The organism is Streptomyces sp. NPDC000410, from assembly GCF_040300305.1.
Taxonomy (GTDB): domain Bacteria; phylum Actinomycetota; class Actinomycetes; order Streptomycetales; family Streptomycetaceae; genus Streptomyces.
In genome coordinates this window covers 1-57,671 of the sequence record NZ_JBEPDM010000004.1, presented here as the reverse complement: position 1 = coordinate 57,671, position 57,671 = coordinate 1, and the positions used below count along the sequence as shown (strand labels likewise).

Here is a 57,671-nt window from a genome sequence, read left to right as displayed (position 1 = left end):
TGCGTACTTCTGGGACGGCGACGGCAACGACTACCTCGACATGCTCGCCGGATTCGGCGTGATGGGCCTCGGCCGGCACCACCCGGTCGTCCGCCAGGCGCTCCACGACGTCCTCGACGCCTCACTCGCCGACCTCACCCGCTTCGACTGCGCGCCCCTGCCCGGACTCCTCGCCGAGAAGCTGCTCGCCCACAGCCCCCATCTGGACCGGGTCTTCTTCGGCAACAGCGGTACGGAAGCCGTCGAGACGGCCCTCAAGTTCGCCCGCTACGCCACCGGGAAGCCACGGATCGTGTACTGCGCGCACGCCTTCCACGGGCTGACCACCGGCTCGCTCTCGGTCAACGGAGAGGCGGGCTTCCGGGACGGCTTCGCCCCGCTGCTGCCCGACACCGCGATCGGGCTCGGCGACCTCGCCGCCCTGGAGCGCGAGCTGAAGCGCGGCGATGTGGCGGGCTTCGTCGTGGAACCCGTCCAGGGCAAGGGCGTCCACGAGGCCCCTCCCGGATTCCTGTACGCGGCACAGGAACTGCTGCACCGGCACAAGGCGCTGCTGATCGCCGACGAGGTGCAGACGGGACTCGGCAGGACCGGCGACTTCTACGCGTACCAGCACGGGGACGGCGTCGAGCCCGATCTCGTCTGTGTGGCGAAGGCGCTCTCCGGCGGCTATGTCCCGGTCGGCGCGACCCTCGGCAAGGACTGGATCTTCAAGAAGGTCTACTCGTCGATGGACCGGGTGCTGGTGCACTCGGCGAGCTTCGGCTCCAACGCGCAGGCGATGGCCGCCGGGCTCGCCGTCCTGTCGGTGATCGAGAACGAGGAGACCGTGGCGAACGCCAGGGCGACCGGCGAGCTGCTGAAGTCGCGGCTCACGGCGCTCGTGGACCGGTACGAACTGCTCCACGACGTGCGCGGGCGCGGACTGATGATCGGGATCGAGTTCGGCCGGCCGTCCTCGATGAAGCTGCGCAGCCGCTGGACGATGCTCCAGGCGGCCCGCAAGGGGCTGTTCGCGCAGATGGTGGTCGTCCCGCTGCTGCAGAAGCACCGCATCCTCACCCAGGTCGCCGGTGACCATCTGGAAGTGATCAAACTGATCCCGCCGCTGATCATCGGGGAGCGGGAGGTCGACCGCTTCGTGACGGCCTTCACCGCGGTGATGGACGACGCCCACGGGGGTGGCGGGCTGATGTGGGACTTCGGCAGGACGCTGGTCAAGCAGGCCGTCGCCAACCGCTGATCACGCGGCTTTTGCCTCTGGGGCAAGAAATTTGCCCCAGAGGAAACATCCTGGCGCAATGGACGCATGAGCCATCCTGCCGGACAAGCCCCAGGCCACGATGCCGGACACGACGCCGGACAAGCCTCCGGACACGATGCCGGACGGGACGCGGACACGCTGCCCGACGTCGCGCCCCGGCTGCGTGAGCTGCGCCGCCGCCGTGGCCTCACCCTGGAGGCCGCCGCCCAGCGCGCGGGCCTCTCACCCGCCCATCTCTCCCGGCTGGAGACGGGCAACCGGCAGCCTTCGCTGCCGATGCTGCTCGCCCTCGCCCGGACCTACGGTACGACGGTCTCCGAGCCCCTCGGCGAGCTGCCGCCGGAGCGCGACGCCGTCATCCGCGGCGGGCGGATGGGCCCCGCCGAGGCCGACGGCTGGACCTACCGGCAGGCCGGCGGGCGCGGACGCGCCATGCAGGCCCTGCGGGTGCGCGTGCCGTACGGGACCCAGGGGGACCTCGTGCGGGTGCATCCCGGCGAGGAGTGGCTGTACGTCATCGAAGGGCGGCTGCGCCTGGGCCTCGGCGAAACCGTGCACGAGCTCGACCCGGGGGACAGCGCCCACTTCGACTCGCTCACTCCGCACCGTATCGCCGCTGTCACGCGGGAGGGGGCCGAGCTGCTGTTCGTCCACACGCTGCTGCAGAGCCCCGACCCGCACGCGCACCCGCACGCCTGAGGAGGCCGCTGATGAACCAGGACCAGGAGCAGAAGTTTCCGGTCGGACTGATCGTCCGGCTCTTCGCCTATCTGGTGGCGGGCCACCTGTTCGCGGCGTTCCTCTATCTGCTGTTCAAGGTCGGGGCCGGCTGACCCGGTGTTTCGCCCGGTGGCTCAGAGCGCCCCGTCCAGGAGGCGCTCGCGCAGCCGCTCACGCGTCTGCGGCGTGATGCCCAGGCCGTCGGACAGGTAGCGCTCGGTGCCGCCCCAGGTCTCGTCGATGGTGTCGAACGCGGCGGCGAGGTACTCGGCGCGGGCGTCGAACAGCGGGCTCAGCAGCTCCATCACCTCCGGGGACATCCCGGCGGGCGCGTTCTCGCCGCGGCGCACCTTGTAGCGGCGGTGCGGGTCGTTCGACTTGAGGTAGTCGGCCTCGATGGCGTCGCGCTCGACGCCCACGGCGAGCAGCGAGACGGCTATGGACAGACCCGCCCGGTCCTTGCCGGCCGCGCAGTGCATCAGGGCCGGGACGCTGTCCTCCGCCAGGGCGTGCAGCACCCGGCTGTGCTCGGCGGTGCGCTCCTTGATGATGACCCGGTAGGACTCGATCATCCGGTTGGCCGCCTTGCCGTCGCCGAGGATGGACCGCAGCTGGTCCAGATCGCCGTCGCGGACCATCTTCCAGAACTCGGCGCCGTCGGCCGGGTCGGTGAGCGGGATGTTCACGTTGCGCACTCCGGGCAGCTCGACGTCCAGGCCGTCCAGCTTCTGGTCCGCGGAGTTGCGGAAATCGAAGATCGTGTGGAGCCCGAGCGAGGAGAGGAACGCGGCATCCGCGTCGGTCGCGTGCGCCAGGTGGCCGCTGCGGAAGAGCCGTCCGTACTGAACGCGCAGCCCGTCCACGGTCGGCAGTCCGCCCACGTCCCTGAAGTTGCGCACGCCCGACAGCTCGGGTTCGGTCGACGGGACCTCGGGCAGCTGCTGCGTCACGGGGGCTCCTGAGTGTCTGCGGTCGGCACGGCTCGCCGACGTAGGCGCGCTGTCGACGATACGACATTGGTTCCTCAGGCAATCATCTTGGTTGTGCGTTCGGTCGACCGTGCAAGGGAGTTGCCTCCAGGGCGGCTTGGGATCGAAGGTGTTCGGTTCTGCGTGAATTTGGTGGGTTGTGGTGATCGACACGGAGGGTGGCGGTCGCGCCTGGCTGCTGTGCGGGCGCGCAAGCGGTTACGCATGACCCGGTCGAGAGCGGTCCCCGGTTCGTCCGCCACGCTGCGCGGCGATCTTGGCGCCGTGGCGCTCCAGCAGTGCCGGATATAGGGGCATTGCTGGCCTACTGAGGCTTATGCCCGTATTAGGTCATCTGGGGCAACAAGCCCCGGTTGCGGGGGAGATGACGTCCATGCCGTGAGCGGGATCATATTGGTGACGTTCCGTCGCCGCGCGCCGCCGTCAAATTCCCCGCTCCTCAAGGGAGTCGAAGACCGTAATCCACGCAGGGTGACCGGGAAATCCCCGCGGATATCACGCGGGCGAATCAGCGGCCCAAGCGGTGGCTTGTTCGTGCCGACCGGGCTCGCTTACGGTCACCGCAATCCGGTCGGAACGCCTAATCCTGCCGTCGTCCGGAATATCGCATCTATCCACGTGTGGCAGGAGCGGGGGACCCAGTGAAACCGCCGGTCCGTCAATGCGGAGCGGCTCGGGGTGAAGTCGCGCACCTACGCGGCCGGGCAGCTCCAGCCCGAACCCGACAGCTCACTTCGCAGGCGCCGGAGAGGAATTCGCCATGCCCGCAATGGGTAAGCACCGCCGTTCGAGGAAGAACCCGATCACGCGCGGACTCGTCGCCGCGGGCACGGGTGGCGCCGTCATCGCGCTCCCGCTCATCGGTGCCACCGGCGCGCACGCGGCGGAGAAGTCCGCGCCTGCCGTCGCCCCGGAGCGGACTGTCTCCGTCGCCCAGCAGGTCGAGGCTCCCAAGGCTCCCCGGACCTACACGGTGGCGCCCGGCGACACCCTGGCGAAGATCGCCAAGGAGCAGAAGGTCAGCGGCGGCTGGAAGAAGCTGTACGCGGACAACCGCTCCGTCGTGGGTGCGAACCCCTCCGTGATCCGTCCGGGTATCCAGCTGGCCATCGGCGCGAACGCGAAGCCCAAGGCCGCCCCCGCTGCCGCCCCCGCCGGGAAGGCCGCCCCCGCCGCGAAGACCCGCGTCGCCCCCTTCTTCGCCCCGGTCCCCTCCGCCGTCACCACCGCGTACAAGACCGCCGGAGCCATGTGGTCCAGCGGCTACCACACCGGCGCCGACTTCGCGGCCGCCACCGGGACCTCCGTGAAGGCCGTCGGCGCGGGCACCGTCGTCTCGGCCGGCTGGAGCGGTTCGTACGGCAACGAGGTCGTCATCCAGCACGCCGACGGCACCTACTCGCAGTACGCCCACCTCTCCCAGCTGTCCGTCTCGTCCGGCCAGAGCGTGCGCGGCGGGGAGCAGATCGGCCTGTCCGGCTCCACCGGCAACTCCTCCGGTCCGCACCTGCACTTCGAGGTCCGTACCACTCCGCGCTACGGCTCCGACATCGACCCGCTGGCGTACCTGCGCCAGCACGGCGTCTCGATCTGACGTGTCGTATTCCCGTTTCCCGGAAAGCTGACCAGGTGGTCTATATCACCCCGCGTCAACCCATCCCTACGGTGGCGTAAGTCACTTCGTGAGGTGAAGGATGTCTCGACGTGGCAGACGATTCGAGATCAAGAAAAAACAGTGCATTCGGGTCGTACGCGGCGATCGGTGACAGCTTCACCGAGGGCGTCGGGGATCCCGGACCCGAGGGACAGTTCGTGGGCTGGGCGGACCGCCTCGCCGTCCTGCTCGACGACCGCGTACCGGAACACACCTTCCGCTACGCCAACTTGGCGGTACGAGGCAGGCTGCTGGACCAGATCGTCGAGGAGCAGGTCCCGCGCGCCAAGGAACTCGCCCCCGACCTGGTGACGTTCTGCGCGGGCGGCAACGACATCATCCGCCCCGGCACCGACCCCGACGACGTCGCCGCGCGCTTCGAGCGCGCGGTCGCCGACCTCACCGGCGCGGTCGGCACCGTCATGGTGACCACCGGCTTCGACACCCGCGGCGTGCCCGTACTGCGTCATCTGCGGGGCAAGATCGCCACGTACACCGCGCACGTCCGGGCCATCGCCGACCGCTACGACTGCCCCGTCCTCGACCTGTGGTCGCTCAAGTCCGTCCAGGACAGGCGCGCCTGGGACGACGACCGGCTGCACCTGTCACCCGAGGGCCACACCCGCGTCGCGCTCCGCGCCGCCCAGGTGCTCGGTCTCGACGTCCCCGCCGACCCCGACCAGGCGTGGCCGCCGCTGCCGCCCCGCGGGACGCTGGAGGTCCGCCGCGACGACATCCACTGGGCGCGCGAGTACCTGGTGCCGTGGATCGGGCGGCGGCTGCGGGGGGAGTCGTCCGGGGATCATGTGGAGCCGAAGCGTCCTGATCTGCTTCCGCTCTGAATCATCCCGTTCGCGCCGGCGGGGATCCGCTCCAGGACCCCGCCCGCGAACACGTCGTACAGCGGCAGCGACTCCAAGTGGACATAGCCGATATGGCAGTCGCACAGGGCGAGCGGACAGGCGCGGGGCCGCAGGGCCGTGCGGTACGAGCCGTCGTAGAGGTTGCCGAGCTCCTCCCGGACGAAGTGGCAGCGTCGCACCGTCCCCTCGCCGTCCACCGAGATCACCGACTCGCCCGTCCGGCACGGCAGGCCCGCCGAGCGGTGGGGGTGCCGGCTGAACGGGAAGAGCGGGTCGAGGGCCGTCCAGTCGGCGGCCTCCGCGTCGCTGTACTCCCGGCCCTCCGCGGCGTTGATCCACAGATAGACGTGTGGCGGGAGATCGGCCCGCAGCCGCCGGGCCTGCTCCAGATGCTCGGCGAAGCCGACGACCCCGACGCTGAACCGGATCCCGCGCGCGGCCAGGTCACGGCACTTGCCCAGGAAACGGTCGTACGGGGTCTGACCCGGGTGGTACGTGCACCACAGCGCGAGCGTGTCGGCGTCGGCGTCCGCCAGCCAGTCGGTCCGGCAGCTCAGATTGGTCTGGACGGCGACCCGGCGGATGTGCGGCAGCCGGGACAGCTCGACCAGCGTGGTCCGGTACCAGGAGCGGACGAGGCCCTCGCCCCAGGGCGTGAACAGCACCGACAGCCGGTCCTCCGTCTGCCGCGCCGCCCAGCCGGCGAACCGCTCCAGGGCCGCCCGGTCACCGCGCAACTGCTCGCGGCTGTCGCGGCGCTTCGCGAACGGGCAGTACGGGCAGTCGTAGTCGCAGGAGGCCAGTGGTCCCCGGTACAGAACGGTCAGATCCATCCGCGTCTCACTTGATCTCGTACGCGGTCATCGCGGCTCGTACGGCGGGGGAGAACAGCTCGGGTCCGAGCGCGTCCGAATACGCCAGGCCCTGGTCCGTCAGCCGCAGGAGCCCTCCGGTCTCCTCGAGCCAGCCGCGCTCGGCGAACGCCGCGAGCTCGGTGGGGAAGTCGTCCCACGGAACGCTGCCGAACCGCGCCCGGTAGTCCGCCACGTCCATTCCGCACGCCTGCAGCAGCGACTGGAGCAGATGGCGGCGGCGGGACTCGTCCCGGTCGACGCGGCGGCCGACCTCGGCCCGGGTGAAGTCCTCCGCCCGCGTGTAGTCGTCGATGATCGCGCGTATCTGGCGCATGTCGACGGCGTAGTCGAAGGAGTAGTGCAGCCCTGAGGTGTACGAGCGGGCTCCGCAGCCGAGGCCGATCATGCCGTCGGTCTGGCAGGCGTAGTCGTCCGCGCCCTGCGCCGGAGTGTCCGCGCGGCGGAACATGCGCATCGACACCTGCTCGTAGCCATGGGCGAGCAGATGATCACGGCCCTGTCGGTACAGCGCGAGACGCTGCTCGTCCCAGGCGGCGTCGGCGTCCACGCCCAGGCGGCCGAGTCCGGTCAGCGGCCGCACATACAGGGGATAGAGATACAGCTCCTCGGGCCGCCAGGCGAGCGCCGCGTCGAGCGACCGGCGCCAGCTCGCACGGGTCTGGCCGTCGATCCCGTAGATCAGATCGATGTTGAGTACGGGGATCCGGGCGTCCCGGATCCGGCCGAGCGCGGCCTCGACGTCGGCACGCCGCTGCGGGCGGACCGCGGCCTTGGACTCCTCGTCGACGAAGCTCTGCACGCCGATGCTCAGCCGGGTCGCCCCGCGCCCGGCGAGGACGGCGAGCCGGTCGGCGGTCGCCGTGGCGGGCGAGGTCTCCACCGAGAGCGGCACCGCGCGCAGATCCGCGCCCATCCGCTTCTCGGCGATGTCGCACAGTCGCTCCAGCTCCCCGGCGTCGAGGTAGGTGGGCGTGCCGCCGCCGAAGGCGGCTGCCGCGAAGCGCACGGGGTCCGCGTCGCCGAGCGCGTCGCGTACGGCCATGGCCTGCCGTTCCAGCGCGTCGAGATAGCGGGTGGTCAGCTCGTCGGGAGCGCCGATGCGGGTGAAGAGGTTGCAGAAGCCGCAGCGGACCTCGCAGAACGGTATGTGCAGATAGAGGGAGAGCGCGTCCTTGCGCTCGTCCGCCCACAGCTCGCGCAGCGCGGGCCGGTCCGCCAGCGGGCGGTACGCGGTCTTGTGCGGGTACGCGTACACGTAGCTCTGATACGGCCTGACGGTCGTGGTCGTGGTCGTGGTCTCGGTCGCGGTCACGGTCGTGGTCTCGGTCATCGGGAGTCCTTCGCGCGTACCGGTCCGGGGAGGAAGAACTGCGCGTACGGGACCGTCCAGACGACCTCGTGGCCGAGCCGGTGGCCGGTGTAGCCGTCGTCGCCGTACGCCGTGCCGTGGTCGGAGCAGACGATCGCGAGGCAGCGGCGCCGGCTGCTCGCCGCGGCGAAGAGGCGGCCGATGTGCCGGTCCACGTACTCCAGCGCCGCGGCATGCGTGGCCCGCGAATCGCCCGTCTCGCGGGTGGCGCCCGGCAGGTGGAACCAGTTGGGCTGATGCAGCGCGGACACATTGACGAAGAGGAAAAGCCGCTGGTCGTGCGGGAGACCGGCGACGACCTGTTCGGCCCGGTCCACCTGAGCCTCGAACGAGGTCGGAGAGGCGACGCCGAACTCCGGTTCCCAATGGCTCTCCTGGAACAGGCCGGGCAGGACCGTGCCCAACGGCCCCTGTCCGTTGAAGAACCCCACGCCGCCGACGCAGACCGTCCGGTACCCGGCAGCCGCCAGCCCGGTGACCAGGTCGGGGGAGTCGTACACGAAGGTGCCGTCCGCGGTGGTCTCGCTGCCCGTGAACCGCGCGGCGAACAGCCGTGGATGCGGGCCGGGCGCGGCGGGGGTCGGCAGGAACCCGGCGAAGATCGCCTGGTGCGACGCGTACGTGAAGCTGCCCGGCGCGTGCCGCTTCTCCCAGACGCCGTCCGGGAGGTGGCGGGCGAGGTTCGGGATCCGGCCGGCCGCGGCGAGCTCGGCGGCGACATCGAAACGGAGGGTGTCGAGGGTGACGAGCAGTAGATCGTCGGTGCCGACGACCGTCGACATATCGACCATATCGATCATGTTCATGGTTCCTGATGGTTCGTGCGTAGGACGGCGGCGAGTTGCGCCGCATAGGTGTCGAGGCCCTCGGCGCCACTGCCCGGCAGCCCGGTGAGCCCCGGCAGCAGATCGCCGAAGGCGTTGACCTCGCCGACGGCGAAGCGGCGCCAGCCGGTGGCGGGAAGCAGATCGACGCCGACACACAGCGTCCGCGGGAAGCGGGCGGCCGCCCGCTCGCACAGCCCGAGGACATCGTCGTGCCAGCTGCGGCCCGCCGCCCCTACGGCGGCCATCGCGGCGGCGACGTCGCCCCGCTCGCCACCGAGGTGCAGATTGGTGAGCGGGGAGCGGCTGGTGCGTACGACGACATGGGTGGCCCGTCCGGCGACCACCACCACCCGGAGATCCGCGGCCCTGCCCCGCTGGAGTGCCTTGGGCAGCCAGCGTTCGATGTGCAGGCCGTCGGGTGCGAGGCTGTCCACGATCGCGGCGATCTCGGCCTCGGTCGTGTAGCGGCGCAGCCGGAGCGAGTTGAACAGCCGGCCGTCGGCGGTCCGCTCGACCGATGTGGTCGCCCGGATCCGGCCACCGCGCGCGGTCTCCACCGCGAGGACGCCGGAGGCCGAAGAGCCATGCGCGAGTTTGACGAACGAGCGGTGGAACCCCGGCTCGGCGAGCCGCGCCCGGACCTCGTCCCAGCCGCGTACGGCGGGGGCCGAGGCGCCCGAGGTCGGCGAGGGCGGGACCGCCACCCCGGCCGTCGCGAGCCGCTCGTGGCAGAGCCTCTTGTCGAACAGCACGGCGAGATCCTCCGGGTCGTCCAGGAGCGTGCCGCCCGCGTCGCGTACGGCACGGGCCACCTCCCGGACGGCCTCGCCGAACCGGGCGTACCAGCGGCCGGTGCCCTCGACCCGGGCCGGATCGCGGGCACCGCGCAGCAGGAGATCCACCTCCGCGTTCTCACCGGGCGAGTCGATACGCACCGACTCGCCCGGCAGGAAACGGGCGCGGCCGTGCAGCACGTCGAGCCAGGGGATCACGCGAGGGGCGGGCAGCCCCGCCGCGTGGACGGCCTGCTGGAAGAACGCGACGCGTCGGTTCTCGGGATTGCCGACAACGGCGAACGGCGGTGGTGCGGCCGGTGCGGCAGGTGTCACTCCGCCACCGCGGTGAATCGGCCGCGGCCGTCCTCGTCGTCGCCCCAGGCCTCCTGGACATCGTCGAGATCGACCGTCACCCCGGCGGGCTCCAGGGCCCGGCGTATGCGCTCGGCCATCGGCTCGCTGATGAAATGGTGGTTCAGATCCAGCTTCTTGAGGTGCGTGAGCGGCTGTCCTTCGAGGAGCGCCACCGCTCCCTCGTCGCCGAGGGTGCCCATCGACAGGTCCAGGGTCTCCAGGCGCGCGACGACCGGCGCACCGGCCAGGGCGGCGGCGATCTCGTCCTGGATCTCACTGTTGCGCAGGGCGAGATACCTGAGCCGGGGCAGCCGGGTGCCGGAGAGGAACGGCTCCAGGTCGCTGAGCTCGGCATCGCCGCCGTACTCGGAGACACCCAGCCAGAGGTCGAGATGCTCCAGCGCGGGAAGCTCGCTCGCCGCGATGCCCCGCACCACCTCGGCGGGCAGACCGCCGGTCTCGACCCGGAGCGTCCGCAGCTTCTCGTGGCGCGTGGCGGGGAAGACGAGGCCGGAGCCGCCCTGGACACCGAACTCCTCGAGCTCCGGAAATCCTTCGAGCAGCGGCGACACGTCGGTCTGGTTGATCCAGGAGATCTCGCACTCCTCGCCGGACATGTCACCGAGGAACAGGGCGCGCAGCGCGGGCAACTGCTTGCTCGCGCCCGCGGCGAGCAGGGCCGAGATGACCGGGCCCGGATCGGAGTCGTACGCCTCGCTCCACGCGCCGACGATCAGCGCCCGCACCCGCGTGGTGTCCACCGCGGAGGTGAAGCGGGCGAAGGCCTCCTCCCACTCCTCCTCGCTGTCGTACGAGTCGACGGCGATCCGCCAGGCGACGGAGGCCGGGTCGGGGAGCGCGTCGACGGTGGCGTCGGCGTCGGGAAAATCGAACGCAGGTAGCCCGTGCAGCTCCTGCAGGTCGCCCCTATGGCTCATGACGGATGCTCCAGACACCGGACGGCGTTGATCGGCTGATGTGCGTGCAGTTCTACCAAGCCGCACTGACACCGCCCGCCGCGGGGCTGGTCAGGAGCGGTGGGGCGGGCCGTCGGAGGGCCGATTGTCAGACCCCGCCTCTAGCTTCGATGTCAGGTCCGGCGCACTCGGTGCCGGCCGTCGAGGGGAGAGCCATGTACCGGCAGGGAGACGTGCTGATCGTGCCCGTCGCGCAGGACGCCGTCCCGGCGCACGCGGTGGACGCGGCGGACGCGCCCGGCGAGCCGAGGGACGGCCGTGGCCGGCTCGTGCTGGCGCTCGGCGAGGTCACCGGCCACGCGCACGCGCTGGCCGCGCCGGGGCGGCTGATCCGTGAACCGGGTGCGTTCGGCCCGATGCTGCTCCATCTTCCCGAGGGCGGGCGGCTGGTGCACGAGGAGCACGCGGCGATCGCGCTGCCGAAGGGCTGGTACCGGGTGGTGCGCCAGCGGGAGTACATACCGGGCGCGGTGCGGATCGTCGCGGACTGAGGACGACGGCGATCGAATCCCGGGCGCCATTGCGGCCCGGCATCGAATCGCTTTCTCGGAACGACATCTCGGAACGACATTTCAGAACGACATTTTCGGAACGGAAACCGGGGACGGGGCAGCAGATGCAGTACGTGGACAAGTGGCGGGCCGTCGCGGCGGCGACGGGCCCGGCGGACCGGGCGGCCGCGGAGGAGGGCGTCCGGCTCGCCTACCGGACGGCCGGACTCGCGGCACCCGAGCGGTTCATCTGGGCGGATTCGCCCAAGGCGGCGGTGGCGGTCGTGCGGCACCTGGAGGACGCGGGGCGTTCGGTGCGCGACGAGGTCAGGACGGTCCCATGGGCCGAGGAGCGGCGCCGGGTGCACGACGAACTCGGCCCCGCGGGCTGGACCGAGCACTGGGGGAGGACCGGGGCGCTGCTCTGGGACGTCACACGAGCCCTCGCCGAGCGGATACGCGCCGGTGTCGCCGAAGCGCTCGCCGACGGGACGGCGGCCGAGCGCTCGGCCGTCCGGCTGGTGCTGCTCGACGCGGTGCTCGGCCAGCACGACGCCCCCTGGCTCGCCGCCTTCGACGGCCGCAGCGAGCGGCTCGCGGGCCTCGCCCGGGTCGCGGAACACGCGGGCTGGTGGTGGCCGTTCGAGAAGGCCGTGGTGCTGTGCGAGCGGCCCGTGGAACTGCACCGCGACGAGGCGGGCCGGCTCGACCGCGGTGACGGTCCCGCCCTCGCCTTTCCCGACGGCTTCGCCCTGCACGCCTGGCGCGGCATGCCGGTGCCCGCCGAGTTCCTGTCCGGACTCTCCTCGCTGACACCCGAGCGCATCCGCACCGAGGAGAACGCGGAACTGCGCCGCGTCATGCTGGAGTTCTACGGCTACGACCGCTACCTCGACGAGTCGGGCGCCCAGCCGGTGCACCGCGACGAGACCGGCGTCCTGTGGCGCATCGGCCTGGCCGACGACGAGGACGTCGTCATGGTCGAGGTCGTCAACTCCACGCCGGAGCCCGACGGCACGCACAAGACGTACTGGCTGCGGGTCCCGCCCACCACCCGCACCGCGAAGGAGGGAGTGGCCTGGACGTTCGGACTCGACGCGGCGCTCTACGAGCCGCTGCGGCAGACCTGAGCGGCGGCCCGGGGCGGCGGCACCGGGTAGGAGTGAGGCGCAGGTGCGGTCGGCGTCACCTGAGGTGCTGAAGGTGTGTGAGGGCGTCGCGGTCGAGGCCGAGTTCGCGGGCGAGTGCCTCGTCCGTCCACTCCAGCATGGCGGCGCGGGTGAGCGATCCGGCGTACGACGTCATCTGCACCGCCAGTCCGTCCAGCAGGGCTGTCAGCCGCCAGGCCGCCGACGCGGGTTCGGCGCAGGAGAATTCGCCCGCCGCGGCGCCCTCGGCGATGACCGCGGTCAGGCCCGCCTTCCACTGCTGGTCGAGGTCGCGCGCCACCTCGCGCAGGGCCGGGTCGCGCAGCGAAGCGGCCCAGCCCTCGATCCACAGCCGCCAGCCCTTGGCCTGGCCGGTGGGGGCGTACCAGCGGACCGCGGCCCGCAGTCGGCGCACCGCCGAGGTGCGCCGGCCGAGGATCTTGCGGAGGTGGGCGAGATCGTCCTCGGCGGCGTGCGTGAAGGCGGCCGCGACGAGCTGTTCCTTGGTCGAGAAGTGGTAGAGCACCAGGGCGTTGCTCACGCCGAGCGCGGAGGCGACATCGGCGATCCGCACGGCGGAGACGCCGCGGGCCTCGATCTGCTCGACGGCGGCCCGCAGCAGTTCCTCCCGCCGCTCCGCCACACCCAACCGGACTCTCGCCACCCGGTCACCCTATCCGGCTCACCGGTACCACCCGAAGCGCTCGGCGATGACCGGCAGCCGCTCGGCGACGATCGCGTGCGCGGCCGTGCGCGGAGTCGTACCGTCCGCCTCCGCGCGGGCCAGCATCCGGCCGGTCAGGGCGCGCATCGAGCGGCGGGTGTGGGCGAACGACTCCTCCGCGTCGGCGCCGATGTCCCCGAAGAGGGTCCACCACCACCAGGCGTTCGTCGCGGAGTTGACGACGACATCGGGCAGCACGGTGATGCCGCGCGCGGCGAGCAGCCGTTCCGCTTCGGGCAGGACCGGCATGTTGGCCGCTTCGACGATCCAACGCGCGGTGATCCGCGACTGGTTGGCGCTGTCGATCGCGTACGAGACGGCCGCCGGTACGAGTACCTCCGCGTCGGCCGCCAGCCACGCGTCGCCCGGCAGCTCGCGGTCGCCGGACCGCAGTGCCGTACGGTCCACCGTGCCGTAGGCGTCACGCGCCGCGAGGAGGGCCTCCACGTCCAGGCCGTCGGGATTGGCGATCGTCCCCTTGATGTCGGCGACGGCGACGACCTTCAGCCCGGCCCGGGAGAGGAAGCGCGCGGTCGCCCCGCCCATGGTGCCGAGCCCTTGCACGGAGACCCGGGTCCCGACATGGTCCGTGCCCGCCCGGTCCAGCGCCGTGAGTACCGACTCGGCGACCCCGCAGCCTCCCACCAGCTCGTCCAGGCCGATGCCGCCGACCTCGACGGCGAAGGCGTCCGCGAGCCGCTTGCGCGCCTCGGCCTCGTCGGTGAGCAGCGGGTGGACGGCCTGGACGGTCGACACGAGCCCCGCCTCGGCGGCCGCCCTGTCGATGATGTCCTGGCTGAGCCCGAGGTCCTCTCCGGTGGTCCAGATGTTCTCGATGTAGGGCCGCATGGCGCGCAGATAGCGGACGAGGACGCCGTACGCCTCGGGATCCCGGGGATCGCAGTCGATGCCGCCTTTCGCTCCGCCGAGCGGGACGTACCGGGCCGGCGGGGCGCCGGAATCGGAGTCGGCGTCGTAGTGCAGTGCCTCCTTCATGGTCATGCCACGGGCCAGTCCGGTCACCTCCTCGAGCGTGCAGCCCGCGCGCATCCGCAGTCCGCCGCTGGAGACCCCGCGGACGAGCCGGTCGACGACCAGGTGGCCCTGGCGGCCGGTGACGTGGTCCGTCCAGGTGAGCGAGAGCAAGGGGGCGTGCATCGGACGGGCTCCTCGGGGGCGGGCAACCGACAGAGAACTGAATAGTCGGTCAGTATCCGAAGAGGCCCGTGCCGATGTCAACGCGTTCCCCGAGCACGGGCCGCCACTCAGCCGGTGACCCGCTGCGGAACCTCGCAGTGGTCCTTGAAGCCCTGGCTGGTCAGCCCCAGCGCGGCATTCATCCGCGACCGCAGATTCTCCACCGCCACCATCGCGGTCAGCTCGACGAACGCCGCCTCACCCAGCGCGGAGAGCAGCCGCTCCGCCAGTTCGTCCTCGACCCGGGGCGGATTCGCGGTCATCGCCTCGGCGTACTCCATGACGTCCCGCTCCAGCGGCGTGTACACCGCACTCTCGTGCCATACCGGCACATCGTGCAGCTTGTCCGCGTCGATGCCCTCTCGCCGGTTGGCCCAGTAGCCGAAGTCCATGCGCCAGCTGCAGCCGATCGATGCCGCCGCCGCCATCTCGGCCAGGGCCTTGAGGGACGGGTCCAGCGTGTTCCACTTGGCCACCGCCAGCTCGAAGCGGAGATCCGCGCGCATGACGCGAGCGTTGTGACCGAGTGCCTTCACCGGGTCGAGGACGTCCCCGTACACACGCTTCGAGTACCACTCGGTCATGCGGTAGAAGAGCGTGCGGGGCGGGGTGAGCGAGATACGGGCCATGACGGGCTCCCTGGGGTGTCGGACGAACGGTGTGGGACGCCCGTACGACGGACCGGGTACCGCGGAATGTGACATCCACCGGAGGTCGATCGGAGATCCGCCGAAGATCCGCCGAGTTCCGCCGGAGACCGCCGGGGATCACCCGGAGGCCGGCATCGGGCCCGACGGCATTTTTTGACCGCGCCGTTCGTTGCGGTTGCCGTGGGGCTTGTGCGACCAGCCGCACATAATGGAACGACCCGGACACTTTTGGAGGTGCCGTGACCGGCGCTGCTTCTCCGCATCCACTGCGCTCCCGGCTGCGATCGCTGCGGCCCGCCGCCTTCGGGGCCGACCCGGCAGGGGAGCGGATGGAGCGGATCCGCCGCTCACCGAATTTCGCCGACGGGGTGTTCCAGAACCCGCTCGGGGCGAGGATCAGGCCCTCCGGCTCCGCCCTGGAGTTCGCGAAGATCTACTTCGAGAAGGAGGCCCGCAGGCACCGCACGCCCAAGGTCCTCGTTCCGCTGCACCTCGGCACCCGCGCCGACCTGGCACAGCCCCCCGCCTCGGGGCTGCGGCTCACCTGGATGGGCCATTCCAGCGTGCTCGCCGAGGTCGACGGCCGACGGGTGCTGTTCGATCCGGTGTGGGGCGAGCGCTGCTCGCCCTTCGCCTTCGCCGGCCCCAAGCGGCTGCACCCCGTCCCGCTGCCGCTCGCCGCGCTCGGCCCCGTCGATGTCGTGGTCATCTCCCATGACCATTACGACCACCTCGACCTGCCCACGATCCGCGCGCTGGCGTCCACGGACACGCTCTTCGCGGTACCGCTCGGCGTGGGCGCCCATCTGGAGCGCTGGGGCGTCAGTGAGGGACGGATCCGCGAACTCGACTGGAACGAGTCGACCAACGTGTCCGGGATGCGGCTGACCGCCACCCCGGCCCGCCACTTCTGCGGCCGTGGCCTGCGTAATCAGCAGCACACGCTGTGGGCCTCCTGGGTGGTGGAAGGCCCCACGGGCCATCGGGTCTACCACAGCGGGGACACCGGCTACTTCCCCGGCTTCAAGGAGATCGGCGCGGAGCACGGCCCCTTTGACGCGACCATGATCCAGGTCGGTGCGTACAGCGAGTACTGGCCCAAGAACCACACGGACTATACGCCGCTTCCTGGGGCTTGGCCGGACATTCACATGTCGCCTGCCCAGGGGGTGCAGGCCCATCTTGACCTGCAAGGAGGCCAGCCTGGCGGTGTTTTGCTCCCGATCCACTGGGCCACCTTCAACCTGGCTCTCCACGCCTGGGCGGAACCGGGGGAGTGGACCAAGGACGCAGCCGAGGAAGCCGGCCAGGCGGTGGCTTTCCCCCGTCCCGGCGAGCCGTTCGAGCCTGCGGGGAAGCTGCCCGAGGAGCCGTGGTGGCGGAGCGTGTCCCATCCGATCGCGCACCCGTGGCGCCGCCCCCAGTTCGCCGAGGTCGCTGCCGATACGCGCAGCGGCGATCTCGATCTCGCGGGCGAGCGTTGACGTCGTTCAGGGGCGACCTTGCCGAGGTGGTGCGGGTGCTCCCGCCCGAAGGGCGCGACCGTGTGCTGCGAGCCTTGGACGGGCCGCCCCGCGGAGAGCGTGGAGCCGTCGCTCAGCGGTTCAGGTCGTTGCCGACTTCGAAGGGCTCTTTGCGCGTTGTGGTCCGAACGCGCATCGTGGACCATTGAGATGTGGCTATGTACGGACGGGTGAGTGCGTGCGTCTGCGGGGTGAGGTCATGGGATCTGGGCCGTCTACCCTGCTGCACGTGTTCCCGATGACTCACCATGTCGAGTGTGTCGCGATCCTTGAGCCTGCCGAAAAGGGCCGCTGACCTGCTGCTTCTCCGAGTGTGCGTTATGGGCGTTACGTGCGTTAGGTGCGATATCTTGACGCATATTCGACGCACGTGACGCACGTTTGACGCACGGACGGCGCAGATGGTGACGGGTCGTCATCTTTGGGTCGGTGGTTGCCGGGTTCGGTCTCGACCTGTGGCAGGGTCCTCTCGAAGGGGCCCGGGCGCCGACTGCTGAGCGGGCGGTCGACCTCCGCCTCCGCCCCTCTCGGGTGTGACGTTCTGTGACGCCGAGTGGGTTCTGTGACAGGGGCGTCAGGGCTCGAGTGTCCAATAGGCGGCCTGTGGTCGTGGGCTTGTCGTTAGTGATGTCGGGCCGTCGGGGTGGTGTGCCCATGAGGCCGAGGCGCTCCATGGTGGGTGTCGGTCGATGGTGAATCTCCGTACTGCGCCCGACCCTCGGGTTGTCTGTCCCAGGCTCACTGGGCGTCTTGGGTGGCAGGCGGGGACGGTCCGGTGGCTGCCCGGATTCCCGCGGGTCGGCGGGGCGATTCTCACCTGGCACCCGTGCCATGAGGTGGGGTTCCCGTGGGGATTCTCACGTCGCGATGACGACGCCGGACCACGGTGGAATCCGCCTTTCCGAGCGTTGCCTGCCTCCGGCCTGCCGGCCGCGTGATTCGCCGCTTCCCGCTTCACGGGGCGGGCGCCATCGAGTCGGACGCCTCATGTGGGGCGAAAACGTCCCTTTCGCCACTCGATGCCGGAGCCGCCGGTCGGCCTCTATTGAAAATGAGTGTCATAATCGTATAGAAGTACGGGGTGCTCATCCCACGACAAGTGCTGGAGCGCCCGACGGTCACGGTCCGGCCCTTCGCGCTCACCGCACTCCGACATCCCCTCGTCTCCCTGCTCCTGGCGGACCACCGCGCCTTGTTGGCCGACCTCCTGGACGGTCTCGGGTCTCCGCTGCACGTCGTGCTGCCCGAAGTGTTCGAGGAGAACGTCGGCAGGCTTCGCCGGGCGTTCGCCGACGCGGGTACCGACGCCGACATCCTCTTCGCCAAGAAGGCGAACAAGGCTGACTGTTACGTCAGTTCGGCTGCCGCCCTTGGTGCGGGCGTCGATGTCGCCAGCACCCCCGAACTGGTCAAGGCGCTGGCCGGCGGCGTGCCCGGCAACCGGATCGGAGTATCAGGACCGGAGAAGGACGACACGCTGCACGCTCTCGCCGTTCAGCACGGTTGCCTGGTCGCCGTTGACTCGGTCAGTGAACTCCGCCGGCTCGCCGCGACCGCCCGGCTGGCCCGGCGACAGGCCGCGGTGCTGCTGCGGTCCCGCACGGCGGGCCAGCCGGGAAGCCGCTTCGGGATGTCCGCCGCCGAGCGTGGGACCGCCGTCGGTCTGTGCGCCGAACTCGCGGACCACATCAGCCTCCGGGGCTTCTCCTTCCACCTCAACGGCTACTCCGGCGCGGAACGCGCGAGGGCGGCGAACGAGATGATCGAGCACTGCCTCGACGCCAGGCTGCGTGGTTCGGCGAACGCCGAACTGGTCGATATCGGCGGCGGATTGCCGGTCCGCTATGTCGAGCCGCGGCTGTGGAACGAGTTCCTCGCGCAGAACGAGCCGTCCCACTATCACGCGTCCAAGGACTTCACAGACTTCTACCCGTACGGTGGCCAGTCCGCCGACCAGGCGGTCCGCGCGATCATGGCGCACCCGGTCGGCGGGGGCGAGAGCCTGGCCGCGAAAGCGGGACGTCACGGCATCCGGTTCGTTGTCGAGCCCGGCCGTGCTCTGCTGGACCAGGCCGGTTTCACCCTGTTCCGCGTTCAACAGGTGGACGACCGGCGGGAGTCCGACGGGTACGCGATCGTCACCGTCACCGGCAGCAGCTTCAGCCTCTCCGAGCAGTGGTTCAACAGCGACTATCTCCCCGACCCGCTGCTGATGTCCGCCCAACCGGTAGCCGACGAGCTGTTCCCGGCTTGTGTCGCGGGCTCGACCTGTCTGGAGAGCGACATGGTGACCTGGCGGAAGATCGGTTTCCCGCGCCCTGTGGGGCGTGGTGACCACTTGGTCTACCTCAACACCGCCGGCTACCAGATGGATTCCAACGAGTCGCCGTTCCACGACGCCCCGCTGCCGTCGAAAATCGTCGTCCGGCTGGGTGATGACGGGGCCGCGCCGCGCTGGCGCCTGGACGGCATCCGATGAGACCTCGTACCGATCCGATCACACCCCCCACGAAGGAGAAGCTCCGCATGTCCCCGAGCTATGCCCCGCCCGGGCAGTTGTGGCTGTTGCCCCAAGCGCAGCAGGAAGGACTGGACCTCGACCACCGGCAGGTGATCGCGGTCGTCGAGCAGGCCTACCGCGCGCTGCGCGAAGGCGGCTCGAACAACCCGGTCAAGACGATCATCGACGACCCCGACCACCGCTCGCTCAGCTACTCCATGGTGGCGAGGGACGCCGGCAGCAGCACCGTCTGCTTCAAGGCCGTCTACGAGTTCGACCCGCGCCGCACCCGGGACTCCTACCGGTTCCACTCGTTCGTCTTCCTCGTCGACGACACCACCGGGGCGCCCATCGCGCTGATGGACGTGGTGAAGCTCGGCCCCCTGCGGTCCTCGGCCACCACCGCCCTGTTCGCCCGTGCCGCGTGCCCCGACGCGCGGACCGCCCTCGTCGTCGGCACCGGCGTCCAGGCGCAGGCAGCCCTGCCGATGCTCGTCGGGGCGATGCCCGAGCTGGAGCGCCTGCAGGTGTTCGGCACGTACCCCGAGGGGCTGCACGCCGTCCAGGACAGCGTCGGCGGCCGCGAGGTCGAGATCGTCAAGGACCTGAGGGAGGCCGCCGGCGAGGCGGACATCGTGGTCGGCGCCGCCGGCCTGTCCGCCACGGAGGAGGTCCGGCGCGACTGGATGAAGCCGGGCTCGGTCGCCGTACTCCTCGGGTACGGCGTGCACGCCGACGTGTGCCATGGCGCGGACTACCGGATCGCGACGGACACCGCCCAGATGCACGCCACCTGCGACGACCTGCGGGGCGCGGACGGCAGTTTGCCGCAGGTCGATGCCCAGCTCCCCGACATCCTGCTCGGCCTGGCACCCGCCCGGCGCCGTCCGGACGATGTGGTCTTCGCCTACAACAGCGGTATGGCGGTCACCGACGCCGCGCTCGGCCGGTACATAGCCGACCTCGCGCTCGCGGCCGGGCGCGGAGAAAAGGTCAACTTCTGGTGAGTACCGAAACCACGGATACGACCCCTACGAGCCGCGCGGAGGCGACCGGCGCCGCCTGGTGGGTCGGGAACTCGCGTGCGCTGCTCAAGCTGGCGTTCCCGCTGATCCTCACCAACTTCGCCTATGTCGCGCTGACCACGGTCGACATCGTCATGCTGGGCAGGCTCGGCGCGGTCGAGATCGCCGCCGCCGGTCTGGCCATCGCGCTGTTCAACCAGTTGCGCACCACCGGTACGGGCCTGGTGACCGGGGTCAGCAACCTGGTGGCCGAGGCACGGGTGCGGGACGACAGGGTCCGCGTCGGCGCACTGCTGTTCGCGGGCTTCTTCTGGGCGACCGTCTGCGGTGTGGTCTTCTGCGTGGCGCTGCTGCAGATCGGCCCGCTGCTCGTTCTGCTGGGCCAGGACCCGACCGTGGTCGACAGGGCGGGCGAGTTCCTGATGGTCCTGGCGCCGGGCATGCTGCCCTGCCTGTGGTTCCAGAACCTGCGGCACTTCACCACGGGCCTCAAGCGCCCCGGCCCGCTGCTGGCCATCACGCTGGTCTCGGTCGGCGTGACCATCGGCCTGAACTACGTCCTGATCTACGGAAAGTTCGGGCTGCCCGCCTTCGGTTTCGTCGGCGTCGCGATCGCCACGGTCACCGTGTTCCTGCTGTCCTTCCTGGCGTTCGTCGCGGTGATCCTGCGCGACAGCACCGTCCGCCCCTACCTCACCTCGCTCCACGCGCGGCGCTGGAACGGGGACGCGGTCCGGTCGGTCTGGCGCCTCGGCCTGCCGATCTCGGGCACCTACGCCTCGGAGGCCGGGTTCTTCAGCGTGCTCACCCTGGTCATCGGCTCTCTGGGCGTCGAGGCCCTGGCCGCGCAGACGGTGCTGAACCAGATCGTCTACATCGTGTTCATGATCTCCGCCGGCCTCTCCCACGCGGCGTCGATCCTCATCAGCGAGGCCGACGGTCGCGACGACTACCGGGAGGCTCGCGGGATGGGGCTGCTCGGCACCGCCTGGGGCGTGATCGCGACGTTGCTGGTCGCCGTCGTGTACCTGGTGGCACCGGACGCGATCGTGTCCCTGTTCGTCTCGGCCGAGCACGCCGACAACGTGGACATCGTCGCGCTGACCGTGACCGGGCTGCTGATCGCCGCCCTCATGCAGGTCTTCGACGCGACCCAGAACATCGGCAACGGCATCCTGCGCGGCATCGGCGACACCGCCGGCCCCTTCCGGATCTCCCTCGTCGGCTACTGGCTGATCGGCCTTCCCACGGGCTACCTGCTCGGGGTCACGGCCGGCTGGGGCGTCGAGGGCGTCTGGACCGGCCAGACCATCGGCCTCGCCGCAACCGCCGTCCTCCTGCTGGTCGCCTTCCTGCGCCGCGTCGACCGGCTGCACCGGGAGACGTCTGGCGCACCCGTCACGGAACCGGAGCAGTCATGAACCCCGTCCTCACGCCGACCCCTTCCACGTCCCTGATACGCAGGGAGGTGGCGGGACTGCCCCGCTACGATCCCGGCGCCGACCCGGACGAGGTGGCCGCCCTCAGCGGCTCCGGTCGCGTCATCAAACTCTCCAACAACGAGAACCCGTTCGGCGTCTCCCCGGCGGTCGCCGAAGCCGTACGGAAGGCCCTGGCCGACGGCGTCTCCCGCTACCCCGACCCCACCGGGCGGCGGCTGGCGGAGGCCATCGGGAAGAGTCTGGACGTGCCGGCCGGCCGCGTCGTGCTCGGCAACGGCTCGGAGAACATCCTGGAGCTGCTCTGCCAGGCAGTCCTCGACCCCGGTGACCTGGTGGTCACCCAGGCCCCCGGGTTCAGCCTGCACGAGACCTTCCCCCGTGTCATGGGAGCCCGTGTCCAGAAGGTCCGGGTCACGGCCGAGTTCGGGTTCGACGCGGACGCCTGGAGCGAGGGCGCCGCGGCGGGCCCGAAGATCGTCTTCCTCGCCAACCCGTGCAACCCCACAGGCGCGATGCTCGACGCCGGCGAGCTGGCGCAGATCGTGGCCGCCCTCCCGGAGTCGGCCCTGCTGGTGCTCGACGAGGCGTACGGCGAGTTCGCCCGGTCCCGCCCCGGCTACCCCGACGGCCTTGAGGCCCTGCGCGGTCTCGACCGGCCGTGGATCGTGCTGCGCACCTTCTCCAAGGCGTACGGCCTGGCGGGCGTCCGCGTCGGGTACGGCATCGCCTCGGACGAGGCCCTGATCCAGGCCCTGGACCGGGTCCGTACCCCGTACAACGTGAACCATCCGGCCCAGGAGGCCGCGATCGCCGCGCTGGGCGACCACGCGCACCTGGTGGACACGGTCCGCCGCACCGCCCTGGAGATCGACCGGGTCTCCGGGAGTCTGCGCGACGTGGGACTGCGCGTCGTTCCGTCCTCGACCAACTTCCTCTTCATCGACACCGGCCACCCCGCCGACCACGTCGCCCGGGAGCTGCACCGTGCCGGGATCATCGTCAAGGCGTGGCGCGAGCCGGGTTACGAGACCTACATCCGAGCCTCACTGTCCACCCCCGGGGACAACGACGTCTTCGTACGGTGTCTGACCGAGATATGCGCGAAGGACAAGCCGTGATCACGAGCAGGATCTCCGACCTGATAGGGCGGACGCCGCTGCTGAAGCTGCCCGTCGCGGAAGGCGGGGCGACCGTCCTGCTGAAGCTTGAGCAGTTCAACCCCACCGGAACCGCCAAGATCCGGATGGCCAGGAACATGGTCGACGAGGCGGAGGAGGCCGGGCTCCTGGCCCCCGGCGGGTGGCTGGTCGAGTCCACCTCCGGCAACACCGGTCTCGGCCTCGCGCTCATCGCTGCCGAACGCGGATACAAGTTCACCGCCGTGGTCGACAACCACTCCAGCACGGACAAGCTGCGAGGCATGCTCGCCTACGGCGCCCACATCCTCAACGTCGCCGGGGACGAGGAAGGACTCGCCACCGCCGAACGCGACACCACGGCCGAGCACCTCGCCGCCGAACACGGCGCGTACTGGACCGCCCAGCACCGCAACGAGGGCAACCCCAACGGCTACCGGCCGCTCGCCCGTGAACTCCACGACGACCTGGGCGACGACATCGACTACCTGTACGGGGCCGTCGGCACCGGCGGTTCACTCTGCGGCACCGGCCGCTTCCTCCGCGAACGCATCCCGGACCTGAAGATCGTCGGTGTCGAGCCGGTGGGATCCGTCGTCTTCGGCGGCGAAGGCGCGCCCTACCACCAGTCCGGCACCGGTACGCCGGCGGGCTCGGAGATCGGGTGTGTCGTCGACTACGAGGTCTTCGACGAGGGGATCAAGGTCAGCGACGCGGAAGCCTTCGAGACCTGCCGCTACCTGGCCCGTAACTTCGGTGTCCTGATCGGCGGTTCGGCGGGCGGCGTGGTGTACAAGGCCCTGGAGCGGGCCCGGACCGCGCCACCCGGCACCACCATCGTCGTGCTGGTCTGCGACGGTGGCGACAAGTACCTGGACACCGTGTTCAACGACGACTGGATGGCCTCCAACGGCATGTACGACGAACAGGTCGTCCGCAGGCTGGCCACGATGCTGCGGTAGCGCCGCGGTCACGCCCCCTGACGGCATCGGAACCGTTGCCCGAACGTCGAACCGCCCATCCAGGGCGCCGTTTTGATCCACCTTTCTGGTCGGCCCGCTCGACTGACACCACGCCTTCTGACCCTTCGAACACCTGGTACTCTCAGCCGATGAAAACGAAAACGATTTCCATAATAGGCACGGCCCTGGCGGTGCTCGCGGTCGCGGGATGCGACGCCGACAACTCCTCCTCCGGTGCCGACGGCAAGTCATCCGGGACGGCGACGAGCGCGACGACCTACCCGTTCACGCTCAAGAACTGCGGCACCGACGTGACCTACAAGGCCGCGCCGAAGAAGGTCGTCACGCTCAACCAGACCGCGGCCGAGATCCTCATCCACCTCGGCGTGGGCGACCGGATCAGCGGCACGGGCTACGAGGTCGAGAAGACGCCGCCGGCGATCGCCGAGCAGTACGAGAAGATCCCCGTCCTGTCCGCGCCCGGGGCGGAGATCAAGCACGAGAAGCTGCTGGAGGCCCAGCCGGACTTCGTGTACGGCTCCTTCGCCAGCATGTTCACCAAGGAACAGTCCGGTGAGCGCAAGCAGTTCCACGACCTGGGCGTGCCCACCTATCTGACCGAGTTCGACTGCACGTACCACGAGAGCGTGGCCGACGCGGACTTCACGAAGCTGTTCGAGGAGTACCGCCGGCTCGGCAGGATCATGGGCGTTCCCGAGGCCGGCGAGAAGCTGGCCGCCGAGCAGAAGACCGTGGTCGACAAGGCGGTGAGCGCCGTCAAGAAGCGGGACAAGCCGCTGAAGGTGATGTGGTTCTACTCCACCTACGAGGGCACTCCGTGGGCCGCCGGGCCCGGTGGTCTGCCCCAGCACATCTCCAAGCTCGTCGGGGTCGAGAACATCTTCGCCGACGCCAAGACCAAGTGGGCGGAGGTGAGCTGGGACGAGGTCGCCGCCCGCAACCCCGACGTCATCATCCTGGCCGACCTGACCCGGGGCGAACCCAACGACACCGCCAAGGAGAAGATCGAGCTTCTCAAGAAGGACCCCCTCACCAGCAAGCTCGCCGCCGTCAAGGGGGACAAGTTCATCACCATTTCCGGCAGCCACATGGATCCCAGCTACGGCAGCGCGTCCGCCGTTCCCGCGCTGGTCGACGGCCTGAACAAGCTCCGGTGACCCGTCCACCATCATGACGAGTTCACACAAGACCGCCGCGCGCACCGAAGCGCCGACCTCCCGCCGCGAAGGGGCTCCGGTGCGCCGGCGGCGCGCCCCGGCGGCGGTGCTCCTGTTCCTGGCCGTGACCGCTCTGCTGGTGTCGGTCGTCGCTGCCTCGCTGTTCGGGAGCGCGGACATCCGGCCCCTGGACGTCGTCTCCACGATCCTCCGGCACATCGGCCTGGGCGGCATCGCCCCCACCGAGCCCCTGCCTGGGCTCCTCGACGCCCTGATCTGGCAGTCCCGCTTCCCGAGAGTCCTGCTCGCCGCCGCCGTCGGCATGGCCCTGGCCGTCTCGGGCGCGGTCCTGCAGGCGGTCACCAGGAACTCCCTGGCCGACCCCTACCTGCTCGGAGTCTCCTCCGGCGCCTCGACCGGCGCGGTCGCCGTACTCCTGCTGGGCATCGGCGGCAGCGTCTCCCTCTCCACCGGAGCATTCGCCGGCGGCCTGGTCTCCTTCGGCCTGCTGTTGCTCCTGCTCGGCGGAGGGCGCGTGGCCAGCCCGTCCCGGGTGGTGCTGACCGGCGTGCTGGTGTCCCAGTTCTTCGCCGCGGTCACGTCGGTCATCCTGATGGTCAGCGGCGACGCGAACTCCACCCGCGGCTTCACCTACTGGCTGCTCGGCACCCTCGGGGGCGCCCGGTGGGAGGGGGTGACCGTCACCGTCGTCATCATCCTGATCGGGGTGGTCGCCGTGCAGTTCTTCGCGCCTGCCCTCGACGCCTTCACCTTCGGGTGGGACTCCGCGGCCGCCCTGGGGATCAACGTCACCGCGGCCCGAGTCTGGCTCATGGTGCTGACCTCCGTCATCACGGCGGCCGCCGTGGCGGCCTCCGGAGCGATCGGCTTCATCGGCCTGCTCGTCCCGCACGCCGTCCGTATCCTGGCCGGCCCGACGCACCGCTCCCTCCTGCCCCTGTCCGCGATCGCCGGCGCCGTCTTCCTCATATGGGTGGACGTGTTCGCACGCACGGCCTTCTCCCCCCACGAACTGCCCGCCGGCGTCATCACCGCGCTTCTCGGCGCGCCCGCGTTCGCGCTGGTCCTGAAGCGTCTGGAGTCCTGATGGGCCGCATCACCACCACCCACCTCTCCTGGTCGGTCAAGGGCCAACGGCTCCTCGACGGCATCGACATGGCTGCCCATGACGGAAAGGTCACCGGTCTCCTCGGCCCCAACGGTTCCGGCAAGTCGACCTTGCTGCGCCTGCTCGCCGGACTGCGCCGCGCCGACACCGGAACCGTCCGCTACGACGACACCGGCCTCCGGGACCTCGGCCGCCGGGCGCTGGCCCGGCGGCTCGCCGTCGTCGAACAGGACGTCACCGCCCATCACCACGTCACCGTCCGCCAGGTCGTCGAACTCGGCCGCACACCCTTCCGCGGCCGCTTCGACGCCCTCACTGAGCACGACCGGCGGACCGTCGACGCCGCGCTGGAACGGACCGACCTCACCGACCGGCAGGACCGGAGCTGGCACACCCTCTCGGGAGGCGAGAAGCAGCGGGCCCAACTCGCCCGAGCCCTCGCACAGGAACCCCGAGAGATCCTGCTCGACGAACCCACCAACCACCTCGACATCCGCCACCAGCTCGAACTCCTGGACCTGCTGACCTCGCTCGACGTCACCTGCGTCGTCGCCCTGCACGACCTCAATCTCGCCGCGCGGTACTGCGACCACCTCGTCCTCCTCCAGCACGGACAGGTGGTCGCAGCTGGCCCCCCGGACAGCGTGCTGACCTCGGACCTGATCATGTCCGTCTACGGTGTCGAGGTCCTCGTCGACCGCGAACCCGCCACCGACACCCTCCGCATCACCTACCTCGCGACCGCCACGCGAACGGCTGCCGTGCAGGCGATGCAGCTCGAGCCCGGGTAGGGCGCGACGGCTTCCGGCCCGACGCCCGAGTTCTGCTGACGACACTGACATGGCCACCGAGTCAGTCGGTGGCCATATCAGTGTCGTGCTTCTCTACGCCGTCGTGCTTCAGAAGGAGCCGGGCCGGGTGATGCCGTGGCTGCGACCACCACCTGGCCCGGAGTCTCATGCGGACCCCGCGCTCGCGTGCTCGTGGAGGTCGCAGGCGTCGTCGTCCACGCCGTACGTCTCCCACGCGGGGAACTCGTCCTGCTCCGGGGCCGGTTCGCCGGGGGCGAGCAGCGAGGCGTCCAGTGCCGCGAGGAGGGCCTCGCGACGCAGGCTGGTGCCGATGAAGACCAGCTCCTGGCCCTGCTCGGTCTCCGGCCCACGGGTGCCGGAGGGTTCGAACCGGGCCACGGCGCCGACCTGGGACCACAGTCCGGTCATGTGGGGCCGGCCGGCGAGCCAGAAGAAGCCCTTTGAACGCAGGATCCGTCTCGGTCTCGGGGACATGGCCGCCGTTGAGCTCCTGGCCCCAGCCCGGTGCCTGCTGCGCCTTCTCGACGTCGAACAGGCTGGTGCCCAGGACGTGGTCGAGGGCGATGTGCCCGCGGACGGCGGGCACGACCCGCGCGGCCGGGTTCAGCCGGTTCAGAGCGGCGCGCAGGGCGGCACCCATCTCGAAGGCGTCGGCCGGGTGACGGCCGTGGTCTTCGACAAGACCGGCACCCTGACCTTCGGCAAACCCCTGGTCACCAGTGTGGTCACGCTCAGCGAACGGTTCGGCGCCGAAGAGGTGCTGAGCCTGGCCGCCTCCGGAGAGCTCCACGCCCGTCACCCCCTGGCCCAGGCCATCGTCGCCCACACCGAGGAACAGCACCTGCACGCCCCCTCCACCAGGCGTGCGAGGTCGTCCTCGGCATGGGCATGCGCGCCGAACTCGACGGCACCCGGCTCCTCGTGGGCAGCCCCGCGCTGCTGCGTCGGCACGGCATTCACCTCACCGACACCGCCCAGGGCCGGACCGACCGCCTGCGCCGCGGCGGTGAGACCGTCACATGATCGGCCGGACAAGTCCTGGGGGTCGCTCGGGTGCGTCATCACGCCCGAGAGCGAGATGGTCACGGTCACCGCCGACCTCGCTCTGTTCGCCGTCCTGTTCACGGACGGGATGCACGTCTCGTTCGCCAAGCTCCGAGCCAACTGGCGTAACCCGGCAAGGGCATTGGGGCTGGGGATGCCGCTCGCCTTCGTGGGCATGGCGCTGATCACCCACTACCTGGTGGGCCTGGACTGGACGACGTCGTTCCTCGTCGGCGCGGTCCTCGCGCCGACCGACCCGGTGTTCGCCTCCGCGATCGTCGGACGAAAGGAGGTTCCGGCCAGGCTGCGTGAACTCCTCAACGTGGAGAGCGGGATCAACGACGGGCTCGCGCTGCCGGTCGTCCTGATCCTCATCGCCGCCGCAGGACCGAGCTCGCCCCACGCCGAGGCGTCCCTCGGCATGATCGGCCTGGAGCTAGGGCTCGGTCTCCTCTTCGGTGTCCTGATGCCGCTGATCGTCAACGGACTCGTACGGTTCCGGCTCCTGGGGGCAGAGCCCAAGCTCCAGCCCCTGCTGCCCCTGGCCACCGGCGTCGTCCTGTACGCCGCCTGCCACCTCACCCACGCCAACCCCTATCTCGCCGCCTTCTCCGCGGGCGCGGTCCTTGCGGCCGTATCGCCCGAGTCCCAGAAGGCGTTCGAGCCCCTCGGCGAGTCGCTGGCGGAGCTCGCCAAGTTCGCCGCCCTGCTGGTGTTCGGCGCGCTGCTCACCCCGCAGCTCTTCGGGGACCTCTCACTCGGCGGCTACGCGGCGGTGATCCTCGCGATCGTGCTCGTCCGGCCCGGTTCGCTGCTGCTGTCCCTGTGGGGGACGCGGATCGACCGCAGGGAGAAGCTGGTCGCGGCCTGGTTCGGCCCGAAGGGATTCGCGTCGGTCGTCTACGGCCTGCTGGTCCTCCAGGCAGGCATCCCGCAGGGGCAGGAGGCGTACACGCTCATCGCCGTGTGCATCGCCTTCTCGATCATCGCCCACAGCAGTACGGACGTCCCGATCGCCCGCTTGTTCCACGTCGACCACCTCGTCGAGGCCGGCGGAGAGCGGACGCAGGCTCGCTCGGAGACCGCCGACGCGGAGGCGGGTGCGCATGCGTGCACGTGACCTCGCTCGGCGGTGCGCCTCCCTGTCCGCCGATGAGTCGGTCCTCCGCGCCGTCGAGTTGCCGGCCGACGAGGGCGCGGCCGCGATCGTGGTGGTGAGCGGGGAGCGACACCCCTTCGCGATCCTGGAAGGCCAGCACATCCTGGCCGGAGCCCTGCCCGATGCGGGGCGCGACGACCACATGCGCGCCGGCGTCGTCACCGACCGCCTCGATCACGAGGTCCGCGCGCACATGACCATGTTGATGGTGCCGACGTGTTGCCCCGGCGCCCTGCCGGCCTTGCGATGGTCAGCCCCCATGCCGCGCCGCTGCAGATGTCCGCCGTCATGGCCAGGACCGGCAGTCCCGTCGTCGCGGTCGCGAGTACGACGGCGACGACCGCCCGCACCTGTTGGGGGCGGTCACTGCCGCCACGGTGCTCGCGTACTTCCGCTGACGGCCTCGGCACCCGACCACACCTAGGAGCTGTTTGTGAACAACGACGACGAGCCCGTATTCAAGAAGAGCGCATGGGGGACGAACCGCTACTACTACAACCCGATACAACCCGAACAACCCCATCGGTCTCTGCCTCATCTTCGCCAGCGTGGCCTTGGTCATCGTGATGATGGTGATGATGGAGAACCGCGCGGGGCCCTTCGCGCCCCCCTCCACCCCCACCTGGAGCCCGCCCGCGTACGACGAGTCGTGGACCTTCTCGCCTCGTCCTCGGGCCCCGAGCTCTCCGCCTTCCGCGCAGCCGTGAGGCGCGTCAGCGGTTAGCGGCCCCCAGCCGGACGAATGGGATCCGCTCACCCGCCGCGTGGTAGGCGGCCTCGCTGCCGTCGACCCATAACCACACGGCTGGGCGCGCGGCACAGCGCGTACAGAACGAGGGGTTGTTGCCGGACATCCACATGACCCCGGCCGAGGGCATGCGCGCCCACCTCGACCTCCAGGGAGGCAGGCCGTCCGGTGTGATGCTGCCGATCCACTGGGGCACGTTCAACCTGGCCCTGCACCCGTGGGCGGAGCCCGGGGAATGGACGATGGACGCGGGGGAGGAGGCCGGCCAGGCCGTGGCGGTGCCCCGGCCGGGCGAGCCCTTCGAGCCCGCGGGGGACCTCCCCGTCGAGCCCTGGTGGCGCCCGGTGTCCGGCCCTGTCGCCCGTCCGTGGCGCCGCCCCGGGACTGCGGATGCCGCGGCGGATGTCGCACGGGACTAGCTCGACCTCGCGGGTGAGCGCTGACGTCGATCGGGGCGTTCCCGCCGCCGCACACCCACCGCCGCCGCACCACCTGCGCACAACCCGGTCGCGGCGGCCTCGGCGTGGACCGTCGCGTCTGCCGTTGAGGCGTCACCCCGTGTCTCGAAGGCCCGGGAAGTCGGTGTGGGCGGAGGTCACGACGGGCGGTCGGGTGTGAGCCTCTCGTACACCGTCACTCTCCGGCCGCGGACCTGTTCGTCGGCCACCGGCGTGAAGTACTGCCGCAGGGTGGAGAGCTTTGTCCCGTCCCGGACCGAACTCGTCGGCTTCGACACCTTCGCCGCGTCGGTGACGAGAACGATGCGCTGCTGGGCGAGCATCTCCGTCCGTATTCGCGTAGGGCTCCATTCCACGCCCTTCAGCGTTCCGGAACGCTCCGGGGTCTCCTCCAGGGCTATGTCCTGGAGGCCCGTGAACGCGTGCGGGGAGACCATCCTGGTGTCCCGCCGCGCTGCGGGGACGAAGAGTACGGCGTCCCCGGGCTCCTTCAGCCGCTCCACCTGCGTCGCCGCTGCCAGGACGTCGTCCACCCGGCTCTGCGGCGAGCGCTTGGCCAGTGACTGCGGCAGCAGGGCGACCGACGCGACGGCGACCGCTACGGGAAGGACCCACCGCGACGCGCTTGACGACCGCCGCGAGACCGCCCGCACGAGCGCGCCGAGAACGACACCGATCATCAGGGCCAGACCCAGCAGGCTGAACAGGACGTACCGGTCCACGAAAAGCGGCTTGAACAGGGAGAGCCCGACGAGACCGAGCTGGGGAACCGCGAGCAGTGGCAGCCCGACGGTCGCCGCCGAAACCCGTCCCACCCGGGGCCGGTCCAGCAGGGTCCCGAGGCCGGCGATCGCAAGCAGGACCGCAGGCCCGATCAACATGTGCCAGGTCAGCGGCGGTATCCAGGACACCTGGCCGGACTGCGTCCGGCTGAAGAGAATCAGCGGCGAGGCGCCCGCAATTGCGGCCGCGGATGACGCGGCCCACCGGACCCATGTCCTGCGCGCGACACGTGCCCACGTCAGAGTCGCCAGGTGCGAGGGCAGAATCAGCAACGAGAACCAGTTCAGCAGGCCGCATATGAGGATCGTGCAGCCGTAGCCGGCCCAGTACGCCCACCGGTCCCGTCGTCCCTGCAGTATCGCCACGAGCAGCAGCGTCGAGAGCCCGGCCCCGGCTGCCACCAGGGCGTACGGACGGCCCTCCTGGAGATAGAACTGCACGGAGGGAAGCAGCCCGAACGCCATGCCTCCGCCCAGGCCCACCGGACTCCCTGCCAGCCGCCGCCCGAGCTCCGCCACACATGCCGCTCCCACCGCGACGGCCAGCACGGAGGGCAGACGCAACACCGTGGTCGAAGGGCCGAAGCACTCGAACAGCCCATGCATGAACAGGTAGTAGAGACCGTGCACGACGTCGACGTGCTCCAGCATGCGCACGATCTCGCCGGTGGACCGGAGCGCGACCTGCCAGGTAGCGGCCTCGTCCCGCCAGAGACTGTGCTGCCGCGACAGCCCCCACAGGCCGAGCGTGACGGTCCAGAAGAACGGAATCAGCCAGACTAAAAGACAGCGCTGAGGACGGACAGTTGTGAATCTCGTCATTATTGGGCCAGCCCCCCGACCAGCCAGTTCCACACAATCGTTCGCAAGATGTGGTGCTCGGCGTGAATCCGGGTGTCGGGCAGGCCGGCAGCGCAGACGTGACCTTACCGGGAAGATCCACTCTGCACGCCCCCGTGTGAGGCGGCTCACGGGAGCCTCCGGTGGCGTCAACTCGCTGTCTGTACAGGTCTGGACGTGGAGATGGCGGTGGAGGAGGGCGGAGAAGCAGCCGCAGGCCACCTGGGGGCGATTCTTTCGCGGCAACAGCGGCAACGAATTGGCGGAAGATCGGTACGCACATCGATGGGGCGGCGACATCTTCTATCGGAACAAACAATTCCTCCTTAAGTGGATCGATGGATTCTGGTATCGGTGTCGGTGGTTCCTGCATCACTGGGGATTGTGGTATCGCGGTACCGTCGAAATGCCCGAGGGCATCACGCGTTGAGGGCCGTTCCGGTTGACGCGCGCCGACGACGCGGCAGTGCCGACGGCGCTGCGCAAGTCCGCCGCGTCCGACGGATCACGGCACCGGTATCGCTTCGATCACCATCACGGCGAGGTCGTCGTCGATCGGGCCGGTGCCGAAGTCGTGCGCGGCCCGGCGCACCCGTTCCGCCACGGCCTTCGCGCCCATTCCGACGCATCCACGCAACACCTCGGCCAGCCCGTCGGCATCGTCCAACTGACGGTTTCCCCGGCGGCGTTCGGTCACGCCGTCGGTCACGCACAGCAGTGTCTCGCCCGGGGCGAGGTGGAAGGAGTTCGCGTGGAACTCCGCGCCCTCGGAGACCCCCAGCAGCAACTGCGGGTCCGCGGCCGGCGCCACGTCGCCGTCGGCCGACAGCAGCAGTGGCAGCGGGTGCCCGGCGCTGGCGATCGTGCAGCGGGCGCCGCCCGCCACCGGGTCGGGTTCCAGCTCCCCGTAGAGCAGGCTCAGGAAGCGTGGCCCCGCCTGCTCGCCGCCGAGTGCGACGGCCTCCACGCTCTCCTCCGCGAGTGCGATGTTCAACCTGCCGAGGAGTGATTCGACGCCGTGCCCCTCGCGGGCCAGCAGGCGCACCAGGTGCCGGGCGAGGCCGGTGACGGACATCGCCTCCACGTCGTGGCCCATGACATCGCCGAGCAGGAAGCACCAGCGGCGGTCTTCGAGGTCTCCCATCGGGAAGAGGTCGTAGAAGTCGCCGCCGACCGTCTGGCCCTCGCCGTGCGGCTCGTAGACGATCGCCGTGTCGAAGCCCGGGATCTCGGCGAGGAATTCGGGCAGCTGCCGGCGCTGGAGCGCCCGGCTGATGGTGGCCTGCTTGGTGTAGTGGCGGGCTGTGGCGACGGCGTGGGCCACGCGACGCGCCACGTCCTCCGCAAGTCGTACGAGGCCGTCGGTCATCTGTGACACCCCCGTGCGCCCCAGCAACAGCGCGCCGTGGCAGTAGCCGCTCGCGACGAGGGGAAAGAGCAGCGCGGAGCCGCCCGCGCCGACGGCGTCCGCGTTCTGCGGCCAGGGCCAGGGAATGCCGGTCGCACGGAGCCGGGCGGGCGGCGGGTCGTTCTCGAGCGCCAGGCGCAGTCCGCCGATGCACCGCTCGTCCGTGTGCCAGACGCGGGACAGCCGCATGGCGCCGGAGTCGGTGGTCAACCACACGCCGCACCAGTCGGCGAGCCTGGGCACCAGGAGCTGTCCGGCGATCGCGGCGACCATGTCCTCGTCCAGTTGCCCGGCGAGGAGTTCGCCGGCCTCGGCGACGAACGTGGGCCCGCCGCGGTCGACCCATTCGGCGGTGCGGCCCCGGGTGGGACGGGACCGGGAGGGAGGGAGGATTTCCGGGGCGCGCGACTCGGGCTGGAGCGCGTCCGTGGCGGCGCTGTCGGTGGAGGGGCTGACGGAGTCGTCGGGCTTCGCCGTGCTGCGAGCGGTCTCCAGCCGGAACCACACGGACTTCTCGCTGCGCCGGTAGATCACTCCCCATGATTCGGCCAGTGCGCGTACGAGCTGGAAGCCGTGGCCGCGGTCCTCGCGCCATGCGTCCCTCCCGCCGCGCACCGCGCGGGAGGGATTGTGGTCCACCACCTCGACGACGACCCCCGAGTGCTTGGGCGCGTCCGCCGCGTACGGGACGAGGGGGCCGGGTCCGGACTCGAGACGGCAGGCCACCTCGATGTCCGTGCCGGCGTGCATGATCGCGTTGGTGACCAGTTCGCTGACGAGAAGCACGGCGTCGTCGACGAGCCGGTCGGTGATCAGCGGCGGCCGGGGCACTGCGGGTGCCCCGGAGGGGGGCGGCGAGCCCCATTCGGCGAGCGCGGCGCGCACGAATTTTCGGGCAGCAGAAGCCGCGAGCTCGTTCGCGGGGAGCCTCATCCGCGAAACGGACTCCCGTGGGTAGAGGGAGGACGGCCCCACGTGCGGCCCCTGGATCACTTCGACATTGAGAGCACCCAATGTAACCTAATAAGGCGATCAAGATGCCCATATGTCCTGATTTTCGAGTATGGGGTCCTCATGAAGCTCGACCCGGCCGCACCCGATTCCGTTTCCCCCACCACCTTGTCCGGGAAATTCGACGAGTCACCTGAACGCGCAGGTCAACCGACCTCCGCCCCGGATGGACAGTGGGTGCGCCCGGCCGAATTGCGCCCATTGCTCGCAGCGATGAACTCTCTGTGCGACGGCGATTTCACCGTACGTGTGGACGGATTGCACGAGGGCCTGCTCGCCGAGATGGCGGGAGCTTTCAACCAGATCGTCGCGCGGAACGCGCATCTGGCCCTGGAACTTCAGCGGGTGCGCCGCGAGGTGGTTCGGCAGGGCCGGCTGGACGAGCGGATCGCGGCGAGCCCCGGACAGGGTGCCTGGACCACCAGCGTGGACGCCACCAACTCACTGCTCGAAGCACTGGTCACGCCGGTCGCGAACGCCACGCGCGTGCTGGACGCGGTCGCCGACGGCGATCTGACCCAGCGGGTCGAGCTGCACCACGAGACCCGCCAGCTCCGCGGCGACCTGCGGCGCCTGGGGCGGGGCGTGAACCGGATGGTGGACCAGCTGTCGCTGTTCACCGGCGAGGTCACCCGGGTCGCCCGGGAGGTCGGCACCGAGGGCCGGCTCGGCGGGCGCGCCAAGGTGCAGGGCCTGTCGGGCGACTGGCGCTACGTGACGGAGGCCGTCAACACGATGGCCTCGCGGCTGACGGCGCAGGTCCGCGACATCGCGGTCGTGACCACCGCGGTGGCGCGCGGCGATCTGACCCAGCAGGTGACGGTCGAGGCGACGGGCGAGCTGCTGGAGCTGAAGCTCACCGTGAACACGATGGTCGACCAGCTGAGGGCGTTCGCCGACGAGGTGACCCGGGTGTCCCGCGAGGTCGGCACCGAGGGGCAGCTGGGCGGCCGCGCCCAGGTACCGGGCGTCTCCGGGGTGTGGAAGGACCTCACCGACAACGTCAACTTCATGGCCTCGAACCTGACCTCCCAGGTGCGCAACATCGCCCAGGTGACCACGGCGGTCGCCAACGGCGATCTGAGCCAGAAGATCACGGTGGACGCACGCGGCGAGATCCTGCAGCTCAAGAGCACCGTGAACACGATGGTCGACCAGTTGTCCGCGTTCGCCGACGAGGTCACCCGGGTCGCTCGCGAGGTCGGCACCGAGGGCCGGCTCGGCGGGCGCGCCCAGGTCCGCGGCGTTTCCGGGGTGTGGAAGGACCTCACCGACAACGTCAACTTCATGGCCGACAACCTGACCTCCCAGGTGCGCAACATCGCCCAGGTCGCCACCGCCGTCGCCCAGGGCGACCTCGGCAAGACGATCACCGTGGAGGCGAAGGGCGAGATCCTGGAGCTGAAGTCGACGATCAACACGATGGTCGACCAGCTGTCCGCGTTCGCCGACGAGGTCACCCGCGTCGCCCGCGAGGTCGGCACCGAGGGGAACCTGGGCGGTCAGGCGCAGGTCCGCGGCGTCTCGGGCGTCTGGAAGGAGCTGACGGACAACGTCAACTTCATGGCGCTGAACCTGACCTCCCAGGTGCGCAACATCGCGCAGGTGACCACGGCCGTCGCCGACGGTGACCTGTCGAAGAAGATCACGGTGGACGCGCGCGGCGAGATCCTGGAGCTGAAGGACACCATCAACACGATGGTCGACCAGCTGCGGGCCTTCGCCGACGAGGTCACCCGGGTCGCCCGCGAGGTCGGCACCGAGGGCCGGCTCGGCGGGCGCGCCCAGGTCCGAGGTGTCTCCGGGGTGTGGAAGGACCTCACCGACAACGTCAATTTCATGGCCGACAACCTGACCTCCCAGGTGCGCAACATCGCCCAGGTCGCCACCGCCGTCGCCCAGGGCGACCTGTCGAAGAAGATCGACGTCGACGCGCGCGGCGAGATCCTGGAGCTGAAGACCACCATCAACACGATGGTGGACACGCTCTCCTCGTTCGCCTCCGAGGTCACCCGCGTCGCCCGCGAGGTCGGCAGCGAAGGGCAGCTCGGCGGCCAGGCCCGCGTCGAGGGCGTCTACGGCACCTGGAAGCGGCTGACCACGAACGTCAACGAGCTGGCCCTGAACCTGACCACCCAGGTGCGTGCCATCGCCGAGGTGGCCAGCGCGGTCACCCAGGGCGACATGTCCCGCTCCATCGCGGTCGAGGCGCAGGGCGAGGTCGCCGAGCTGAAGAACAACGTCAACCTCATGGTGGCCAACCTTCGCGAGACCACCCGCGCCAAGGACTGGCTCGAGTCCAACCTCACCCGTATGGCCGCCCTGATGCAGGGCCACCGCGACCTGGTGGAGGTCGCCGACCTGATCCTGCGCGAGCTGACACCACTGGTGAACGCGCAGTTCGGCGCGTTCTTCCTGTCCGAGGCCGGTGCACCGCCCGGCGCGGGCCTGGAATTCATCGCCGGGTACGGCACCGACCAGGCCGGCAGTCGCGGACCGCTCCCCGGAACCGGCACCCCGGGACGCGGCCTGATCGCCCAAGCCGCCCAGGAGAAGAAGCGCATCATCATCACGGACGCCCCGCCGGACTACATCACCATCAACTCCGGGCTCGGCTCGTCGCTCCCGCACAGTGTCGTCATCCTGCCGATCCTCTTCGAGGACCAGGTGCTCGGCGTGATCGAGCTGGCCTCCCTCAGCAGGTTCAGCGACGTACACCTGGCCTTCATCGACCAGTTCGCCAACACCATCGGTGTTTCGATCAACACCATCATCGCCAACTCCCGTACGGAGTCGCTGCTGTCGGAGTCGCAGCGGCTCACCGCCGAGCTGCGGATGCGCTCCGACGAGCTGCAGCGCTCCAACGCCGAGCTGGAGGAGAAGGCGGCGCTGCTCGCGACCGCCTCGCAGTACAAGTCGGAGTTCCTGGCGAACATGTCGCACGAGCTGCGCACTCCGCTCAACTCGCTGCTGATCCTGGCGCGGCTCCTTGCCGACAATCATGATGGCCATCTGTCCGACCAGGAAGTGCAGTTCGCCGCCACCATCCACCGGGCGGGCTCGGACCTGCTCCAGCTGATCAGCGACATCCTCGACCTGTCGAAGATCGAGGCGGGCCGCATGGACGTGCACCCGAAGCCGCTGCCGCTGAACAAGCTGCTCGACTACGTGCACGCTTCCTTCCATCCGCTGACCGTGGACCGCGGGCTGAGCTTCGAGATCGCGGTGGCCGACGACGTGCCACGGGAGCTGTTCTCCGACGAACAGCGGCTCCAGCAGATTCTGCGCAATCTGCTGTCCAACGCGGTGAAGTTCACCACCTCCGGTGGCGTGAAGCTGCGTGTCGACCGGGTGTCCGGGGAGCGCTTCGAGGAGGAGACGCTGAAGACGGCGGAGGACGTCATCGCCTTCTCGGTCAAGGACACCGGGATCGGCATTCCGCCCGAGAAGCTTCCGGTGGTCTTCGAAGCGTTCCAGCAGTCCGACGGCACCACCAGCCGCAAGTACGGCGGTACGGGTCTCGGCCTGTCCATCAGCCGGGAGATCGCCGGGATGCTCGGCGGCCGGATCGTCGCCGAGAGTGAGGTGGGGGTCGGCTCCCAGTTCACCCTCTACATTCCGGCGCGCTACCCCGGCGCCGCCGCCACGCCGGAAGCGGCGGCACTGCGGGTCACGGGGCCCCCTGTCACGGCCTCCGAGCTCGCACGCGCCCCGGCTGCCGTGTCGGCCCCGGGTCCTGTCCCACCCGTGCTCCCCATGCAGCCGGAACCGGTGCGGCCCGCCACCGTCTACGCGCCGAACACCGTGATCGGCGCTCCGGACAGTCTGGTCGGCTGGGGCGCCATGGGGCCCGCGGAGATCCGAGAGGACGCCTGGCCGGAGACGACACGGCTCAAGGAGTGGCTGAGCGGACGCCCCGGCCGGGTGCTGGCCGGACGTCTCATCCTCATCGTCGACGACGACATCCGTAACGTTTTCGCGCTCACGCATGTGCTGGGCCGCGTCGGCATCACGGTGAAGTACGCGGAGAACGGCCGCGAGGGCCTTGAGGTTCTGCAGCGGTTCCCCGATGTGTCGCTGGTTCTGATGGACATCATGATGCCCGAGATGGATGGTTACGAGACGATACGGGCCATCCGGGCCACTGCTCGCCTCGCCCATCTGCCGATCATCGCGCTGACCGCCAAGGCCATGCCGGGAGACCGCGCCAAGGCGATCGACAGCGGAGCCTCCGACTACGTGCCCAAGCCCGTGGACGTCGACCACCTGCTGTCGGTCATCTGCGACCTGCTCGACCCGCAGGGCGCGCCCTCAGAGCTCGCGATCGCCGATGCCGATGCCGATGCCGATGCCGAAGTTGAAGCCGAAGCTGATGACGATGAAGATGACGAGAACCGCTGAGGCAGAGGCCATGACCACCACCGCCCCTGACAAGTGCAGCATCCTCCTCGTCGACGACATGGAGGAGAACCTCATCGCGTTGGAGGCCGTGCTCGGCCCCCTCCACCAGCAGTTGGTACGAGCCTCCTCCGGAGAGGAGGCGCTGAAGGCGATGCTGCGCCAGAACTTCGCCGTCGTCCTGCTGGACGTCCTGATGCCCGGCATGGACGGCTTCGAGACCGCCGCCACCATCAAGCGCCTCGATCAGACCAAAGACGTGCCCATCATCCTGCTGACCGGGACCGACGCCGACACGGACTACGCCTACCGGGGATACGCGATCGGCGCCGCCGACTTTCTCACCAAGCCGTTCGACCCCTGGGTGCTGCGCACCAAAGTGAGCGTCTTCCTCGACCTCGACCGCAAGAACCGCCAGCTGGCGATGCAGGCCGAGCAGTTGCGGCGGCTTCTGATGGCCGACCGGACGCGCGTGGAGGCGGCGGAACCGGAGAACCGGCTGGCGGAGATCGCGGAAGAGCTCGCTCAGATCGAGCTGCAACTGCGCGATACGGAGGGCCCCGAGGCGGCCGGCCTCGCCGAGCGCACGGGCAGGCTTCGACGTGCGGTGAACAGTCTGAGGGTGCGGCATACGGCCTAGGGTCCGCCCGGACGACGGACAGCTCCCACGCTCCGTACGGACTGCGTCGAAGGATGTAGTGGGCTTTCGTCACCGCGGACGAGGAATCCGGCGCCGCGCGCCCCGACCATGGTGAAAACGGCGATCATCATGGGAGTGGGGCGAGGTGGCTGACGTAGTAGGGACGCGAGCCGTCGTGGCGGCCGGGAAGTCCACCGGGAGCGCGGCCGACGGAGCGCGGGCGGCGCGCCTGCCACTGCTGGACGTACTGCGTGGGGTGGCGATTCTCGGGACGTTGATGAGCAACGTCTGGATCTTCGCCGGGCCGGGCGCCGAGTGGGGTCTCCTCAGCGGGGGCGCGGACACGGCCGATTCGTCTTCCCCGGCCGGGGTGGCGGAGACGGTCTTCCGGTCCGTCGCGAACGGCAAGTTCCTGTCGATGCTGACGATTCTCTTCGGAGTCGGGCTGGCCATCCAGTTCCGGTCCGCCGCCAAGCGCGGGCAGCCGTGGCCGGGGCGGTACAAGTGGCGGGCGTTGTTCCTCTTCGCCGAGGGGACCGTGCACTTCGTACTCGTCTTCGCCTGGGACGTGCTGATGGGGTACGCGGTGGTCGCGCTGCTGGTGGCCTGGCTGCTCACGCGCTCCGCGCGGGCCCAGCGCGTGACGTGGATCGCCATGGGGGGACTCCATCTCATGGCGATGACGCTGCTCACGGTTGCCATACTGCTCGCCTCGGGCGCCGAGACGAGTGACGGCGGCGAGGCCGCTGCGGATGCCGATGTCGTGAAGCTGTACGCCGAGGGGAGTTACGCGGAGCAGGTCGCGTTCCGGCTGTCGCATGCCGTGGTGCTGCGCATGGAACCGGTGTTCTCCTTCATGCTGTTGGTGTTCCTGTTCCTTCTCGGCGTACGGCTTTTCAGGGCCGGGGCCTTTCAGGGCGATGAGGCGGGGCGGCGCATCCGGCGCCGACTGGCCGGGTGGGGACTGGGGATCGGCATACCTCTCAACACCCTTGCGGTGCTGGGCGGTTCCGACTTCTTCCTCCTGGAGCGGTACGGGGCGGCGCCGGTCCTGGCGATCGGCTACCTCGGCCTCATCGGCATGGTGATGGACCGGCTCCGCAACCCGGGCCTGTTGACCTCCGCCCTGAGCTCGGTCGGCCGTACGGCCCTGACCTGCTACGTCCTTCAGAACGTGCTCGCCATGCTCGCCTGTTACGGCATCGGCCTCGGCCTGGCGTCCCGCCTGGCGGGCAGTGGCCCGTGGTGGGTGATGGGTCTGTGGGCGACGATCTGCCTGGTGCTCGTGGCGGGGGCGAGCCTGTGGCTGCGGCGGTTCGAGCACGGACCGCTGGAGTCGGTGCAGAAGCGACTGCTCCGGCGCTGAGTCCGGCGGCCATACCTTCCATTTCCCCAGGCCACCGGCGTTGTCAGTGGTCGCATCTATGTTCAGTGTGTTCCGTCGTTGTGGCGCGGAACTCGTCCTGGTGCATGGGAGATGGTGCGTTGTCAGATTGGGAGAGGTCGAGCACGGCACGGGTGATCGCACCCGTACAGCCGCGCAAGCTCGCCAAGGTTCCGTTCGTCGAGCTGGCCGACGGACGCCTGCAGGGTGTGGTGTCCAGCGGCTCGGACATCGGGCGGGTCTACGTCTCGTCGGTCAAGGCCGGCACCTACGCGTTCGCCTGCAGCACCAACAACAACCGGCCCTGCGGCGGCGCGCGGGGGTCGTACTGCAATCACATCCGGGCCCTGATCAACGAGGCGGTGCTGCAGTACGGCGCCCGGCGCGTCGCCCGCTACCTGCGGGTCGAGCTCGCGGACGGGGATGCGAGCGGGCCGGCCATCGCCGTCGCCATGAGCAACACCCGTCCGTCCCAGGGGGACAGCGCGGCCGCCGCGCCCGTCTTCAGCCGGTTCCTGCGGCACCTGGCCTATCTGGAACTCGCCCCGACCACCGCGCCGCTGCCGGAGATGCAGTGGTTCCCGCCGACCAGGGCGGTGGCGTGATGCGTGCCGATCTGCTCGCCGAGACCATCGCCGGGCTCGACGAAGCCCTGGCGGCCGTCGACGCCTTCGACCAGGCCCTGGCCGGCGGTCTGCTCCGTCCCCAGCCCGCCCTGGCGGCCGGCCTGGCCGAGCTCGCCGATGCCGTCGCGGGGACGCCGCTCGCCGCCAGGGTCGCCGAAGCCGCCGAGAAGGCGGCGGCCGGCGCCGCGAGCGAAGACCACTTCGTGGCCCTCGCCGCCGCCCGCGCCGCACTGCTCGGTTCCGTCCACGACGCGCTGATGACCCGTGTCGAGGAGGCGACCGGTCGGCCCCGCGGCGAGCAGAACGCTCCGGCGCCCGGCGGGGGACAAGCGGCTAACGTGCTCGCCGCCGCCCGCTCCTGGCTGTCCGACCTGGCGCGCTGCGGGTGGCAGGGCATCGACCACGAGGTGGTCTCCGGGGCGGCGCAACTCGTCTCCGCGATGCTTCCGGACCTGGCCCTGCGCCGCCTGGCGACGCTCCTCGACGGCTTCGCCGCCGAACTCGCCGCCTCCTGCCCGGGCGCGGCTCTGGAGCGCGTCCCGGCACGCCGCTGGGCCGACCTGTGGTCACGCGCGATGCTGCTGACGCTGCCCGGTGCGGCCGACGCGCCCATGACCGGTACCGTCACCGGCCGCCTCCTCCCCCTCGGTGTCGACGTGCATGAACACGCGACCGCCGTACAGGCCCAGGTCCACGCGGTGTTCGAGCCCGCCGACGGCGCCGCGCCCTGTCTGGTGCGCGCGGCCGTGTCGGTGCCGAAGCCCGACACGGTCGTCGGATCCGGCCTCTGGCAGCTGCTCCGCCCGCACATGTCGCTCCTGGCGGCCGTCGGCGAAGGCCGCTCGATGGACCTCGCCGGCATGCCGGTCACCCCCGAGGGCGACCTGATCTGGAGCGACGAGCACGCCCGCCCGAGCGAGCCCGCCGATGCCTTCGCCACCGCACGCGTCGCCCTGCCCACCGCGACCGCCGTGGCGACCGCGCCGCTGGACCGGCACCCGGCGCGCATCGCCGTACCCGTGTTCCTGGAGGGCTACACGGCCCACAAGGAGGACGACGCACTGACGTTCACCGTCGCGGGACACCCTCTCGTTGTCGACACCGACCGCATTCCGACCGCCGGTCCGCTCACCCCCGAGGCCGTAACGGCGTCCGGGGCCTGCATCGGGCTGCTCCGCTGGGACGCCGGGACGTATCGCGTTCAGCCCTTGGCCGTCGAGGCGACCGTGCGGAAGAAGGCCGTCGCGCTGCACGCCGGGGGATGGGCCGGAGGGACGACGGACAAGGCCGGAGTCAAGGCCGAGAAGGCCGCCACCGACGCCGTCGCCGTGCTGCGGGAGCGTGCCGGGAGGTTGCTGCGGAAATGACGGAGCACACGACCGGGCACGCCCCCGGAACCGAGCGGTCGGCCGCGTACACGACCCCGCGGAACGCCGGGACGGACCCTCACGACAACCGCCGTCAGGTGCTGTACTGGCGGCTCCTCGCCCGCCTATTCGACCAGGAGGAGCAGGCCACGCTGGAATCGGCGAGCCTCGCCGTCGTCGAGGACATCGGCCTGCCGACCGCGCTGCTGGACCCGCAGGCCTCCGTCGACTCGATCGTGCAGCGCCACCCGGAGCTGGCCGCCGAGTTCGACGGACTGATGGCGCCCGAGGCCGACGATGACGGCGCACGCGACCGGGCCGCCGAAGTACGGCGCGCGGCCCTGGTGTCGAAGGTGCTGCTCAACGTCTTCGCCGCCGGATCGGGCACGGTCACCGCCGGACAGCTGGCGCGCTGGCAGTCCGACGCGGCCTGGCTGGAGCGCGCGCTCGGCTGCAAGCCGGGCGAGCTGCGCGGCGGCCGAGCAGGCGCGGGAGCTCCAGGAGCGGGCGTCAGCCCCACCGGCACCGGAGGCCGCGGCACGACGCCCGACCTCGGCCGGCTGATTCCGGAGATCGGCCCGGAACTCGGCGCCATCGAGGCCGACCTCGTCAAGCGGATGCACCTGCGCGAGGTGCTGGCCGATCCCGAGCTCGCCGCCCGGCTGACCCCGAGCATGTCGCTCATCGAGCAGCTCCTGCGGGACAAGAACAACCTCTCGGGGGTGGCCCTGGCCAACGCCAAGGCCCTGATCCGCCGATTCGTCGACGAGGTCGCCGAAGTGCTGCGCACCCAGGTGGAGAAGGCCACGGTGGGCGCCCTGGCCCGCTCCGTCCCGCCCAAGCGGGTGTTCCGCAACCTCGACCTCGACCGCACGATCTGGAAGAACCTCACCAACTGGAGCCCGGAGGAGGAGCGGCTGTACGTCGACCGCCTCTACTACCGGCACACCGCCCGCAAGACGACGCCCCAGCGGCTGATCGTCGTCGTGGACCAGTCGGGCTCGATGGTCGATGCGATGGTGAACTGCACCATCCTGGCGTCGATCTTCGCCGGGCTGCCCAAGGTGGACGTCCACCTGATCGCGTACGACACACAGGCGCTCGACCTCACGCCGTGGGTGCACGACCCCTTCGAGACCCTGCTGCGCACCAACCTCGGGGGCGGCACCGACGGCACGGTCGCCATGGCACTGGCCCAGCCGAAGATCGCCGAGCCCCGCAACACCGTCGTGGTGTGGATCTCCGACTTCTACGAATGGCGCAGCGAGCAGCTGTTCGAGAGCATGGCCGCCATTCACCGCTCCGGAGCCAAGTTCATCCCGGTCGGCTCGGTGACCAGTTCCGGCCGCGGAAGCGTCAACCCGTGGTTCCGGGAGCGCTTCAAGGATCTCGGTACGCCGGTGCTCTCCGGCCACATCCGCAAGCTCGTCCACGAACTCAAGACGTTCCTCGCCTAAGACCTGAAAGGCCCTGTTATGTCCGACCTGTTGCGCGCCCCCGCCGAGATCAAGTACGCCGAGGAACTGGACTGGCTGGAGTCCGTCGACGACAACCCCAAGCCCTTCTCCTGGCGCCTGTCCCCGAAGATGATCCGCCTGTTCGTCCTGGGCTCCGAGCGCTCCGACGGCCTGGACCGGGAGATCCCGCAGAAGTGGTTCGGCGAGCGCAGCGTCGTCGAGCGCGCCATCGTCACCCTGGCGTCCGACCGCGGCCTGCTGCTCATCGGCGACCCCGGGACCGGCAAGAGCTGGCTGGCGGAGCTGCTGGCCGCCGCGATCTGCCGCAACTCCACGCAGGTCGTGCAGGGCACGGCCGGCACCACCGAGGACCACATCAAGTACTCCTGGAACGTGTCCATGGTCATCGCCAAGGGCCAGTCGCGGGAGTCGATGATCCCCTCGCCGATCATGACCTCGATGGAGACCGGCACGATCGGCCGCTTCGAGGAGCTGACCCGCTCCACCAGCGACGTCCAGGACGCGCTCATCTCGATCCTGTCCGAGAAGTACATCTCGGTTCCCGAACTCGACAGCGACAACATCGTCTTCGCCAAGCCCGGCTTCTCCGTCATCGCCACCGCCAACAGCCGCGACCGGGGCGTCAACGACCTGTCCTCGGCGCTCAAGCGCCGCTTCAACTTCGTACGCATCCCGGTGGTGACGAACAAGAAGAGCGAGGCGGAGATCGTCCGCTTCCGTACCGAGGAGTTGCTGCGCCGCCACCAGATCGAGCTGGACGTGCCGCCGACCCTGCTCGACGTGCTGCTGCAGAGCTTCGCCGACCTGCGCGCCTCGGCGGCCGCGGCCGGAAGTGACGACGAGAAGCTGGAATCCGCGCTGTCCACCGCCGAGCAGATCGGCGTGCTCGAGGACGCGATCCTGCACAGCAACTTCTTCGGCGAGCGCGCCCTGACCGCCCACACGCTGGCCTCCTCGCTCGTCGGATCGCTGGCGCGGCGCGAGCCCGAGGACCTGGCCATCCTCAACAAGTACCTGCACGGGGTCGTCGAGCCGCGCAGCAAGGAAGAGGGCGGATCCTGGCCGGAGTTCCTGGAGGGCGGCCGCGACGCGATCGCCACCCTGTCATGAGCGGCACGCACGAGGGAACGTTCGAAGCGCTGCGCGCACAGCTCCAGGAGGCCGCCTCGACGTTCGCCGACGGGCCCGACGCTCTGGAGGGCATCCTCCTCGGCATCGTCGACGACGTCGACCGCGCGGTGCGCGAGCCACTGGAGATCTTCCCTGTCTGCCACCACTCGCCCGCCTCCGCGATCGCGATGGCACGCCGCCTGCGGGAGAAGCAGCCCAAGGTGGTGTACCTGGAGCTGTGCGAGGATCTGGCGCCGCTGCTGACCGAACTGCGCAACTGCAAGCTCCCGGTGGCGGTCCAGGCGTTCGCGACCGAGATCGACGGCTTCCCGCCCGACTGGGCCCCGCTGTCCGTGGTCGCACCCCTCACCGAGGCCTCGGCCGAGTACCAGGCCATCGCCTACGCCCTGGACACACCGGGCGTCGAGCTGGTCCTCGTCGACCGTTCCTCGGACCACGTCTTCCAGTGGGACGCGCGCGCGACGCACTCCGCGGAGGCCGGCGACGCCGGAACGGAAGGGCCGGACGTGCCGCCCGCCGAGGAGGAGGCCCAGCTCCACGGCGACGCGGTCGGCGTGGAGATCGGCGACCTGCGCCCGCGCTTCGCCGAACTGGAGGAGCACCTGCTGCGCCACGGCAGGGTGCGGCACTGGTCCGAGTGGTGGCACCAGTACGTCGAACTGCCGCTCGGCGACAGCGACCACGACACCTACCGCCAGGTCATGCTCCTGATCGGCAGCCTCTTCCGGCGCCTCGCACCCGGTGACCCGCAGCGGGTGCGCGTGGACGAGGACCGCGAGCGCTACATGTGGACCAGGATGCGTGAACACCTGGCCGCCACGGATACCGACCCCGCGGACTGCCTCTACGTCTGCGGCGCCTTCCACGCCGCCAGCCGCGTCGAGGAGTTCGGCGTCCACGGCTCGGACACCTTCGAGATCAGCCCGCGCAGTGCCACCAAGTGGCAGCACGGCCTCATCCCGTCGAGTCACGCGGCGATCGAGGCGCAGTTCGCCCTCGCCGCCGGCTCGGTGTCGATCGCCGCGACGCTCTGGGCCAAGAACGTCAGGCGTACCCGCGTCGAGCCGTACCGTCTGGCGGGACAAGCCGGCGCGAAGAAGCCGAAGGCCAGGAAGACCGCCGCCGCGGCGGCTCCCGTACCGGATCTCCCGCCCTCCGACAAGCTGACCGGCTTCCTGCGGCAACCGCCGGTCATGGACCGGCTGGACGAGGCCGAACTGCTCGGCTGGTCGGTGGAGATCGTGCGCGCCGCCCGCCGCAACGGCTACCTCGCGTCCACCGCCGACGCCATCGCCGTGTTCGAGACGTCGATCCTGCTCGCCGGGATGCGCGACCGGGCCAAGCCCACCCCGTACGACTTCCAGGACGCGGCCGTCACCTGCATCGAGAAGGACACCGTGCCGGGCCGGCGCGACGTACGCCGCCTCGTGGAGATCATGATGGGCGGCGACCGGATCGGCCAGGTCGGCTACGACGCCCTGCCACCCCTCGCCCGCGACGTGCACGACAGGCTCGCGCCGCTGAACCTGAAACTTCAGCAGCGCGGCGTGCAGCGGGCACTGCTGGACATCGCCTCCCAGCCGGAACTGGAGCAGTGCTCCGACGTGCTGTGGATGCTGCGGTACCTGATGCCGCACGGCGCCGCCCGGCCGATCATGGGCGAGCGGCGGCTCGGCGAGCGGCCGATCCAGGAGTCGTGGGACCTGGCCCTGGGCACCCATCAGCGGGCCCTCATCGAGCTCGGCTACGAGGGCGTCAGCATCGAGCAGGTCCTGGAGCAGCGCCTGCGCCGCACGGCGTACGACCCGCAGGCCACCGCGGCGACCGTCCTGCAAGCCGTCGAGGACGCGACGCTGTACCTGCGCAGCCGCCGCCTCGCCGACGAGCTGGGCACCCGCGCCCTGGAGGCGCTGTCGGCCGAGCGCAGCGTCGACGGCGCGCCGGAGGTGCTGCGCCGGGTGCGGCGGCTGCTGGCGTACTACCGCACCAGCGAGCCGGTGCTGCCGCCGTGGATCGAATCCTTCGTCAAAACCGGCTACGCGCACTACTGCACCCTGCTGCCGACGGCGTTCACCGACGACGACGCCACCGTCCGCCAGGTCGCGGCGATGCTGGGCTTCCTGTTCAGCATGGAGAGCCTGGCGCTGTCACTGGGCTGCGACCGGACCCAGCTGGAGCTGGCGGTCGCCCAGTCGCACCCGCGGGACCCGTCGAAGACGGCGCTGCTGTGGGCGGCGCAGACGCAGCTCGGCCACCTCTCCCGCGCGGACCTCCGGGCACGGTGCGACGAGCTGCTCGGCAACCCCATGGTGGTGTCCGCCTATCCCCGCTACCTCAGCGGCCTCCTGCACGCCCTGGAGCCCGTCCCGAACCTCACCGACTTCGTCGTGGAGGCGGTGTCGAACGCGTTCGGACGCCTGCCGGACCCGGTGCTCCTGCCGTGGCTGCCGACCCTGATCACCACCGTTCGGTCCGGCGGCGCCGAGCTGGCCCCGCTGCTGATCCGCGAGGCCGGGCGGATCTTCCCCGGCCGGCTCGCCGCGCTGGACGCATGGGTGCCGCCGTGGCGGGCACAGCCGGAGCCGGGAACCGCGCACCGGACGCGACGCGCGGACAGCGGACGCCGTGCCGTGCTGCTCGCCGCCCACCCGGAGACCTGCGACGCGGTGGCGAGTCTGCTGGGCTGCGACGGGACGTGGGAATCGGCCGGTCCCGGCCCGACGGGCGCGGTCCTCGCCGGCCGTCATCCGGATACGGCGATGGCACTGGAGGCGTTGCTGGCCGGCCCGTGACCCCGGGCGCGCGGCGGCCCCGGGCCGCCGCGCGCTCCCGCTCAGACCGCCGTCCGCTCCACGGGGATCCACAGCTCCGCGTCAGCCCGGGCCGCGTCCTCGGACAACCGGGTCCGCAGGATCTCGGGCCCCGGCCGGCTCCGGTACGGATTGGACGGGAACCACTGCGTGAACACGTCCCGCCACAGGTACTGGAGCGCCTGCGGAAACGGCCCGGAGCTCTTGAAGACCGCCCACGTCCCGGCCGGAACGGTCAGTGTGTCCATGTCCTCGGGCGCGACGGCGCAGGTCACCGCACCGTGGTAGTAGTCGAGTTCCGTTCCCTCGGCGCGGCTCTCGTCCAGATTGTCACTCACCGAGACGATCCCCTCCGGCTCCTGATCGGACAGACTCCGGATGCGCTGCGACGTCTCCTGGCCGATGTCCCGGATGAACGCGGCGATGGCGGGGTTCACCCCCTCGTGCACCAGAGGGACGCGTGCCTTCCTCCCGACCACACGGAACCGCTCCTTCTCCACGAGCCGGTACCGCATGCTGCTGCTCCCTTCCACGATGAGGCGGAAGGACATCCGTGGCTGGGACTGCAGGCTCGCACCGACCCGCCTGACCTCACCGGGACCGACGCCGTGCATCGCGCGGAACGCCCGCGCGAACGCCTCCCCGGAGCCGTAGCCGTAACGCACCGCGACGTCCAGCAGCGTCCGCTCCCCGGCCAGCACCTCGGCCCCCGCGACCGTCAGTCGTCTGCGCCGGACGTATTCCGACAACGGGATCCCCGCCAGCGCGGAGAACAGCCGCCGGAAGTGGTGCTCCGACGTCTGCGCGATCCTCGCCAGGTCGGACACCTCGATCCGCTGGTCGAGGTGGTCCTCGATGTGATCCATGGCCTGGTTCAGCCGCTCCAGCACCCCGGTCTCCTTCCCGTTCGCTCACCCACGCTAGGAAGGGTCCACCCTGCCGGACCCGACATCCTGTGCCCGGTCCGGTCGGGTGGGGAAGGTCAGGGCAGCGTCCAGAACTGGGTCGTGACCAGGTAGAAGACCACGGCCCAGAACACGGTCACCGCGGCGACGATACCGAGGCCGGTGCGGTTGGTCCTCGCCGCCGGTTCGTCCGGTGCGGGCCGCAGCCACCGCTTGAGCAGCGGGTTCACGTAGTAGGGCATCGTGAAGAAGCTCATGATGAAGCTCGAGAGCAGATTGCCCACGAGCAGCCCGAGCCAGAGCGGCATCTGCAGCGGCGACAGGGCGAGCGTCAGCAGCACGACGGTGGGGTACAGGCCGACCCAGACCGCGAGGGCGGTCTTGGTCTCCGAGGGCGGCGGCGCTTCCTTGCCGTTCTCCTCGAAGGCGAACCAGCTGCCGAACGAGTTGTCGATCGTACGCAGTTTGAAGTCGTTGAACTTCTCTCCTTCGGCGAGAACCTCCTGCCGCTTGCCCGACGTCAGCCAGGCATCGAGGTGCTCGGCGCTGTCGAACCGGTACAGCGTGGTCCATTCGTCCTGCAGCCCCTCGATCGGGCGGAAGACCTCGGTTCCGCGAAAGCCCTCGAATTTGCTCTCCTCCTGGCTCATGTGGCGCTGCCAGTCGAGGAAGTCGTCGACGTGGTGGGGGTGAACGCGGTGCGTCACCACCACGGTCACCAGAGGATCCGGTGTCTGCATGCCGCCGCTGACGACCTGCTGGGTCGCGGGCCCGTCGAAGTACTTGCTGCCGGTGTCGAGAAGGCTCTGCCTGGTCGCACTGTTGATCCACGCTTGCAGATGGGCTATCGAGTCGAACCGGTAGACGACCACCCAGTCCGGTTGCAGGGGTGTCGGCGGGGAGATCTCCGCGCCGAGGTACCCGGTGTAGTCGGCGGCGGCGGCGTTGACCTCCTCCTGCCACGCTTCGTACTCCCGCTCCAGACCGGGCAGAACCTTCAGACCGATGATGGCCGTCGCCGCGGCGTCCTCGGCTCGTCCGGTGGCTCGTTCGGTGTTCATTTGCGCGGGCCCGTCGGTGCCGGCCGGCTTTCGTCGAGCCTGCTGTAGATCCGTTCCGGAGTCAGGGGCAGCGCGCGGTAGCGGACACCCGTGGCGTCGTGGAGCGCGTTCGCCAATGCCGGCGCCACCGGGTTGATGCAGCACTCCGCCATCCCCTTCGACCGCATGGGCCCGACGGAGTCCGCGGAGTCCACCAGGAGCACGTCGGTGCGGGGGATGTCGGCGTAGGTGGGGATGCGGTAGTTGCGGAAGTTCGGGTTGACCATGACGCCGTTCGCGTCGACGTGGAAATTCTCGGTCAGGGCGAACCCGATTCCCTGGGCGACACCGCCGTCCACCTGTCCCCGGACCTGCTCGGGGTTGATGACCGCGCCCGCGTCGGTCGCCTGGACGCTGTAGAGGATACGGATCTCACCCGTCACCCGATGGACCGCGATGCGGAATCCCTGCGTATTGGAGGTGACGCTCCGGGGCGAGCCGTAGGCCTTGCGGGCGGCGGTGAACCGGATCCCGCGCGCTCGGGCCGATGCCACGAGCTCGGCCAACGACACGCGGCGGTCGCCGCAGACGACACCCTCGTCGTCCATCGAACACATCACGATATGGACGCCCGTGCGCGCGGCAGCGAATTCCAGGATGCGGTCGCGCACGGCGTTGGCCGCTCGGAGTACCGCGTTTCCCGACACGAAAAGGCCCGCACTGGCAAAGGCGCCGGTGTCGAATCCCGTGCGGTCGGTGTCGGACTGCACCAGGCGAATCCGTGAGGGCGTCGTGCCGAGTTGATTGGCCGCGATCTGGACATGCGCGGTCGATGTGCCCTCGCCGAACTCGACCGCTCCGACAGCCACCTCGTACATGAGGTCGTCGCCGAGCGTGACCCAGGCCTCGGAGATGTGCTCGGTCGGGGGCGCGGTCTCGTGCAGGGAACTCGCCACCCCGGACCCGACGACCCACCCCGGGCCGGGGGGAGGCTGATCGGCCGTACGGGCCATGGCGGAATCCACGAGATCGATGCACTTCGCGAGGCCGTCCTCGGTGAACAGTACGTCGTCGGGGCCGTCATGAAGCGCGACGAGCGGATCACCCGGTCGCACGATGTTGCGGCGTCGCAGTTCCAGCGGATCGATGTGCAGGGCGAGTGCCAGTTCGTCCATCGCCGATTCCACGGCGAACGCCGGTTGCGTCATCCCGTAACCGCGCAGTGCCCCGCTCGGAATGCTGTTCGTATAGACGGAGTACGCGTCGTACTTCTTGTTGGGACAGCGGTAGATCATGACGGCGGCGCCGCCCGCGTACAGCGTTTCGCCGCCGTGGTTGCCGTAGGCGCCGGTGTTCGACACATTGCGGACCTGGAACGCGGTGAGCGTTCCGTCCGCCTTCGCGCCGAGTTTGACGGTCAACGTCATCGGATGCCGGGGCGAAGCCGTGGTGAACTCCTCCTCACGGGTGTATTCGAAGCAGGCGGGGCGCCCGGTGTCCAGGGTGGCGAGCGCGACCAGATCCTCCGAGATCACTTCCTGTTTGCCGCCGAAGCCGCCGCCGACGCGTTTGCAGAACACGCGGAGCTGGTCCGGGCGCAGCGCGAAGAGATGCGCGAGTTTGACCTTCGCGATCGACGGTGACTGCGAACTGGTGCGAACGTTCAGACGGCCGTTCTCCATCCACGCGATCGAGCCGTGGGTCTCGAGGTGCGCGTGCTGCACTCGGGGTGAGGAGTACGTGCCTTCGTGGATCACATCGGCCTTGGCGAACCCCGCGTCGACATCGCCGATGTGCGCATGGATCTCCAGCAGGATGTTGTGCGCGGGATCGCGGGCGAACGGATCATCCGTGCCGTGCAGTTGTGGCGCCCCCTCGGCCATTGCCTCTTCGGGGTCGAACACCGCCGGCAGGACCTCATATTCGACGACGACCTTCCGGCAGCCCTCTTCCGCCGCCGCGACCGTGTCGGCCAGGACCGCTACGACGCGCTGGCCGGCGAAGCGGACCGTTCTGTCGAGGATGAAGGTGTCGTCCGGATCGACGAGATGGTCGGTGTGGATCGCCGTGGTGAAACGCTTACGCGGCACGTCTTCCCAGGTGTAGACCCGGTGCACGCCGGGAACCGCGAGTGCGGCGGCCTTGTCGATCGAGACGATCCGGGCGTGTGCGTGGGGTGAGTGCAGCACCTTGAGATGCAGCATGCCGTCGATATGGGTGTCCATCGTGAACTCGGCGCGACCGGTCACCACATCGTTGGCGGCCGGCGCACCCACGCTCGTCCCGACGGCTTTTCCCGGCGCTGCCGACTCCACGCCGACGACGCCCTTCACGGCATCCTCGATCCCCCGATAGCCGGTGCAGCGGCAGAGATTGCCCTTCAAAGCCCGGGGCAGGTCCTGCTTCTGGGCCTCGGTGAACGTCGCCGAAGTCATGATCATCCCGGCGGTACAGAAACCGCACTGGAATCCCGGGGCATCGCGGAACCGTCGTTGCATCGGATGCAGATTGCCCGGTGATCCGAGGCCCTCGATCGTCGTCACCTCGCGATCCTCCGCACGGAAAGCCGGGGTGATGCAGCTGTGCACCGGATCGCCGTCCAACCACACCGTGCACGCGCCGCAATCCCCCGCGTCGCACCCCTTTTTGACACCGTAGTGGCCGAGCGAACGGAGGAAGCTGCGCAGACACTGCCCCGGTTCCGGTTCTTCGTCGAAGCTCCTGCCGTTCACGATGTAGGTCATTCCGGGCCCCCAGTGATGAGTTCGCGGCGAATCTCTTCGGCGAAGTGCTTGGTCAGGTGGCGACGGTGGTCGGGGGTCCCGTTGGGGTCGGCGAACCAGACGTCGGCGGGGATGGCGTCGATGCTCTGCTGCAGAGTCCCGGCATCGGGCATGGTCTCGAAAGCCATACGCACGGGCCGCGTCGTGCCGGCGGTGACGGTGAGCAGCAGGTCGCTCATTCCCGGCGTGTGAGTACCGATGAGGAAGACCGTCGAACGGCCGAGGTGGGTCAGCGTGAAACGGCGGTGCGCGGTGTGTTTCCTCAGGGCGCGCGCCGGAATGTCGACGCGCCGCAGGATCTCCCCGGGGGTGAGAGTGTTCTGATTGTTCCCGGTGACGAATTCGAGTGCATCGACGCTCCGCACGGACCCGTCAGGAGCCCACAGCTCGTACTTCGCCTCAAGGGCGACCGTCAGCGTGATCATCGGGCCGGCCGGCAAGGACATACAGATATTGCCGCCGACGGTCGCCGAGTTCCAGACCTTGAACGAGGACAGGAACGCCTCGCAGCTCTGCGTGAAAAGGGGACCCGCGATCCAGTCGCCCGGCGGCGCGAAGGCATACAGATCGCGGATGGTGCACGTGGCGCCGATTTCCAGGCCGGCGTCGCTCGGTACGAGAGGATCCCAGCGCAACGCCGTCAGGTCGATCAGGCGGCGAAGGCTCGGCTGCTCCGCGGAGAACAGCCACGTTCCGCCCGCGAGCCAGGCATCGCCTTCGCGCCAGTCCGCGCCCGGCCGCGCGGAAGGCCGCCGGACGACTTCGGTGATGGTGTTGAGGTCCATGGGAAATCGATCTCCCTCACCACGGCATTCGCGAGACGACATTCGTGAGATTCGCGAGACGACAGGCACGAGACGACAGGCGCGAGCGACGGAATCGCATGGTGGCTGCTGCGGTCGACCTGCTCGAGGAGGGACCGGCGGGCGCAGAGATTCCTGTCAAGCGTATCGAGAGCGGACCGGCCTCGCCACGTCAGGGCATCGGCGCCCCGGCCTCACTTCGACCCGAGGGGTCCCGGGGGCGGGCGCGTAAAGAGAAGCGACGCTGTTGACGGCATCCGAGGACCAAGGAGCAGGCACGACATGAGATTCCTGGAGCGTGAGCGCGCGACCTTCGACACCTTGCTGCCCGGCCTCGACGAGAGTCTGAGCGCCCTGCCACTGATGACACTGGAAACACCCAAGAGCCCGGGGATCCAGTTGTTCCGGGAGAGCGGCGGCCCTGGGCTGCTGGCCCCGGTCGCCTTACGCGGCAGAGGTGCCAAGGCTCTCGACGCCCTGCGGGTGCAGCGCGCGCTGGGCAGCCGTTCGCCCTCGCTCGCGGTGGCGACGACCATGCACCATTTCTCGATGGCCACTCTGGTCGGGCTGAGCGACTCCGGTGAGGGACTGGAGTGGATGCTCATCGAGGGCGTCGCGTCCGACAACCGCCTCATGGCGTCCGGCTTCGCCGAAGGGCGACGAGGTGCCGGAATCCTGTCACCCTCCATGTCCGCCACCGTCACCCCCGAGGGGGTGCGGATCACCGGGGTGAAACGGCCGTGCAGCCTCGCCCGCTCCATGGACCTGCTCACCGCCAGCGTGATGGTGCCCTGCGAGGAGGGGGAGGGACACGAGCCGGCGGTGGCGCTGATCCCCGCGGAGAGCCAGGGGCTGAGCGTCAGCGGCTTCTGGTCGAGCAGCTTCCTCGCGGGCGCCGAGAGCGACCAGGTCACCCTGGACGACGTCCTGGTGCCGCCGGAGCTGCTGGTGCGGACGGCATCGCCGGCCGGAGCGAGGCTGGACGAGGTGCAGACCGCCGGCCTGGTCTGGTTCGAGCTGCTGATGACCGGCAGCTACCTCGGCGCCGCGAGCGCCCTGGTGGAGCGGGTGCTGCTCAACGACCGGGTGCCCGATGCCGAACGGGTCAGGCTGCTTGTACAGATCGAGGGTGCGATGGCGGCGGTCGAGGGCCTCGCCCGCCGGGTGGACGAGGGCGCGCCCGACGAGTCCACGCTCGCCGACTCGCTCTACGTGCGCTACACCGTGCAGGACAGCCTCGCCCGGATCGTCCCGCAGGCGGTCGAACTGCTCGGCGGGCTCAACTTCATGACCTCGGACGAGGTCGGGTACCTCGCCGCCTGCGCCAACGGCCTCGCCCTGCACCCGCCGTCGAGGTCACGGATGACCGGCCCGCTGTCCGCGTACCTCGCCGGCGAGCCGCTGACGATCGCCTGACCGCTCCGGGCCACGCCCCGTCTCAGGTCGCCGCCCGCTCCGGGTCGCTGCCTTACCCGTACCGCGTTGCCGCCTGTCCCGGGCCATTGCCTGCCCCGGGCCACTGCCCGCTTCGGGTCGCTGCCCGACCTGTCCCGCGTCGCCACCTGCCCCGGGCCACTGCCCGGCCCGTCCCTGGCCGCCGCCCGTCACGAGCCACCGGCTCACCTCACCCGACCGAGGGGATCATCGCCATGCCTCAGTCCCGGCCCAGCGCTCCGCCCGGCCCTCCACCGTCCACGGAACTCCCTACGATCCTGCTCACCGGCGGCACGGGCGTACTCGGCAGAGCCCTGATCGACGAGCTGTCGCCCGACTTCCGGATCATCTGCCTACGCCATCGCACCCCCCTGAACGACCCACGGGTCCGCGAGGTCCGCGCGGACCTACTGGAGCCCGGTCTCGGCCTGCCGCAGGCGGACCTCGGACAGCTCGCCGCCGAAGTGGATCTGGTCCTGCACTCCGGCGCCGCCACCAACTGGCGTGCGGCGCCCGACGCGATCCGGCGCGCCAACCTCGGCGGCACCGCCACGATGCTCGACCTCGCCGCCCGCGCCGACGCGCCCTTCTACCACATGAGCACCGCGTTCATCGCCAACCCACTGGCCCCGGAGGAACAGGAACGCTTCCCCGGTGCCGCCGTGTACCTCGCCTCCAAGGCCGCGGCCGAACAAGCTGTGCGCGATGCCCCGGTGCCGGGCGTGATCCTGCGTCCGTCGGTGGTGATGGGCGACTCGGTCACCGGCCGTATCGCGGGGGTGCAGGGGCTGACGCGTGCGCTGGGCGCGATTGTGAAGGGTCAGGTTCCGGTACTGCCGGGAGCGCCCGACGCGCGGATCGACATGGTGCCCCAGGACGTCGTCGCGCGTGCCGTGGGCGACCTGCTGCGCGATCGCGTCACCGCCGGCGAGTACTGGCTGACGGCCGGAGCACAGGCACTGCTCCAACGCGAAGTGGTCGACACGTGCCTGGAGTTCGCGGAACGGCACGGGCCGAGGCCCCACCCTCCCCGGCTCATTCCGGTCGAGTCGGTGCACCGACTGCTGCTGCCGCTGATCGAGGGCCCCACCTTCCCGGAGTCGCTGCGCCGCCGCTTCCGGACCTACGCGGAACTGCTGCTGGTCTTTCAGCGAGCCCTTCCCTTCGCGTCCTCCTTGGGATCGCCGCACTGCGGCTCCGCCCTGTCGAAGGACGCGCTCAAGCAGGCGCTGGTCCGTAATCTGACAGCCTGGTCGACCGGGCCCGGCGGCATCGGCTCACGTTCACGCCACCGGGCACAGGCACAGCCACAGGCACAGCAACAGCCACAGCCACAGCAACAGCCACAGCCACAGCCACAGGCCCAGCCGCTTGTGCCTGTGGCAGCGACGGCGCCGAGGGCAGCGCGGGAGCGGGCGTCATGACCGCGACTCCGATCACCCGGCCCACCGGCACCGGGGCGGACACCGGCGGCGCGCAGGTCGCCCGCCTCTACCGGAAGCACCTGTCGTCCGGCCGCGCAGTGATGGGCACCGTGCTCGGCGGCATGCTGGAGACGGCGTCCGAGGGTGCGTGGGTGCACACCGAGGACGGTCGCCGCTACCTCGACTTCGGCGGGTACGGGGTCTTCATCCTGGGACACCGGCACCCCTCCGTGGTCGCGGCCGTGCACCGGCAGGTGGACACGCATCCCCTGGCCAGCCGGGTCTTCCTGGAGCCGGTCGCGGCCCGTGCGGCGCAGGCTCTGGCCGAGCACACCCCGGACGGACTGGACCACGTCCATTTCGTCAACTCCGGGACCGAGGCGACCGAAGCCGGCCTGAAGCTGGCCCGGACCCACGGTCACACCACGCTCGTCACCACGGCCGGCGGCTACCACGGCAAGACCCTGGGCGCGCTGAGCGCCACCGCCAACCCGAAGTACCAGGACCCCTTCCAGCCCTTGCTGCCGGACAGCACGGTGGTTCCCTACGGGGACACGGACGCGCTCGCGGCCACACTCGCCGGCCTCGGCGACCGCGCCTGCGTCATCGTCGAGCCGGTGCAGGGGGAAGGGGGCGTACGGATCCCTCCGCCCGGCTATCTGACGGAGGTGAGCCGGCTGTGCCGGGCGTCCGGTGCCTTCCTGATCGTCGACGAGATCCAGACGGGCCTCGGGCGCCTGGGGGCCTGGTGGGGTGTGGATGCCGAGGGCGTGGTCCCGGACGTCCTGCTGGCAGGCAAGGGCCTCAGCGGCGGAGTGGTCCCCGTCGCCGCCCTGATCGCCACCGACGAGGCCTACCGGCCCTTCTCCCGTGACCCCTATCTCCACACCTCCACCTTCGGCGCCTCCCCCCTCGCGTGCGCCGCGGCGCGGGCCGCGGTCGAGACCCTGGACCGGGAGGACATCGTCGGCCGCGCCGCCCTGCTGGGCGCCCGCCTCCTCGCGGGCGTACGGGCCGCCTGTGCCGCGTACACCGGCGGCCTGGTGCACGAGGTGCGGGGACGGGGCCTGTTGATCGGCCTGGAGTTCACCTCGGAACAGGCCGTCGGTGAACTGGTCCTCGAACTGGTCGGGCGCGGCGTCCTGGTGAACCACTCCCTCAACGCCGGCCGGGTACTGCGGCTGACTCCGCCCGCGATCGCCGGCGACGAGGAAGTACGGCTGTTCCTCGCTGCTCTTGCCGAGGCACTGCGCGTCGTGGCGACGCGCATCGGCTGACCGTTGACCGCTCCACCGAACCGTTCTACCGACCGTGGAAAGGATTCCCAATGGAGTTGTCAACCCCTTGCGGTGACTCGCTGTGAGCGGGTCAGGCGAGCGCGACAGGGCTTGGCGGCGCCGTGATCTCGAAGGG

General features: G+C 70.1%; 42 protein-coding genes, 4 pseudogenes and 1 riboswitch (1 of these 47 running past the window's edge). Of the genes and pseudogenes, 30 read left to right on the top strand and 16 right to left on the bottom strand.

Translation table 11 applies throughout. The features are described from left to right. From ABT342_RS07210 to ABT342_RS07200, 3 genes are all read left to right on the top strand, one after another. On the top strand, positions 1–1,243 hold the 3' portion of the coding sequence (locus ABT342_RS07210; RefSeq protein WP_351568279.1) for an aspartate aminotransferase family protein. Its footprint begins 143 nt before the window's first position; 1,243 of the gene's 1,386 nt are visible here — the last part of the coding sequence; its start codon lies beyond the left edge, outside the window; its stop codon occupies positions 1,241–1,243. A gap of 66 nt (positions 1,244–1,309) precedes the next feature. Continuing rightward, complete coding sequence (locus ABT342_RS07205) at positions 1,310–1,963, top strand: XRE family transcriptional regulator (RefSeq protein WP_351568276.1); 654 nt, start codon at positions 1,310–1,312, stop codon at positions 1,961–1,963. A gap of 11 nt (positions 1,964–1,974) precedes the next feature. Then, positions 1,975–2,097, top strand: a complete 123-nt coding sequence (locus ABT342_RS07200) for a DUF6126 family protein (protein WP_351568273.1) — start codon at positions 1,975–1,977, stop codon at positions 2,095–2,097. A 21-nt stretch (positions 2,098–2,118) separates the two neighbouring features. On the opposite strand, the gene ABT342_RS07195 is transcribed toward ABT342_RS07200, so the two are convergent. Further along, positions 2,119–2,934 (bottom strand): tyrosine-protein phosphatase, encoded by an 816-nt coding sequence (locus tag ABT342_RS07195; RefSeq protein WP_351568270.1) that lies wholly within the window; start codon positions 2,932–2,934, stop codon positions 2,119–2,121. 634 nt (positions 2,935–3,568) lie between these two features. Further along, a riboswitch (cyclic di-AMP (ydaO/yuaA leader) is annotated at positions 3,569–3,731 on the top strand. A gap of 2 nt (positions 3,732–3,733) precedes the next feature. Between ABT342_RS07195 and ABT342_RS07190 the strand changes: the two genes are divergently transcribed. Then, a complete protein-coding gene (locus tag ABT342_RS07190) occupies positions 3,734–4,567 on the top strand; it encodes a M23 family metallopeptidase (protein WP_351568267.1) in 834 nt (277 codons plus the stop codon). 110 nt (positions 4,568–4,677) lie between these two features. After that, positions 4,678–5,469, top strand: a complete 792-nt coding sequence (locus ABT342_RS07185) for an SGNH/GDSL hydrolase family protein (protein ID WP_351568265.1) — start codon at positions 4,678–4,680, stop codon at positions 5,467–5,469. Here the strand turns inward: ABT342_RS07185 and ABT342_RS07180 are convergent. Genes ABT342_RS07180 through ABT342_RS07160 form a run of 5 tightly spaced genes read right to left on the bottom strand, consistent with a single transcriptional unit; the run spans position 5,430 to position 10,629 of the window. Further along, complete coding sequence (locus tag ABT342_RS07180; protein ID WP_351568262.1) at positions 5,430–6,323, bottom strand: STM4011 family radical SAM protein; 894 nt, start codon at positions 6,321–6,323, stop codon at positions 5,430–5,432. The two genes, ABT342_RS07185 and ABT342_RS07180, sit on opposite strands and share 40 nt — an antisense overlap. A gap of 7 nt (positions 6,324–6,330) precedes the next feature. After that, positions 6,331–7,695, bottom strand: a complete 1,365-nt coding sequence (locus tag ABT342_RS07175; RefSeq protein WP_351568259.1) for an STM4012 family radical SAM protein — start codon at positions 7,693–7,695, stop codon at positions 6,331–6,333. Next, positions 7,692–8,516 (bottom strand): STM4013/SEN3800 family hydrolase, encoded by an 825-nt coding sequence (locus tag ABT342_RS07170; protein ID WP_351568868.1) that lies wholly within the window; start codon positions 8,514–8,516, stop codon positions 7,692–7,694. Before ABT342_RS07170 ends, ABT342_RS07175 begins: the two co-directional genes overlap by 4 nt. Before the next feature lie 20 nt (positions 8,517–8,536). After that, positions 8,537–9,670: an STM4014 family protein gene (locus ABT342_RS07165; RefSeq protein ID WP_351568256.1), complete on the bottom strand. Its 1,134-nt coding sequence runs from the start codon at positions 9,668–9,670 to the stop codon at positions 8,537–8,539. Then, positions 9,667–10,629, bottom strand: a complete 963-nt coding sequence (locus tag ABT342_RS07160; RefSeq protein WP_351568253.1) for an STM4015 family protein — start codon at positions 10,627–10,629, stop codon at positions 9,667–9,669. The genes ABT342_RS07165 and ABT342_RS07160 overlap by 4 nt, the downstream gene beginning before the upstream one ends. 194 nt (positions 10,630–10,823) lie before the next feature. Here ABT342_RS07160 and ABT342_RS07155 point away from each other — a divergent pair, with 194 nt between their 5' ends. Together ABT342_RS07155 and ABT342_RS07150 are read left to right on the top strand one after the other, a co-directional pair. Continuing rightward, positions 10,824–11,159, top strand: a complete 336-nt coding sequence (locus ABT342_RS07155; RefSeq protein WP_351568251.1) for a DUF8820 family protein — start codon at positions 10,824–10,826, stop codon at positions 11,157–11,159. A 125-nt stretch (positions 11,160–11,284) separates the two neighbouring features. After that, the gene (locus tag ABT342_RS07150; protein WP_351568248.1) at positions 11,285–12,289 is read left to right on the top strand and encodes a DUF6745 domain-containing protein; all 1,005 of its coding nucleotides are present in this window, start codon (positions 11,285–11,287) and stop codon (positions 12,287–12,289) included. Between the two features lie 55 nt (positions 12,290–12,344). Here the strand turns inward: ABT342_RS07150 and ABT342_RS07145 are convergent, their stop codons facing one another. From ABT342_RS07145 to ABT342_RS07135, 3 genes are all read right to left on the bottom strand, one after another. After that, complete coding sequence (locus tag ABT342_RS07145; RefSeq protein ID WP_351568245.1) at positions 12,345–12,971, bottom strand: TetR/AcrR family transcriptional regulator; 627 nt, start codon at positions 12,969–12,971, stop codon at positions 12,345–12,347. A gap of 18 nt (positions 12,972–12,989) precedes the next feature. After that, a complete protein-coding gene (locus tag ABT342_RS07140) occupies positions 12,990–14,189 on the bottom strand; it encodes a glutamate dehydrogenase (protein ID WP_351568242.1) in 1,200 nt (399 codons plus the stop codon). A 107-nt stretch (positions 14,190–14,296) separates the two neighbouring features. After that, the gene (locus ABT342_RS07135) at positions 14,297–14,857 is read right to left on the bottom strand and encodes a carboxymuconolactone decarboxylase family protein (RefSeq protein WP_351568239.1); all 561 of its coding nucleotides are present in this window, start codon (positions 14,855–14,857) and stop codon (positions 14,297–14,299) included. Between the two features lie 260 nt (positions 14,858–15,117). Here ABT342_RS07135 and ABT342_RS07130 point away from each other — a divergent pair, with 260 nt between their 5' ends. From ABT342_RS07130 to ABT342_RS07090, 9 genes are all read left to right on the top strand, one after another. Then, on the top strand, positions 15,118–16,362 hold the full coding sequence (locus ABT342_RS07130) for an MBL fold metallo-hydrolase (RefSeq protein ID WP_351568236.1): 1,245 nt from the start codon (positions 15,118–15,120) through the stop codon (positions 16,360–16,362). A gap of 1,120 nt (positions 16,363–17,482) precedes the next feature. Further along, positions 17,483–18,880, top strand: coding sequence for an alanine racemase (locus ABT342_RS07125; protein ID WP_351568233.1), 1,398 nt, complete (start codon positions 17,483–17,485; stop codon positions 18,878–18,880). A gap of 47 nt (positions 18,881–18,927) precedes the next feature. Continuing rightward, a complete protein-coding gene (locus ABT342_RS07120; RefSeq protein WP_351568230.1) occupies positions 18,928–19,908 on the top strand; it encodes an ornithine cyclodeaminase in 981 nt (326 codons plus the stop codon). Further along, positions 19,905–21,347, top strand: coding sequence for an MATE family efflux transporter (locus tag ABT342_RS07115; protein ID WP_351568227.1), 1,443 nt, complete (start codon positions 19,905–19,907; stop codon positions 21,345–21,347). Before ABT342_RS07120 ends, ABT342_RS07115 begins: the two co-directional genes overlap by 4 nt. Next, positions 21,344–22,486 (top strand): histidinol-phosphate transaminase, encoded by a 1,143-nt coding sequence (hisC, locus tag ABT342_RS07110; protein ID WP_351568224.1) that lies wholly within the window; start codon positions 21,344–21,346, stop codon positions 22,484–22,486. The genes ABT342_RS07115 and hisC overlap by 4 nt, the downstream gene beginning before the upstream one ends. Next, positions 22,483–23,466 (top strand): PLP-dependent cysteine synthase family protein, encoded by a 984-nt coding sequence (locus tag ABT342_RS07105; protein ID WP_351568221.1) that lies wholly within the window; start codon positions 22,483–22,485, stop codon positions 23,464–23,466. The genes hisC and ABT342_RS07105 overlap by 4 nt, the downstream gene beginning before the upstream one ends. 149 nt (positions 23,467–23,615) lie before the next feature. Then, complete coding sequence (locus tag ABT342_RS07100) at positions 23,616–24,644, top strand: ABC transporter substrate-binding protein (RefSeq protein WP_351568218.1); 1,029 nt, start codon at positions 23,616–23,618, stop codon at positions 24,642–24,644. Positions 24,645–24,723: 79 nt separating this feature from the next. Then, positions 24,724–25,752, top strand: a complete 1,029-nt coding sequence (locus ABT342_RS07095; protein ID WP_351568865.1) for a FecCD family ABC transporter permease — start codon at positions 24,724–24,726, stop codon at positions 25,750–25,752. After that, positions 25,752–26,564: an ABC transporter ATP-binding protein gene (locus ABT342_RS07090; protein ID WP_351568215.1), complete on the top strand. Its 813-nt coding sequence runs from the start codon at positions 25,752–25,754 to the stop codon at positions 26,562–26,564. The genes ABT342_RS07095 and ABT342_RS07090 overlap by 1 nt, the downstream gene beginning before the upstream one ends. Positions 26,565–26,729: 165 nt before the next feature. On the opposite strand, the pseudogene ABT342_RS07085 reads toward ABT342_RS07090, so the two are convergent. Next, positions 26,730–27,228: pseudogene (locus tag ABT342_RS07085) on the bottom strand (GTP-binding protein); the annotation flags it as partial. On the opposite strand from ABT342_RS07085, the pseudogene ABT342_RS07080 reads away from it, so the two are divergent. The 3 pseudogenes from ABT342_RS07080 to ABT342_RS07070 all read left to right on the top strand — a co-directional run. Continuing rightward, positions 27,136–27,363: pseudogene (locus ABT342_RS07080) on the top strand (hypothetical protein); the annotation flags it as partial. The pseudogenes ABT342_RS07085 and ABT342_RS07080 sit on opposite strands and share 93 nt — an antisense overlap. 264 nt (positions 27,364–27,627) lie before the next feature. Further along, a pseudogene (locus ABT342_RS07075) lies at positions 27,628–28,749 on the top strand (cation:proton antiporter); the annotation flags it as partial. 885 nt (positions 28,750–29,634) lie between these two features. Further along, positions 29,635–29,955, top strand: a pseudogene (locus tag ABT342_RS07070) (MBL fold metallo-hydrolase); the annotation flags it as partial. 176 nt (positions 29,956–30,131) lie between these two features. Here the strand turns inward: ABT342_RS07070 and ABT342_RS07065 are convergent. Together ABT342_RS07065 and ABT342_RS07060 are read right to left on the bottom strand one after the other, a co-directional pair. Further along, on the bottom strand, positions 30,132–31,598 hold the full coding sequence (locus ABT342_RS07065; protein ID WP_351568212.1) for a glycosyltransferase family 39 protein: 1,467 nt from the start codon (positions 31,596–31,598) through the stop codon (positions 30,132–30,134). 523 nt (positions 31,599–32,121) lie between these two features. After that, on the bottom strand, positions 32,122–33,957 hold the full coding sequence (locus tag ABT342_RS07060) for a SpoIIE family protein phosphatase (RefSeq protein ID WP_351568209.1): 1,836 nt from the start codon (positions 33,955–33,957) through the stop codon (positions 32,122–32,124). 291 nt (positions 33,958–34,248) lie between these two features. Here ABT342_RS07060 and ABT342_RS07055 point away from each other — a divergent pair, with 291 nt between their 5' ends. The 8 genes from ABT342_RS07055 to ABT342_RS07020 all read left to right on the top strand — a co-directional run bounded on the left by ABT342_RS07055 (position 34,249) and on the right by ABT342_RS07020 (position 47,851). Next, positions 34,249–38,436 carry a HAMP domain-containing protein gene (locus tag ABT342_RS07055; RefSeq protein WP_351568206.1) on the top strand — a complete coding sequence of 1,396 codons (4,188 nt, stop codon included), beginning with the start codon at positions 34,249–34,251 and terminating at the stop codon, positions 38,434–38,436. Further along, entirely contained in the window at positions 38,420–39,073 is a 654-nt protein-coding gene (locus ABT342_RS07050) for a response regulator (protein WP_351568203.1), read from the top strand. Before ABT342_RS07055 ends, ABT342_RS07050 begins: the two co-directional genes overlap by 17 nt. A 145-nt stretch (positions 39,074–39,218) precedes the next feature. After that, positions 39,219–40,439 (top strand): DUF418 domain-containing protein, encoded by a 1,221-nt coding sequence (locus ABT342_RS07045; RefSeq protein WP_502965477.1) that lies wholly within the window; start codon positions 39,219–39,221, stop codon positions 40,437–40,439. A 104-nt stretch (positions 40,440–40,543) separates the two neighbouring features. Further along, on the top strand, positions 40,544–41,062 hold the full coding sequence (locus ABT342_RS07040) for a hypothetical protein (RefSeq protein WP_351568200.1): 519 nt from the start codon (positions 40,544–40,546) through the stop codon (positions 41,060–41,062). Beyond that, a complete protein-coding gene (locus ABT342_RS07035) occupies positions 41,032–42,450 on the top strand; it encodes a hypothetical protein (RefSeq protein ID WP_351568197.1) in 1,419 nt (472 codons plus the stop codon). Before ABT342_RS07040 ends, ABT342_RS07035 begins: the two co-directional genes overlap by 31 nt. Further along, on the top strand, positions 42,447–43,907 hold the full coding sequence (locus ABT342_RS07030) for a vWA domain-containing protein (RefSeq protein ID WP_351568194.1): 1,461 nt from the start codon (positions 42,447–42,449) through the stop codon (positions 43,905–43,907). The genes ABT342_RS07035 and ABT342_RS07030 overlap by 4 nt, the downstream gene beginning before the upstream one ends. 18 nt (positions 43,908–43,925) lie before the next feature. Beyond that, complete coding sequence (locus ABT342_RS07025) at positions 43,926–45,038, top strand: ATP-binding protein (protein ID WP_351568191.1); 1,113 nt, start codon at positions 43,926–43,928, stop codon at positions 45,036–45,038. Further along, complete coding sequence (locus tag ABT342_RS07020; RefSeq protein WP_351568188.1) at positions 45,035–47,851, top strand: hypothetical protein; 2,817 nt, start codon at positions 45,035–45,037, stop codon at positions 47,849–47,851. The genes ABT342_RS07025 and ABT342_RS07020 overlap by 4 nt, the downstream gene beginning before the upstream one ends. Positions 47,852–47,892: 41 nt before the next feature. Here the strand turns inward: ABT342_RS07020 and ABT342_RS07015 are convergent, their stop codons facing one another. The 4 genes from ABT342_RS07015 to ABT342_RS07000 all read right to left on the bottom strand — a co-directional run bounded on the left by ABT342_RS07015 (position 47,893) and on the right by ABT342_RS07000 (position 53,382). Then, positions 47,893–48,759: a GyrI-like domain-containing protein gene (locus tag ABT342_RS07015; protein WP_351568185.1), complete on the bottom strand. Its 867-nt coding sequence runs from the start codon at positions 48,757–48,759 to the stop codon at positions 47,893–47,895. A 92-nt stretch (positions 48,760–48,851) separates the two neighbouring features. Continuing rightward, positions 48,852–49,835 (bottom strand): antibiotic biosynthesis monooxygenase, encoded by a 984-nt coding sequence (locus ABT342_RS07010; protein ID WP_351568182.1) that lies wholly within the window; start codon positions 49,833–49,835, stop codon positions 48,852–48,854. Beyond that, positions 49,832–52,558 carry a molybdopterin-dependent oxidoreductase gene (locus ABT342_RS07005; RefSeq protein WP_351568179.1) on the bottom strand — a complete coding sequence of 909 codons (2,727 nt, stop codon included), beginning with the start codon at positions 52,556–52,558 and terminating at the stop codon, positions 49,832–49,834. The genes ABT342_RS07010 and ABT342_RS07005 overlap by 4 nt, the downstream gene beginning before the upstream one ends. Further along, a complete protein-coding gene (locus ABT342_RS07000; RefSeq protein ID WP_351568176.1) occupies positions 52,555–53,382 on the bottom strand; it encodes an FAD binding domain-containing protein in 828 nt (275 codons plus the stop codon). The genes ABT342_RS07005 and ABT342_RS07000 overlap by 4 nt, the downstream gene beginning before the upstream one ends. A 300-nt stretch (positions 53,383–53,682) precedes the next feature. On the opposite strand from ABT342_RS07000, the gene ABT342_RS06995 reads away from it, so the two are divergent. The 3 genes from ABT342_RS06995 (at position 53,683) to ABT342_RS06985 (ending at position 57,535) form a co-directional block, all read left to right on the top strand. Continuing rightward, entirely contained in the window at positions 53,683–54,816 is a 1,134-nt protein-coding gene (locus tag ABT342_RS06995; RefSeq protein ID WP_351568174.1) for an acyl-CoA dehydrogenase family protein, read from the top strand. Positions 54,817–55,049: 233 nt separating this feature from the next. Beyond that, positions 55,050–56,258 (top strand): SDR family oxidoreductase, encoded by a 1,209-nt coding sequence (locus ABT342_RS06990; protein ID WP_351568171.1) that lies wholly within the window; start codon positions 55,050–55,052, stop codon positions 56,256–56,258. After that, positions 56,255–57,535, top strand: a complete 1,281-nt coding sequence (locus ABT342_RS06985; RefSeq protein ID WP_351568169.1) for an aspartate aminotransferase family protein — start codon at positions 56,255–56,257, stop codon at positions 57,533–57,535. The genes ABT342_RS06990 and ABT342_RS06985 overlap by 4 nt, the downstream gene beginning before the upstream one ends. Positions 57,536–57,671: the final 136 nt, after the last annotated feature.

Bases quoted from the DNA above. Each gene is read 5' to 3' on its own strand.
- ABT342_RS07205 (WP_351568276.1), top strand. From the start codon at position 1,310: ATGAGCCATCCTGCCGGACAAGCCCCAGGCCACGATGCCGGACACGAC.
- ABT342_RS07200 (WP_351568273.1), top strand. From the start codon at position 1,975: ATGAACCAGGACCAGGAGCAGAAGTTTCCGGTCGGACTGATCGTCCGG.
- ABT342_RS07190 (WP_351568267.1), top strand. From the start codon at position 3,734: ATGCCCGCAATGGGTAAGCACCGCCGTTCGAGGAAGAACCCGATCACG.
- ABT342_RS07180 (WP_351568262.1), bottom strand. From the start codon at position 6,323: ATGGATCTGACCGTTCTGTACCGGGGACCACTGGCCTCCTGCGACTAC.
- ABT342_RS07175 (WP_351568259.1), bottom strand. From the start codon at position 7,695: ATGACCGAGACCACGACCGTGACCGCGACCGAGACCACGACCACGACC.
- ABT342_RS07170 (WP_351568868.1), bottom strand. From the start codon at position 8,516: ATGTCGACGGTCGTCGGCACCGACGATCTACTGCTCGTCACCCTCGAC.
- ABT342_RS07160 (WP_351568253.1), bottom strand. From the start codon at position 10,629: ATGAGCCATAGGGGCGACCTGCAGGAGCTGCACGGGCTACCTGCGTTC.
- ABT342_RS07155 (WP_351568251.1), top strand. From the start codon at position 10,824: ATGTACCGGCAGGGAGACGTGCTGATCGTGCCCGTCGCGCAGGACGCC.
- ABT342_RS07150 (WP_351568248.1), top strand. From the start codon at position 11,285: ATGCAGTACGTGGACAAGTGGCGGGCCGTCGCGGCGGCGACGGGCCCG.
- ABT342_RS07140 (WP_351568242.1), bottom strand. From the start codon at position 14,189: ATGCACGCCCCCTTGCTCTCGCTCACCTGGACGGACCACGTCACCGGC.
- ABT342_RS07135 (WP_351568239.1), bottom strand. From the start codon at position 14,857: ATGGCCCGTATCTCGCTCACCCCGCCCCGCACGCTCTTCTACCGCATG.
- ABT342_RS07120 (WP_351568230.1), top strand. From the start codon at position 18,928: ATGTCCCCGAGCTATGCCCCGCCCGGGCAGTTGTGGCTGTTGCCCCAA.
- hisC (WP_351568224.1), top strand. From the start codon at position 21,344: ATGAACCCCGTCCTCACGCCGACCCCTTCCACGTCCCTGATACGCAGG.
- ABT342_RS07100 (WP_351568218.1), top strand. From the start codon at position 23,616: ATGAAAACGAAAACGATTTCCATAATAGGCACGGCCCTGGCGGTGCTC.
- ABT342_RS07090 (WP_351568215.1), top strand. From the start codon at position 25,752: ATGGGCCGCATCACCACCACCCACCTCTCCTGGTCGGTCAAGGGCCAA.
- ABT342_RS07065 (WP_351568212.1), bottom strand. From the start codon at position 31,598: ATGACGAGATTCACAACTGTCCGTCCTCAGCGCTGTCTTTTAGTCTGG.
- ABT342_RS07060 (WP_351568209.1), bottom strand. From the start codon at position 33,957: ATGAGGCTCCCCGCGAACGAGCTCGCGGCTTCTGCTGCCCGAAAATTC.
- ABT342_RS07055 (WP_351568206.1), top strand. From the start codon at position 34,249: ATGAACTCTCTGTGCGACGGCGATTTCACCGTACGTGTGGACGGATTG.
- ABT342_RS07050 (WP_351568203.1), top strand. From the start codon at position 38,420: ATGACGAGAACCGCTGAGGCAGAGGCCATGACCACCACCGCCCCTGAC.
- ABT342_RS07040 (WP_351568200.1), top strand. From the start codon at position 40,544: ATGGGAGATGGTGCGTTGTCAGATTGGGAGAGGTCGAGCACGGCACGG.
- ABT342_RS07030 (WP_351568194.1), top strand. From the start codon at position 42,447: ATGACGGAGCACACGACCGGGCACGCCCCCGGAACCGAGCGGTCGGCC.
- ABT342_RS07025 (WP_351568191.1), top strand. From the start codon at position 43,926: ATGTCCGACCTGTTGCGCGCCCCCGCCGAGATCAAGTACGCCGAGGAA.
- ABT342_RS07020 (WP_351568188.1), top strand. From the start codon at position 45,035: ATGAGCGGCACGCACGAGGGAACGTTCGAAGCGCTGCGCGCACAGCTC.
- ABT342_RS07010 (WP_351568182.1), bottom strand. From the start codon at position 49,835: ATGAACACCGAACGAGCCACCGGACGAGCCGAGGACGCCGCGGCGACG.
- ABT342_RS07005 (WP_351568179.1), bottom strand. From the start codon at position 52,558: ATGACCTACATCGTGAACGGCAGGAGCTTCGACGAAGAACCGGAACCG.
- ABT342_RS07000 (WP_351568176.1), bottom strand. From the start codon at position 53,382: ATGGACCTCAACACCATCACCGAAGTCGTCCGGCGGCCTTCCGCGCGG.
- ABT342_RS06995 (WP_351568174.1), top strand. From the start codon at position 53,683: ATGAGATTCCTGGAGCGTGAGCGCGCGACCTTCGACACCTTGCTGCCC.
- ABT342_RS06990 (WP_351568171.1), top strand. From the start codon at position 55,050: ATGCCTCAGTCCCGGCCCAGCGCTCCGCCCGGCCCTCCACCGTCCACG.
- ABT342_RS06985 (WP_351568169.1), top strand. From the start codon at position 56,255: ATGACCGCGACTCCGATCACCCGGCCCACCGGCACCGGGGCGGACACC.